The organism is Sinorhizobium americanum (assembly GCF_001651855.1).
Taxonomy (GTDB): domain Bacteria; phylum Pseudomonadota; class Alphaproteobacteria; order Rhizobiales; family Rhizobiaceae; genus Sinorhizobium; species Sinorhizobium americanum.
The window spans coordinates 1-57,671 of the sequence record NZ_LNQC01000035.1 but is presented as its reverse complement, the minus strand read 5'-3'; the positions used below and the strand labels follow the sequence as shown (position 1 = coordinate 57,671).

Genomic DNA, 57,671 nt, shown 5'->3' with positions numbered 1-57,671 from the left:
GGCCGCTATCTCTTCGCCGTCGGCTCGAACAGCGAGGCGGCGCGCCTCTCCGGCGTCAACGTCAACCGGACGATCTATCTTGCCTATATTCTGTCGTCGACCTGCGCCGCCTTTGTCGGCCTGCTGCTCGCTTCGCGCATCGGCATCGGCAACGCCACGCAGGCGGAAGGCTGGGAATTGCAGGCGATCGCCTCGTCGGTCATCGGCGGCACCAGCCTTTTCGGCGCCGTCGGCTCGGTGCACGGGCCGCTGCTCGGCGCCTTCATCCTGGCGACGATCAACAATGGTGCCAACCTGTTGAACGTCAACTCCTTCTGGCAGCGCATCATCACCGGGGTGCTGATCATCGTGATCGTCTATTTCGACCAGCTTCGGCGCCGGGGCTCGCGTTGAGCGGCGCGACCCGGTCATTCGCAATCGAGCTTGGGGAAGCGTCATGAAAGCTGTCGTTTGTGCGGAGCCCGGTCGTCTGGAAGTCGCCGATCGGCCTCGGCCGGCGGCGCCGTCTGAGGGGTGGGCCCGCCTCGCCGTCAACAGTGTCGGCATCTGCGGCACGGACTATCACATCTTCGAAGGAAAGCACCCCTTCCTCGAATATCCGCGCGTCATGGGCCACGAGATCTCCGCGACCGTGGTGGAAACCGGCCCAGACTCCCTGCTCCCGCTGGGAACGCTGGTGGTCGTCAATCCCTATATCTCCTGCGGGGCCTGCATTGCCTGCCGGAGGGGAAAGCCCAATTGCTGCACGGCGATCCGGGTTCTCGGCGTCCACACCGATGGCGCGTTCTGCGAAGAAATCCTCATGCCGGAGGAAAATCTCTATCCGGCAAACGGTCTTTCTCCCGGAGCCGCCGCGACGGTGGAATTTCTGGCGATCGGCGCCCATGCGGTGCGGCGATCCGGCGCTGCCCCCGGTGCCCGGTCGCTGGTAATCGGCGCCGGCCCGATCGGCCTTGGAACGGCGATCTTTTCGCGGATCGCCGGACATGAGGTGGCGCTTCTCGATACCAGCGCCGAGCGGCTGGCTTTCGCCGCGGGCGAGCTCGGCTTTTCGGGCGGCCTTGTCGCCGGTGAGGGACTGGAAAAGGCCGTTGCCGAAGCTACGGGTGGTGATGGTTTCGACGTGGTCTTCGACGCTACCGGCAACGCCGCGTCGATGGAACGATCCTTTGCCCATGTCGCGCATGGCGGGACCCTCGTCTTCGTCAGCGTGGTCAAGAACGACATCCGCTTCGCCGATCCGGAATTCCACAAGCGCGAGATGAGGCTGGTTGCGAGCCGCAATGCGACGCGGGCGGATTTCGACCACGTTATCGCCTCGATCGCCAGGGGTCTGGTGCCGGTGGACAAGCTCGTCACCCACACGACGACCCTAGAGCGATGCGTTGACGACCTGCCGCGTTGGGCGCATGACAAGGCCGGCCTTGTGAAGGCAATCGTCACGATCGGCGGCAAATGAGCTTCATCGACGCCCACCAGCACTACTGGACGCTCGGCCTTGGCCACAATGACTGGCCGGGCCCGGATCTTGAACCTATCTTTCGCGACTTCGGACCTGACGATCTGAAGCCCCATCTCAGCGCCGCAGGCATCACCCGGACCGTCCTCGTCCAGGCGGCGCCGAATGTCGCCGAGACCGAATTCCTGCTTGAAATTGCCGCGCGCGAGGAGATGGTCGCGGCGGTGGTCGGCTGGGTCGATATTCTCGCGGCCGACGCGCGTCTCGCGCTTCTGCGTCTGAAAACGCATCCGAAGCTCAAGGGTATCCGGCCGATGCTTCAGAGCATCGAGGAAGCCGCCTGGATTCTGCGGCCGGAAGCGATTGACACACTCGAAATGCTGCCGCGGTTGGACCTCCGCTTCGACGCGCTTGTCCAGCCGCGTCATCTGCCGGTGATCGCCGCGCTTGCCGACCGCCTGCCGGACCTCGCCATCGTCGTCGATCACGGCGCCAAGCCGTTCATTGCCGAAGGCAGGCTGGAGCCCTGGGCGACGGATATGGCGGCGCTCGCCCGCCGCCAGAATGTGCATGTCAAGCTATCGGGACTTGTGACCGAAGCCGGCGGAGGCTGGTCCGTCGAGCGCTTGCGCCCCTATGCCGCCCATCTTCTCGACGTTTTCGGTGCCGAACGGGTGATGTTCGGCAGCGACTGGCCGGTTGTACTGCTCGATGCCGACTACGCCGGGTGGTTCTCAGCTGCTCAGGCATTGACCGCGCACTGCACGGAAGCGGAGCGGCAGGCGATTTTCCTGGGGACGGCAGCCCGATTTTACGGAATTTCCGCTGCCTGAGGTACGAACGTCATAGCGCGACAGGCCCGCGCAATGTTATCTCAATAAATTAGTAATATGAATCCCGTGGGAACTGGCCCCAAAAAAACGAGGGGGTTCTGTTTGTTGCACTGCACAAGAAAAGTGGTAGTCTGACAGCGATTGCGGACACCAAGGACAAATACTCGCAAGGCTTGCGTCGGACCTGGGAGCGGCGCCGGATTGATTGAAACAAGGGGTACGCGCCCATGTTCTACCAGCTTTATGAAATGAACCATGCCATGATGGCTCCATGGCGCACGGCGGCGGACGCCATGCGGCTGGCCTTCAAGAATCCGATGAATCCCGTCTCGCACACCTATTTCGGCCGCGCCGCGGCGGCGGGGCTGGAAGTTTTCGAACGTGCCACGCGCCGCTACGGCAAGCCGGAATTCGGCCTGCCGGAGACGGTGGTCGACGGCCAGACCGTGCCGGTGCGCGAAAAAATCGTCTGGCGCGCGCCCTTCTGCAATCTCATCCATTTCGAACGGTCGCTGCCGAAGGGACGGACGGCGGACCCGAAGGTGCTGCTGGTCGCACCCATGTCCGGCCACTACGCGACCTTGCTGCGCGGCACCGTCGAAGCGCTGCTGCCGCATTCCGACATCTACATCACGGATTGGCTCGATGCCCGCATGGTGCCCTTGAGCGAGGGCACCTTCGATCTCGACGACTACATCGATTACGTCATCCAGATCCTGCACCATCTCGGCCCCGATACCCATGTGATCGGCGTCTGCCAGCCCGCCGTGCCGGTTCTCGCCGCGGTCGCGCTGATGGAGGCGGACAATGACCCGCTCTCGCCGGCATCGATGACGCTGATGGGCGGCCCGATCGACACGCGCATCAACCCGACCGCAGTCAATCAGCTCGCCGAACAGCGGCCGGTCGAATGGTTCCGCGACAATGTCATCATGCCAGTGCCGTGGCCGCAGCCGGGCTTCATGCGCATGGTCTATCCGGGCTTCCTGCAGCTTTCGGGCTTCATGTCGATGAACCTTGACCGCCATCTGGTCGCCCACAAGGAGTTCTTCGCCCATCTCGTCAAGAACGACGGCGATGCCGCCGACAAGCACCGCGATTTCTACGACGAATATCTCGCTGTCATGGATCTCACGGCGGAATTCTACCTGCAGACAGTGCAGGTGGTGTTCATGCAGCATGCTTTGCCGAAGGGCGAGATGATGCATCGCGGCAAGCGCGTCGATCCGACAGCGATCCGCAAGGTGGCGCTGTTGACGGTGGAGGGCGAGAACGACGACATTTCCGGCGTCGGTCAGACCCAGGCTGCGCAGACGATCTGCACCAACATTCCGGAGCACATGCGTCAGCACTACATGCAGCCGGACGTCGGACACTATGGTGTTTTCAACGGCTCTCGGTTCCGCGGCGAGATCGCGCCGCGGATCGTCGCCTTCCATCGCCAGCATTCGCGCCACTCGAGCCCGGTGAAACAGATCATCAAGGGCGGCAAGTCGGCCTAGCGCCACCTAGTCCCGCCCGTGCGGCTGCGGCCATTTGCCTTCTGCGGCAGCGATTTGCTGCCGCAGAGTCAAGGGTTTGTCCGATTCCCATGCGGCGCATCTTGCAGTCCTCTTTAGTCTTTCCCACATCGTTTTCATCGGGCCGCAACGGGCGGTCCGCTGACTGCGAGGAATACTGAAGATGAACCAATCTGCATTGATCCGTCCGGACTGGACGCCTGCGACCATTGCATTGATGGTGCTCGGTTTCGTGGTGTTCTGGCCGCTCGGCCTGGCGATGCTCGCTTACATCCTCTTCGGCGACAAGCTGAAGACCTTCAAGAAGGACGCCAACGACAGCGTGGACCGCATGTGTTCCGGCTTCCGCCGCAATCACCGCGGCCATTGGGCCCACCATCGGACCGGCAATGTCGCCTTCGACGATTGGCGCGAGGCGGAACTGGCCCGGCTCGACGAGGAGCGCCGCAAGCTCGACGAGATGCGCGAGGAATTCGACGCCTATGTCCGCGAGCTCCGGCGTGCCAAGGACCAGGAGGAATTCGACCGTTTCATGCGCGAGCGCAGGAACGGTCGCCCCGGCCCGGCACCAGAGACCGCCTGAATGATAGAATGGCGTCCCGGCGTTTCACATGAAACGCCGGGACTACAGCGCCGCGCGGCTCATCGGACGCGCAAAGGTCGCTGTAGCACTGTGAATTGCTGCATGTCTTTGACCCCTTAAATCGAGGTCGATTCAAGGGGACAAAGACATGCAGTAGGCAGCTGCCAGCGGACGGCGAATCGGCTAGAAAGGCCTCATGTTTCCTTCCTTCAAGCGCCGCGGCAGTGAAACACGCCCCGACGTCACGCGTGACATCGAGGTGGCCGGCAAGCGCCTGCCCTTGACCATCCGGCAGAACGCACGCGCGACGCGGATGACCTTGCGCATCGAGCCGGGCGGGCGCGCTCTGAAACTCACCGTTCCCGAAGGCCTGCCGGAGCGCGAGGTCAGCGCATTCCTCAGCCGCCACCAGGGCTGGCTGTTGACCAAGCTCGCGCGCTTCTCCGGCGAGAGCGAGCTCGAAGACGGCGGAACGATCTTCATTCGCGGCGTCGCCCATCGCATCGAGAGGACCGGTCGGATTCGCGGCCTTACCGAATCCGCTATCGTCGACGACGAGGCGGTGTTGCGTGTCGGCGGCGCGGAGGAGCACCTGCGCCGGCGGATTGCCGACTACCTAAAGAAGGAGGCGCGCTTCGAACTGGAGCGCCTCGTCGCCGTCTATGCGGGCCGGATCGGCCGCCGCGTGCGCTCGTTGAGCCTCAAGGATACCCGCAGCCGCTGGGGCTCCTGCTCCGCCGAGGGTGATTTGAGCTTTTCCTGGCGGATTGCCATGGCGCCGCCGAAGGTGATCGCCTATCTGGCGGCCCATGAGGTCGCCCATCTCCAGGAGATGAATCACGGCCCCGATTTCTGGGCGCTCTGCGAGAAGCTTTGCCCGGACACCAACGACGCGAGGCGCTGGTTGAAGCGCAACGGCACCATGCTGCACGCCATCGATTTTGGCTAAGCTCACCGTTAAATTTGGCCGATGGTGCCGAGAAGGGACTGGGACGGTGCAGTCGCGGCAGCGGGAGGGGCATGCCACGCACTGAGGCCGCGTTCGTCGAAGCTGAATTCCGCCGACTGAAAATGCCTGCCACGGTTCCCTAAGATGACGCACTGCAAAGCAATGGTTTTGCTCGACTCGGACGGCATTTCGTGCAAGGTCGCTTGCCATGAAAACGGAAGTGAAAATATGTGGACTGAGGACCGCGGAGGCGGCGGAGCATGCAGTCGCGCTCGGGGCTTCGCATATTGGCTTCATCTTCTTTCCCAAGAGCCCGCGCAACATCGAGCCTGACGACGCCGGCCGGGTGGCCGAGCGTATTCGCGGCCGGGCGAAGATCGTCGCCGTCACGGTGAATGCCGACAATGACGATCTCGACGAGATCGTTTCCTCGCTGAAGCCCGACATCCTGCAGCTTCACGGCTCCGAAGATCCGGATAGGGTTCTGACGATCAAGGCGATCTACGGCCTGCCGGTCATGAAGGCGCTGTCGGTCCGCGAGGCCTCCGATCTCGAAAGGATTGATGCTTACGTCGGCATCGTCGATCGTTTCCTTCTCGATGCCAAGCCGCCGGCGGGGTCCGAATTGCCTGGCGGCAATGGTGTCTCTTTCGATTGGAGGCTGCTCGACGCGCTTGACGGGAGCGTCGATTACATGCTTTCCGGTGGGCTGAATGCAGAAAATATCGGGGAGGCACTCGCGCTGACCGGCGCCAGCGCCATCGATACATCCTCCGGCGTCGAGAGCGCGCCGGGTCTCAAGGATTTGAAGCTCATGGATGCGTTTTTCGATGCGGTACGCCGCGCCGAAGCCGTAGTGCCACGATCAGGGAGCAAGACGTGAATCAGCCGCTAAAACCGAACTCCTTCAGGGCTGGACCGGACGAGGACGGCCGGTTCGGTATTTTCGGCGGCCGTTTCGTCGCCGAGACGCTGATGCCGTTGATCCTCGATCTCCAGGACGAATGGAACAAGGCTAAGGACGATCCGGCCTTCAAAGCGGAACTCGAACAGCTCGGCGCCCATTATATCGGCCGGCCGAGCCCGCTTTATTTCGCCGAGCGCCTGACGGCCGAACTCGGCGGCGCCAAGATCTATTTCAAGCGCGAGGAGCTGAACCACACCGGCTCGCACAAGATCAACAATTGCATCGGCCAGATCCTGCTCGCCAAGCGCATGGGCAAGACCCGCATCATCGCCGAAACCGGTGCCGGCCAGCACGGCGTCGCGTCGGCGACCGTCGCGGCCCGTTTCGGCCTCCCCTGCGTCGTCTACATGGGCGCCACCGACGTCGAGCGCCAGGCGCCGAACGTCTTCCGCATGAAGCTTCTCGGCGCCGAGGTGAAGCCGGTGACCGCCGGCCACGGCACCCTGAAGGACGCCATGAACGAGGCGCTGCGCGACTGGGTGACGAATGTCGACAGCACCTATTACCTGATCGGCACGGCCGCAGGCCCGCATCCCTATCCGGAGATGGTCCGCGACTTCCAGGCGGTCATCGGCCAGGAGGCGAAGGAACAGATCCTTGCCGCTGAAGGCCGCCTGCCCGATCTCGTCATCGCGGCGGTCGGCGGCGGCTCGAACGCCATCGGCATCTTCCACCCCTTCCTCGACGACGAGGGTGTCCGGATCGTCGGCGTCGAAGCGGGCGGCAAGGGGCTTGATGGCGACGAGCACTGCGCCTCGATCACCGCCGGCTCGCCGGGCGTGCTGCATGGCAACCGCACCTACCTGCTGCAGGACGGCGATGGCCAGATCAAGGAAGGCCATTCCATCTCGGCCGGCCTCGATTACCCGGGTATCGGTCCGGAGCATGCCTGGCTCAACGATATCGGCCGGGTTGAATATGTGCCGATCATGGATCATGAGGCGCTCGAAGCCTTCCAGACGCTGACGCGGCTCGAAGGCATCATCCCGGCGCTCGAGCCGTCGCATGCGCTGGCCGAGGTCATCAAGCGGGCGCCGACAATGGGCAAGGATGAGATCATCCTGATGAATCTCTCCGGTCGCGGCGACAAGGATATCTTCACCGTCGGCAAAATTCTGGGAATGGGGCAGTAAAGAGTATGACCGCACGCATGGAGCAGAGGTTCGCCGACGTCGCGGCGGAAGGTCGCCCGGTCCTTGTCACCTATTTCATGGGCGGCGATCCGGATTTCGAAACGTCGCTGGCGATCATGCAGGCGCTGCCGAAGGCCGGTGCCGACGTCATCGAGCTCGGCGTGCCCTTTTCCGATCCGATGGCCGACGGCCCGGCGATCCAGCTTGCCGGCCAGCGCGCGCTGAAAGCCGGGCAGACGCTTGCCAAGACGCTCGACCTCGCCCGCCGCTTCCGGGCTGAGGATCAGCGCACCCCGATCGTGCTGATGGGCTATTACAATCCGATCTACATCTACGGCGTCGAGCGCTTCCTGGACGACGCGGTCGAGGCGGGTGTCGACGGGCTGATCGTTGTCGATCTGCCGCCGGAAATGGATGACGAGCTGTGCATCCCGGCGTTGAAGAAGGGCATCAGCTTCGTCCGTCTGGCGACGCCGACTACCGACGACCGCCGTCTGCCCAAGGTTCTCGAAAACACCTCCGGTTTCGTCTATTACGTCTCGATGACCGGCATCACCGGTTCCTCTCTGCCCGATCCGTCGCTGATCGCCGGTGCGGTGGCACGGATCAAGTCGCATACGCAGCTGCCCGTCTGCGTCGGCTTCGGCGTCAAGACCGCCGAGCACGCGCGGGTGATCGGCGCCTCGGCCGATGGCGTCGTTGTTGGGACGGCGATTGTCAACCAGATCGCCTCGAGCCTGACGGAAAGCGGCAAGGCCACCGACGCGACGGTGCCGGGTGTGGAAGCTTTGGTTCGAGGGCTTTCGGCCGGCGTGCGTGCGGCGCGTCTTGCGGCGGCCGAATAATCGCCCATATTGGCGCGCAGGAGCCGAGGCACATCGTCAGGAGTCTATGAAGTGAACTGGATCACAAACTACGTTCGGCCAAAGATCAATTCGATGCTCGGCCGCAGGGAAGTTCCGGAGAACCTCTGGATCAAATGCCCTGAAACCGGCGAGATGGTGTACCATCGCGATCTCGAAGAGAACAAGTGGGTCATCCCGCAGTCCGGCCATCACATGAAGATGCCGGCCAAGGCCCGGCTAAAGGATCTCTTCGACGGCGGAATCTACGAAACCCTGCCGCAGCCGAAGGTGGCGCAGGATCCGCTGAAGTTCCGCGATTCGAAGAAATATCTCGACCGTCTGCGCGACAGCCGTGCCAAGACCGAGCTCGAGGACACGATCGTCGCAGGCCTTGGGCTCGTCCAGGGCGTCAAGCTCGTCGCCGTCGTGCATGAGTTCAACTTCATCGGCGGTTCGCTCGGCATGGCGGCCGGCGAGGCGATCATCAGGGCCTTCGAAAAGGCGATCGCCGAGAAGTGCCCGCTGGTGATGTTCCCGGCCTCAGGCGGCGCCCGCATGCAGGAAGGCATCCTGTCACTGATGCAGCTTCCGCGCACCACGGTTGCGGTCAATCTGCTGAAGGAAGCGGGCCTTCCCTATATCGTCGTGTTGACCAATCCCACCACAGGCGGCGTCACCGCATCCTACGCGATGCTGGGCGACATCCACCTCGCCGAACCGGGTGCGGAGATCGGCTTTGCCGGGAAGCGGGTGATCGAGCAGACGCTGCGAGAAAAGCTCCCGGACGGCTTCCAGACCTCCGAGTATCTTCTCGAGCACGGCATGGTCGACATGGTCGTCAAGCGCCACGACCTGCCGGCGACGCTTTCGCGGTTGCTGAAGATCCTGATGAAGAAGCCGGCGGAGGCCGCGAGGCGCGAGAGCGGCTCCCAGGTCTCGGCCTTGCCGCTCGCAGCCCGGGCGTAGACGCCCGTCCCACTTCTATTCGCCATTAAAGCCCCGCGCGTCCGTTTGACGCCCGGGCGTCGCTTAAGTGATTTGATTTGCTGAAATTCCGGTCTAAGGAATCATGCGCGGATCAATTTTTCGAGGCAGGAACATGGCGGCGGCACAGGTCAGCGAGGCGGCGCAGGAGATCGAAAAGCTTCTGGCCCTGCATCCCAAGGGGTTTGACCTGTCGCTCGACAGGATCACGCGGCTGCTGGCCGCGCTTGGCAACCCGCAGGACCGCCTGCCGCCGATCATCCACGTCGCCGGCACCAACGGCAAAGGCTCCGTCACCGCGTTTTCGCGGGCGATCCTCGAAGCGGCAGGCCTCAGCGTCCATGTGCACACGTCTCCCCACCTGGTGAACTGGCATGAGCGTTATCGGCTCGGCGTCAAGGGCGGCAAGGGTGCGCTCGTCAGCGACCCGGTCCTCGCCGATGCCGTGCGGCGCGTGGCGCAAGCCAATGCCGGCCAGAAGATCACCGTCTTCGAAATCCTGACCGCCGTCACCTTCCTGCTTTTCGCGGAGCACCCGGCCGATGTTGCCGTCATTGAAGTCGGCCTCGGCGGCCGCTTCGACGCGACGAATGTCATCGCCCGCCCGGCGGTTTCCATCATCATGCCGATCTCGCTCGATCATCAGGCCTATCTCGGCGACCGGGTGGAGCTGATCGCCGCAGAAAAGGCCGGAATCATGAAGCGCGGCTGCCCGGTGGTGATCGGCCATCAGGAAGAAGACGGCGTGCGCGAGGTGCTGGTCGAAACGGCCGAGCGGCTTGGCTGCCCGATGTCCGTCTACGGCCAGGACTTCATGGCGCATGAGGAGTTCGGCAGGCTGATCTTCCAGGACGAGAACGGCCTTGCCGACCTGCCGCTGCCGCGCCTGCCGGGCCGGCATCAATATGCCAATGCAGCGGCGGCGATCCGTGCCGTCCGGGCGGCCGGTTTCGATTTGCCGGAGGCGGCGATCGAGAAGGGCCTGGCCGGCGTCGAATGGCCCGGACGTCTGCAGCGGCTTGCCGGCGGCAAGCTTTCGCATTACGGGCCGCCGGCCGCCGAGATCTGGGTCGACGGCGGCCACAATCCCGGCGCCGGCCAGGTGATCGCCGAAGCCATGGCCACCTTCGAGGAGCGCGATCCGCGGCCGCTGTTCCTGATCATCGGCATGATCAACACCAAAGATCCGATCGGCTACTTCAAAGCCTTCCTCGATCTCGCCGAGCAGGTCTTCACCGTGCCGATCCATGGTTCGGACGCCGGAGTTGACCCGGTGGCGCTCGCCGCCGATGCGGCCTCAGCCGGTCTCGAGGTAAACGCCGCGTCATCGGTCGCGGAAGCTCTGGGTCTTATCGCCGAGTTGACCGAAGATGACCCCGCGCCGCCGCGCATTCTGATCGGCGGCTCGCTCTATCTCGTCGGCGACGTGCTTTCCGAGAACGGCACGCCGCCGCGGTAGTGCAGCGTGAGGGGCACTTCGCGGCTGAGGCCGCCGCTGTCAACAAGAAAAAAGCCCGGCGAGCCGGGCTTTTCATTATCAATTATCGACTTGGCGCCAGTTCAGACGGCGTTGGAGATCCACGAACTGAGCGCGGTCTTCGGCGCGGCGCCAACCTTGATGTCGGCGACTTCGCCGGCCTTGAACATGGCGAGCGTCGGAATCGAGCGGACGCCGTATTGGGCGGCCAGTTCAGGGTTTTCATCGATATTGAGCTTGGCGACCTTGACCTTGCCGGCAAGCTCGGTGGCGATCTCTTCGAGGCTCGGGGCGATCATTTTGCACGGGCCGCACCATTCGGCCCAAAAGTCGACGACGACCGGCTCGGCGGAATTCAGGACTTCTTTCTGAAAATTGGACGCATCGACTTTCACAGTTGCCATCGGCTGCTCCTTCGGAATGGCATTGTCCAGATATTGTGCCTCATGTGAGGCCTCGCCACTGGATTTTCAATATCGTGTATCTCACTTTGTCGCGAGCTCTTCAAGGCTCCCGTCCAGCATAGGATCGGGAAGCACCCGCACCGCCGGACCCTCCGTGAAGATCAGCACGCAGCGGAATTGCTTGCCGGGATAAAGGGGTTTGAGCAGTTCGCGGTAAATGGCGAGTTGCCGCCGGTAGACGGACGGAACCTCGGCGATTGACGCCGGCACGTCGCGATTGGTCTTGTAATCGGCGATCGTCACAGTGTCGCCGGCGACCGCCAGGCGGTCGAGCCGGCCGGATACGGCGAATTCCTGACTGCCGAGCTTGAGCGTTCCCATGACGGACACTTCTGCGCGACTCTGTTCGCTGAAAAGTGGCTGCAAATCCGGATGCTCGAGCACCTCCATCACGGCCCGGCTGAGCGCCTGCCGTTCATTCTCCGGCCAGCGTGGCACGGCCCGGCTGAGGTAACGCTCCGCCGCGTCCCGGCGCTCGGCGCCGTCGATCGTCGGGAGCACCTGCAGCAGCCGATGCAGGATCGCACCGCGCAGCATCGAGAACTTGGGCGCAGTCTGTGCTGCAAAGAGAGCCGAGCCGACGATCGTCTCTTGCTCCGGATCGTCGATCGCCACGCTCGTTCCCGACGGGGCAAGCGGTCGCGGCAGCCGGCGCTGCGGCGGCAAGGGGGTGAAGAGCGCCCGCGGCAGATCGGATGCTGTCGCTGGCGGCTTGCTCTCCAAGCCGCCCCTTGCCGGGATGGTAACCGGCACATGCGCTTCGCGCCAGGCATGGCCCTTCCACTCCTCGCCCCCGGCTGAAAAGACCATCGGCGTCGCCCGGCCTTTCGGATCATGCGCCAATGTGCCTTGAACCATCGCATGCCAGGTATCGAGGTTCTGCCGCTGGCCGCGATAGCCGCAGACGATCAGCCGATCCGCCGCGCGCGTCATGCCGACATAGAGGAGGCGGCGATATTCTTCCTCGGCCAGGCGCTTCAGCCGCTCGTTGTCGGCGGCGATCAGCGAATTCGACGCCGAGCCCGGTGCACGCCAGACAGGCAGGCTCAGCATCGTACCGTCCATCTGGGGCTTCTCCAGGAGGCGCAGGTCCGAGACTTGCTGGCGGACGAATGCCTCGCCGCCGCCGTCGACCAGGAAGACGACCGGTGCCTCGAGGCCCTTGGCGGCATGCACGGTCATGACGCGAACCTCGTCGCGTTCCTTGTCCTGCTCGCGCTTGACCGTCGGCGCTTCGATCTCGAGCGTCGAGACGAAGGCCTGCAGGCCGGGCAGCCCGCTTCGCTCGTGGTCGAGCGCAAAGGTCAGGAATTCGTCGAGGATGTCGCTGACCTCGCTGCCGAGCCGCGCCAGGAAGGCACGCCGGCCGCCATGGGCGCCGAGCACGCGGGCATAGAAGTCGTGCGGCAGCAGGTTGCGGGCAAGCTCGCCATAGCCGGCGAGGGTGCGCACGACCCGGTGATATTGGCTCGTCTCATCCGCACCGAGCTGTTGCAGCCGCCGCCAGAGACTTTCGCCCTCGGCCCGGCGTGCCGCGAGTTCGAAGACATCGTTCTCGCCGAGATCGACGAGCGGGCTCTTCAGCAGCGCCGCGAGCGACAGATCGTCCTCCGGCAGAAGCACGAAGCGGCCGAGCGCCAAAAGATCCTGGACGGCGATATGGTTGGTCAGCACCAGCCGGTCGGCGCCCGCGACCGGAATATTGCCGCGACGCTTCAGCGCGCGCGTCTGGGCGTTGACGAAGGCGTCGCGCTTGCGCACCAGCACGATGACGTCGCCAGGCCGCATCGGCCGCCGGACGCCCTTTTCGATCACCGTCTCCTTGCCGATCCAGTCCTCGAGCACGGCGGCGATGCGCCGGGCGAGAATGTTGACCGGCGCCCGCTCGGGCGTCGCATCGAAGGGAGCCGTCCAATCCTCTTCGGCACTCACCGGCTCGGGCGCGATCATGTCCCAGATGTCAACGGCGCCGGGGTGTCCGATCCGGTTGGAGGCGTGCACGATCGCTTCGCTGCGGGCGCTCAAGCCCTTCGCATTGCCCGGATTGGCAAAGACCGTATCGACGGCGGAAAGCACGTCGACCGTCGAACGGAAGGAAAGCTGCAGCCGGATGGGGCTGAAATACTTGTTACCGGCCCGCACACGGCGCTCGGTCAGGATGCTCTCGCGCGAGAATCGCTCGGGACGCGCGCCCTGGAAGGAGTAGATCGACTGCTTTTCGTCGCCGACCGCAAAGATCGTCCGCTCGTTGGCGCGCGCAGTTTCGCCGGCGAAGAAATCGGCAGCGAGCGCCTGGATGATCGTCCATTGGGCGGGGCTCGTGTCCTGTGCCTCGTCGACGAGAATGTGGTCGATGCCCTGGTCGAGCTTGTAATGGACCCAAGCGCCGACATCGCTGCGCGAAAGCAGCGCGGCCGTGCGGTTGATCAGGTCCTCGAAATCGAGTTGGCTGCGCCGCTTCTTGAGGTCTTCGTAGTCCCTGTTGAGCCGTTCGGCGAGGATCAGCGCCGCGCGCGTCGCCTCGTACATCCGCACGATGCTGAGCCGGTCGGCGCAGGTTGTGATGTGCTTGCGCGCCTCTTCGACCAGCGGCGCCAGTTCAGGCGCCTGCGCCAGCATTGCCTTGTTGAAGAAGGCCGAATCCGCCTTCGGCTTGCCGCCGCCGTTGGAGAACACGCCGAGGAGCCCGGCAAAGCGCTCCTCCGCATCGGCGGCCTCGCGGGCCGCCTTCAAGCCCTCTGCGATCTCCCCCGGTTTCACTCCGCCAAGGCTCAGCGCGAGCTCGATATAGCGCTGAAGCGCCGCGCCGTTGAGGCCGGCAAGCGGCCAGGCTCCGGCCATCACGCTCGCGGTTGTCTCCCCCGGTGCAAGGCCGAGCGCCGCTCGCAGGTGCTTCTCCCGCCCACCTTTTACGGCGGCGCTGTCGAGAAAGGCCTGGGTCGCCGCGCGGTTCGCCACGATCGCCTCCAGCAGCTTTTCAAGGCCGGTATCGTCGGCGAGGTCGAGAACGGTGGCGAAGGCATCCGCAAGCTCGCCCTCGTCCTCGGCGGCGGTGGCCGTCAGCAAGGCGCGGCGCGCATCGGAAAGCAGCACCGCCGCGGCCCGATCGTCGAGGACGGAAAAGTGTCCCGCCACGTTCGCCTCGAGCGGAAACTGGTGGAGCAGCGCTTCCGAAAAGGCGTGGATCGTCTGGATCTTCAGCCCGCCCGGCGTATCGAGCGCCTTGGCAAAGAGCCGCCGCGCCTCCTCAATCTTGGCGACGGAGGGCCGCGTGCCTTCGATCGCCTCGATGCGCATCGCCAATTCGCCGTTATCGAGCGTCGCCCATTCGGCGAGGCGTTCGAAGATGCGGTTCGACATCTCCGAGGCGGCTGCCTTCGTATAGGTCAGGCAGAGAATGGCGGAAGGCCGGCAGCCGGAAAGCAGAAGCCGAATGACGCGCTGCGTCAGCACATGCGTCTTGCCCGACCCGGCATTGGCCGAAACCCAGGCCGAGCGCGCCGGATCCGAGGCAAGCGATTGCCGCTCGGTGGTCCAGTCGAGCCACGCCTTGGGCGTCCTCTCCTCCGGGCCGAAAGCCTCATTCCTCATCATCGTCCTCGCCGTCAGCAGTCGCCCATTCGGCGACGCGCGCCAGGTGATCGTATTCGCCGCCATGGTCCCGTTCCTTCTGAACGATCAGGCGGGAGGCGAAACCATAGCGGCCGCTGGTGAGCGCCGCGAGCAGCTTCCTGAGTTCGGCAAGCGATTCCTCCGCCAGTTGCTCAGCGGTCTTGGTCTCCTTCGACTTGCTGTTCTCGTTGTTGACGGTATCGACGGCAAAGCGGCTGCCGGGTTTCAGGCGGACATAGCGCAGCGAATGCGGCAGGGCCGCTCCGATGGTGGCAAAGGCGCCCGCCTTGAGGGCGGCCGCTTCGAGGGAGAGCTGCGGGTCGAGCAGCGCCCGCGCTTCCCGGGCCGAGGGGCTGGAGCCGGTCTTGTAGTCGATGATGTCGACGGTGCCGTTAGCCAGCCGGTCGAGGCGGTCGGCAATGCCGGTCAGCCTGATATCCGAGATGCCGAGTTCCATTGCAGCGGGGACTTCGGTGTAGGACTTGACGAGGCCGGGCCGGCGCTCCCGCTCCCAGGAAAGAAACGCCCTTGCCACAGCTTCGAAGCGCGGCCGCCAGATCGTGTCGATGTGCGCCGGCAGCTTCTCCTCGTCGAAGGCTTCCCGGATCAGCCGCGTCATGGCCTCCTGCCCCTCGCTGCAGGCGGGATCGAAGCCACCTTTGACGAAGCGGTCCACGATCCGGTGGTAAAGCAGGCCGCGTTCGGCAGCACCCGGATCGCGGTTGAAGGTATCGATCGGCTCCAGCCGCAAGATGCGGCGCGCATAGATGGAATAGGGGTCGCGGCGAAGCTTCGTCACTTCACTGAAGGAATATTTGCGCGGCTGCACTTCGACCGGCGGCTTCGGCTGCGGCCGCTCGCTGAGCGGCTGGCGCTCGCCGTCGTCGAGGATGCGCATCCAGTGAAGATAGCTCGCGCCATTCGCCTTGAGCTGCTTGGTGAGTGACTTGCCGCCAAGCGCCTGCAGCCGCTGCAGCCAGCGCGAGGCGACGGTCGGCGCCGAGCCCTGGCGCATGGAGCGGGAAAGGATGAGGCGGCGCGTTCCGCAGGCCATCTGGAAGTCATGGGCGAGCTGACCGATGCGCCGCTCGGGCGGTTCGAGGCCGATGCCCGATTTCATCGTCCGGGACAGGAAAGGGTCGTTCGAGGTCTGCCCCGGCCAAGTGCCTTCGTTCATCCCGCCGAGCACGACGAGATTGACGCTCTGCAGGCGCGATTCCAGCGCCCCGAAGATGAAGACGCGGGGGTGCCGCATGGATCGAGGTTTCACCGCTTCGCTGGCGGCAAGCGCCTCGACGATATCGCACCATTGCCGCCCGTCGGCCCCCATCTGCCCGTCGGTCTCGATGATGCCGCGCAGAAGCGTCGCCAATCCTTCGCCGGCTTCCGATCCCCAGAGGCCGCCGAGGCTGCCGCGCTCATCCATGGCGACGGCTTCCAGGGCGCGGCCCGTGCGCTCCGCCCAATCGGCGAGTGTCAGCACCGTCGTGTGGTGGTGACCGCTTTCCGCGCTGCCGGCGATGGTGCTCGTCAGCGGCTCGACAGCCGCGGAAAGTCGCCGGGCGAGTGCCCGCGCGAGATCGATATCGCTTTGGCCGAGGCCGCCGCGCCAGGGTCTCGGGTGGCGCTCGGTGCGCTGCCTGGCGAGTGCGCTGTCGAGTACCGTCTCGAGAGCGGAGATGTCGGAAACGTCGGTACCGCCGCGTAGCGCCACGAGCTCCAGCACGTCGGCGGCACGGCGCGCGGCTTCCGCCGTCTGGCCGAGCCGGGCGAGCGGATGCTTGAGCAGCGCGACCAAAGCCACCGGATCGTCGGGCCTGAGGGTCGCCTCGAGGAGCAACCGCGTAAGCCCGCCCGCCGCCGTTGTCGAGAGCGGAACGCCGGCGGAATCATCGGCTTCGATGCCGAAGCGGGCGAGCTCCGCGCCTACCCGCCGCGCAAGGCCGCGATCGGGCGTGATCAGCGCCGCCTGGCTCTCTTCGTCGTCCTCGAGCGCCAGCCTCAGCGCAATGGCGATCGCGGTCGCCTCCTCGCGCTCGTTCGCCGCTTCGATCAGCGCCACCTCGGCGAAGGCCGCAAGGAGCTTCTCCGGCTCAAAATTCTCGCGGGCCTCAGTCCAGCCGTCGGTGGCTTCGGCCGGCAGCAGCGCCCGCGACAGGACCAGGGCGCGATCGCCGAGGTCGTCGTCCAGTGATCCCAGCACCGGCACGTCGCGACGATCGATACGCATGCGCTTCAACAGACGGTGCAACCCGTATTGCGGATGCGTGCGGCTTGCCGGATCTCTTGTGCCACGCCCAGCTTCCTTTCCGATCAGCTCCCATTCCGCGTCGCTCATCATGAGGTCGAGGCCGGGAAGCACGATCGTGCCGTTCGGCAGCGCCTTCACCGCGGCGATCAGCGCCGCCGTCGCCGGAATCGAGCCCGTCGAACCGGCGATGATGATCGGCCCGCCTACCTTGCCGGCGGCGATTCGCTGCGTTTCGGCCTTGAGCATGGAGTTGCGATGGCGTGCCGGCGAGGACTGCTTGAGCTCGTTGAGCCGCTCCGGCCAATAGGTCCGGGCGATCTTCAGGAAGGCAAGTGTCAATTGCCACCAGAGCGCATGTTCTCCGGCATCGAGCCCGTCGAGCGCCTCCCAGTCGAGCTCTTCCGTCTCGATCGCATCGATGAGTTCGGCGAGATTGCGCGCCAGCCAGATGGCGTCGGCCGGGCTTGCCGGTGCGATCAGCGGGCTTTCGGCATGGATGTCGAGGACAACCTGCGGCAGGCGGTTGCGCCAGGCGAGAATGAGGCGGCCGAGCTCGATCAGCCGCGCGGTGCCGGAAAGCGGCGGCGCAAGATCGAGGATCGCCGGCATCTCGGCGTCGAAGAAGCCGCTGTCGTCGTCGGTCTCGCCGAGTGGACGGATCACCGGCAGGATCGCCGAGCGGCCGCCAAGCAGATCGACGAATTCCGAGCGCAGCACGCGGGCCGCACGCCGGGTCGGGACGAAGATCGTCACGCCGGCGAGCGCCAGCGGATCAGCCGGTTCGTATCGGAAGTTCGGCGTCAGCACCCCGTCCAGGAGCTTTTCCGCCAGCGTCTTCAGGAAAGGCAAGCCGGCAGGAATCGTGAAGACGTTCGTGGTGGCGCCGGGCACCTTACCCTCCCGGTTCGAAGCGCCGGACCAACGCCTCCGCGTCGTCGATCGCCTCAGGCGTGCCGACTGTCAACCACTGGCCGTCGAGCATCAGGCCGAACAGCCGTTCCCTGGCGATCGCCCGGTCGAAATAGATGTTGAGGTTGAATGCGTCGCTGGGTGCATCGGCGAAAAGCCGCGAGTTCATGGCGATGGCGCCAGCATAGACGACCGGATTTTCCATGCCTTCCTCGTAGCGCTGCAGCCGTCCATCCTTGGACAGCGAAAAATCCTTCTTGCCATTGTGCCCGGTCGTGTCCTCCAGACGCACGCAGAGCAGCGCCATGTCCATGCGCCCGGCATCGAAGAACGCGGCGAGCCGCTGCAGGTTGCAGGGTTGCCCGGCTTTCTCGCCGACCCAGAAAAGATCGGCGTTCATCACCAGCACCGGCCCGTCGTCGAGCAGCTTCAGGCCCTTGGCAAGGCCGCCGCCGGAATTCATGAGCGTATCGCGCTCATCGGAAATCAGGATGCGCGGCGCCTCGCGCCGTCTGAGATGGGCTTCCATCTGATCGGCGAAGTGATGGACGTTCACCGCCGCCCTGGTCACACCGGCGGCTGCGAGCAGGTCCAGGACATAGTCGATCATCGGCTTGCCGGCGATCCGGACGAGCGGCTTTGGCAGTGTATCGGTGATTGGCCGCAGGCGGGTGCCCAGTCCGGCCGCAAGCACCATGGCGTTGGTGATGGGCATGATTCCCTGTCAGTTGGCTGATTCGCTAGCCAGGATTCCAGCCTTAATGCACCAATCGCGCAAGGGTGTCAGCACTTCATGTGTCAGTGCATGTTGCAGATAGGTCAAGGTGCGTGGCATGTGCTTCAGATAACCGGGTTTGCCGTCGCGCTCTTTCAGCCGCACCCAGATGCCGGCGAGCTTGCAATTGCGCTGCGCCGCCATGATGTGCCAGTCACGCAGGAAGGACGTCTGGTCGAAGGCGCCGTGCAACTCGCGCTCGGCCCCATAGGCGCCGAGTAGCCGGTCGGCGAGTTCTGGACCGATCGTGACACGCGCATCCTGCACCAGCGAAGCGACGTCGTAAGCCGTCGGCCCGATCATCGCATCCTGGAAATCGATGATGCCGATGCGATCGAGACCCTCGCGCTCCGGCCGCCAAAGAATGTTGGGCGAATGGAAATCGCGGAGCAACAGGTTCCTTTCGGCCGAGCCGAGACCATCGATCAGCCGGTCCCAGATGGCGAAGTAGTCGTTCCGCTCGGCCTCGGAGGCAGCTAGTCCGCGTTTCCACGGCAGGTACCAGTCGATCAAGAGGCTCGTCTCGATCTTCATCGCCGTGCGGTCGAAGTCCGGAATATGGTGGACGATGCCGTCGGCAACCGCGATGTCACGCTCGGTCGGGGCGGCATGAAGGCGGGCAAGCAGTCGCGCGCCCTCCATGTACCGCTCTGCGACGGGCCGGCCGTCGGCGTCGAGAATACCCTGGGAGCCCAGATCCTCTATCAGTAGCAAGCCCTGGTCGAGATCGCGCGCGTAGATTGCCGGTGCCGCAAAGCCGCGCTTGCGCAACAGCGTCGAAATGGCGACGAAGGGAACGACGTCCTCGGCGATATAGGCGAGCTGCTGGTAGTATTTGCCGTCCTGGAGGATGGGGCCGGGCTTGTGCTTCGCCGCATCCATCAGGATTTTCGCCGGCTCACCGTCGGCTGTATGGATCCGCTCATAGGCCCGCACCGAGGCGTCGCCGCTCAGGTGCCGGCGCCTCGCGCCGGGATGGCCGACCTCGTTAAGAAAAGCCCGGATCGCGAGAGAGCGCGCTATCCGCTCGAGCGCCGCCTCCGGCCCGGTGAGGCGGACATGGCGCCCTTCATCTTCATGGGTGAAGGAGAGCGTGATCCGGTCCGTAGGCAGCGCCTCCTCGGCCTTCTCCGGCCATTCGACAAGACAGATGCCTTCCGACAGGGCCTCGTCGAAACCGAGCTCGTCGAGCTCGGAAGCGTCGGCGAGGCGGTATAGATCGAAATGGGCGACTGGAATACGCAGGTCGTAGCTCTGAACGAGCGTGAAGGTGGGACTCGGAACCTCGAGCGAAGCGTCGTGGGCCATTGCCCGCAGGAAAGCGCGTGCGAAGGTCGATTTCCCGGCGCCGAGATCGCCCGAAAGCCCGACGCAGTCGCCGGCCTTGAGCGCGAGTGCGAGGTCCTCGCCGAACTCGATCGTCGCGGCCTCGTCCTGCAGCAGGCGTTCGAAGGACTGCATCTCGTGTCTATTCCGCCGCGATGATCTTCGGCACGTCCGCGGAAGGAATACGGCAGGTGACTTCCGTCCCTTCGCCCTCCTTGCTGCGGATCGAGACGGTGCCGTTATGCAGGCTGACAAAGCTTTCGACGATCGACAGGCCCAGTCCGGCGCCGCCGCGCTGGCCATAGCTCTCGAAGCGATTGAACACGGTGTTGAGCACGTCCTGCGGGATGCCCGGTCCGGTGTCGGTAACGGAAAAGACGAAGTCGTTGCCTTCGCGCCGGCATTTGAGGTCGATGGTGCTGCCTTCGGGCGCGAAATTGGCGGCGTTCGTCAGGAGCTTGATGAAGACCTGCTTCAGGCGCTGCTGGTCGGCGGTGATGCGGCCGAGATTGTCGGGGGCGTCGATCCTCAGCGAAGCGCCGCTCTCGACCAGCCGTTCGGCCATCTGCTGAGCGATATCGTCGAGCAGGTCGATGAGGTTCACCTCGGACATGTCGAGCTCGACGATGCCGGCGTCCACCGTCGCAAGGTCGAGAATGTCGTTGACGATCGTCAGCAACAGCGAGGAGGAGGTGGCGATATGGTCGACATATTCCGCCTGGCGCCCGTTGAGCTCGCCGAAAGCAGGCGTCTTCAACAGGTCGGCAAAGCCGATGATGTTGGTCAGCGGTGAGCGCAGCTCGTAGGAGACGTGGTGGACGAAATCGTTCTTCAGCGCATCGGCCTTGCGCAGCGCGTCGTTCTTTTCGGTCAGCGCCCGCTCGACCCTGACGCTGTCGGTGATGTTGACGAAGGTCAGCATCGTTTGGGCGTTGGGGAGCGGAATGACGGCGTAGTCGAGGATCAGCCCGGTGCGCAATTCGAGGATGCCGCGGCTCGACGGTCGCTCGTCGTCGAAGCTGGTGATGATATGGGCAAAGCGCTTCCAGCCGTCCGGCTGGTCGTAGGAGGGAAGGCACGCCTGTTCGACGGAACGGATATGGGTTCCGGGCTTGGCTTCCGCCTCGCTGATGCCCCAGATCGCCCGGAAGGCCGGGTTGGACAGCCGGAGGCGGCCGTCGGGCCCGAAAACGGCGACGCCTTCGGCAAGATGGTCGATCGTTTCGCCCTGGACCTGGACGAGTGTGTTGTAGCGGGTTTCGAGATCGACCTTTTCCGTCAGGTTCTCGAAGACCCAGGTGGCGCCGCCCTGCGGCCGTGCGGTGGCGAAGACGCGGAGCGTCTGCCCATTCGGCAGGTGCCAGAGGTCGGACTGCGTGTCGAGCGCCTGGTAGACCGACAGCGCGTTCGCCTTCCATTGCTTCCAGTTGAGCGGCTCCGGCAGCTTGCCGCCGGCTCGCAGTCGGTCGAGCACTTCGCCATTGTCGGGCTTGCGCTCCAGAAAACCCATGTCCAGTTCCCAGAGACGCTGAAAAGCCTGGTTGTAAAACTGCAGGCGCTGGTTGCCGTCGAAGATTGCCACCGGCGTCGCCAGGTGGTCGAGCGTTTCGGCGTGGCTCTTCAGCGTCCGGGCCAGTTCCTCGCGCACCGCTTCGATGCCGGAAACGTCGATGGCGACGCCCGCCGAGCCGGCGGGGGTGCGGGCGTCGACCACGTCGAAGAAGGTCCGGTTGCCCTTGACGACGGTCGAGACCTTGTCGCGGTACGGCGTTTCCAAGGTCGAGACGGCGCGGATCTTTTCGCGCGCCGCCGTCGCCAGCAATTCACGTGCCTCGGCCGTGGCCGCCGCCGGGCTCCGCGCCTCGACCGCCTCGGCATAGGCCTCGTTCACCCATTCGAGCTTGCCGTCGGCGCCGCGCTGCCAGACCGGCAGGTCGATCGCATCGAGAAGCGTGCGGAATGTCGACAGCGAAGAATGCAACTGGTCGCGCTCGAGCTTCAGCTCGGCGAGCTCCGCCCTCAGATTGTTCAAGGCGATGAAGCGCACGAAGGCTCGGCCGCCGGAAACCCGGCCCTGTGCCTCCAGCACCTCGTTGCGCTGCGTCTCGAGCACCAGGTCGAAGCTTTGCGCCTGGGCGCGCAGGGCTTCGATCGCCTTTTCGAGCTGGCCTGCCGACTGCGGTCTGATCCAGCGCCCGAAGGCGAGAAAATCGCGGTCGTCCTGCGGCGCGCCGGTCTCGAGCGGAAGCTGCCCGAGGAATTCCGGCCGCTCCGCCAGCCCGTCCCAGACGACGATACGCCGGTTCTTGTCGGCAATCAGCGCCTGGAAACGGGAAATCCGCTGGTTGGCGTCCGAAAGGTCGGAGCGCAGGGCACGGTTCTCCGCTTCGATATTGCCGCGCTGGCGGATGAGCCAGATCGCTGAAAGCATCGCGGCGGAGATCACGCCGATCAGGACGGAAAAGGTTACTACCTCGGAGGTGCCGAAAATCGATCTGGCGACCGGAGCGGAAGCCTGGGCGGCCGCGTCGGTTGCCGCAAGAAGCGTCGTGCCGGCGAGAAGTCGCCGAACCAGTGCGGACGCCCTGCCGCCGAAAAATCTGGATTGTTCCGTCTTCATGGCGCCGTCCCCGTTGATCCGCAAAGTGCCGCCGACCTTGCGTCGCCATGCCCGAAACCCTGGAAGAGGGTTTGCGTCCGTTCCGATTGCATCCCCGGTCTGTCTCCGTCTGTTTGCCGCTGTCCGACAAGACATCCCCGCCCGCAACGCCTTCAGCCCCGTGGCGTCACGAATCAATGACTTAAACAATACTTCTTTGAAGATTCTCCGGAAAGTGCGGCGCCCAAAAAAGCGGCCGCGATCTCTTGTCAAGATCGCGGCCACAAGATGTTGTGGATTGCTCGGGTAAGGATTAGTACCGGTAGTGTTCGGCCTTGAACGGACCCTGCGGCTTCACGCCGATATAGCCGGCCTGCTCTTCCGAAAGCTCGGTCAGCTTGGCGCCGAGCTTGGCGAGATGCAGGCGGGCGACCTTCTCGTCGAGCTGCTTCGGCAGGATATAGACCTCGTTCTTGTAGTTGCCGCCCTTGGTGAAGAGCTCGATCTGCGCCAGCACCTGGTTGGAGAAGGAGGCCGACATCACGAAGGACGGATGGCCGGTGGCATTGCCGAGGTTCAGGAGGCGGCCTTCCGAAAGCAGGATCAGCCGGTTGCCCTTCGGGAACTCGATCAGGTCGACCTGCGGCTTGACGTTCGTCCATTTGAGGTTCCGGAGCGCGGAAACCTGGATCTCGTTGTCGAAGTGGCCGATATTGCCGACGATCGCCATGTCCTTCATCTCGCGCATGTGCTCGATGCGGATGACGTCCTTGTTGCCGGTGGTGGTGATGAAGATGTCGGCGGTCGAGACGACATCCTCGAGCTGCACCACTTCATAGCCGTCCATGGCGGCTTGCAGCGCGCAGATCGGGTCGATTTCGGTGACCTTGACGCGGGCGCCGGCGCCCTGCAGCGAGGCGGCCGAACCCTTGCCGACATCGCCATAGCCGCAGACGACGGCGACCTTGCCGGCCATCATCACGTCGGTGCCGCGGCGGATGCCGTCGACGAGCGATTCCTTGCAGCCGTACTTGTTGTCGAACTTCGACTTGGTGACGCTGTCATTGACGTTGATCGCCGGGAAGGGCAGCAGGCCCTTTGCCTGGAGCTGGTAGAGGCGGTTGACGCCGGTGGTCGTTTCTTCCGTCACGCCCTTGATGGCGTCGCGCTGCTTGGTGAACCAGCCGGGCGTTGCGGCAAGGCGCTTCTTGATCTGGGCGAAAAGGATTTCCTCCTCTTCCGAGCCGGGGTTCGAAAGCACGTTCTCGCCGGCTTCGGCGCGGGCGCCGAGCAGGATGTACATGGTGGCGTCGCCGCCATCGTCGAGGATCATGTTGGAGAAGCCGCCATCGGTCCACTGGAAGATCTTGTCCGTATAGGCCCAATATTCCTCCAGCGTCTCGCCCTTGACGGCGAAGACCGGAACGCCGCTTGCGGCGATCGCTGCTGCCGCATGGTCCTGCGTCGAGAAGATGTTGCAGGAGGCCCAGCGGACTTCCGCGCCAAGTGCTACGAGCGTCTCGATCAGCACGGCGGTCTGGATGGTCATGTGCAGCGAGCCGGTGATGCGCGCGCCCTTCAGCGGCTTCGATGCGCCGAACTCCTCGCGGCAGGCCATCAGGCCCGGCATTTCCGTTTCAGCGATGGCGATTTCCTTACGGCCGAAGTCGGCAAGCCCGATGTCGGCGACAATATAGTCCTGAGTGGCGGTCATGGAGTTCTCCAGGCTGGATCTCTTGGGCCGCGTCGGTCCTCGTCGAGTCCGGCGGCAGACGATGCCTCCCGGGCATGCAATGCATCGGGAGAGTGAGCCCGGTCTATCAGGAATCGCCGGATAGGGCAACCGCCATATAAAGAGGTCTTTATATCTTTATATAATCGGGAGGATGCATGCTCGCGCCGCGGCAGCGGCTCACATTTCCTCGCCGAACTTGTCGCGCACCAGGGCGTCGAGGGCGTTGAGCGCCTCCTCGGCCTGGTTGCCGCTGGCGGTGACGAAGACCGTGCAGCCGGTGCTGGCCGCCAGCATCATCAGTCCCATGATCGAGGTTCCGCCGACGGTCATCCCGTCTTTTGAGACGGTGATCTCGGCATCGTAGGCTTCGACCGTCTGCACGAACTTCGCCGAGGCCCGCGCATGCAGGCCGCGCTTGTTGATGATCAGCAGTTCGCGCGTCAGCGCCGTGTCGGAGAGGTGGTCCATTATTTTCCGCTCAGGACGCGGCTGGCGACGTTGATGTATTTGCGCCCCGCCTCGGAAGCCTCGATGAGAGCCTTGTCCATGTCGCTTTCGCCGCGGACGCCGGCAAGCTTGATCAGCATCGGCAGGTTGACGCCGGCGATCACTTCGACGATGCCGCTGCGCATCACAGAAATGGCGAGGTTGGAGGGCGTGCCGCCGAACATGTCGGTCAGGATGATGACGCCGTTGCCTTCGTCGGCACTTTCGACGGCGTCGAGAATGTCCTGACGCCGCTGGTCCATGTCGTCCTCGGGGCCAATGCACACCGTCTCGATAGCTCTTTGCGGACCGACGACATGCTCCAAAGCAAGCCGAAACTCATCCGCCAGCTTGCCATGAGTGACAAGCACAAGTCCGATCATGGGTATCTTTGCTCCAACTGCAGTGCAACTCGTCGATGGTCAGATATCGCAATGCAGCAATTTCGTCCACCTGTTGGGGCGGCCATCTTGGCAAGGAAAAGGCGAAGTGCAAGCCAAAAATGCCGAAAAAGCAGCCGAGCTGCCTCTCAATAAGGCTAAAGGCCTAGTTTTTCAGGCAGCAACGCCATCAGCGCATCGACCGGCGAAAGCAAAGATTCAACGGGAAGACGCAGCATCGGCAGGTTTCGCCCGAGCTCCAGCTTCAGTTCCTCCTGCTCCGGCGGCAGGCGCGGATCGAAAGGCGCGCGCACTGGCATAATTGCCCAGTCTAGGATGCAGGCGGGGAGGGTTTCGACCTCCGCTATGCCGCTGCCGCGGATCTCGATGAGGCCGCGGATGGTCGGCGGGCAGCGCGCCACGATCCGCCCGTTCGCGAGCGTCAGCTCCACCCGGTCGTCGGCAACCAGTGCCGCGAAGCGCCCACGGCGCTTGACTTCGGAGATGCAGGCGAGCGCCAGGGCCGACTTGCCGGACCCGGACGGGCCGGTGATGAGGAAGCCGGTGGTACCGAGCACGATCGCGGTGCCGTGGATGTTGCGGTGCAGCGCACTCACGCGTGCGGCTCGGCGGGGAGCGAAAGGATGAAGCAGGCGCCGGTCACCTCGCCGCCCTTGCCGACGATGTTTTCCGCCTTGAGCGTGCCGCCATGCGCTTCAGCGATCTGCCGGGAAATCGACAAGCCGAGGCCGGAATTCTGGCCGAAATCCTCGGCTTCTGGCCGGTCCGTGTAGAAGCGCTCGAAGATCCGGTCGATGTCCTCCGCCTGGATGCCGGGGCCGTTGTCCTCGACATAGACGAGGCAGCGCGACCGCGAACGGGTGAGCCGCAGGATGATCCGGCCGTTCGGTTCGGGCACGAAGGAGCGGGCGTTCTCGATAAGGTTGGTGATGATCTGTCCGATGCGCAGCTCGTAGCCGCTGACGATGAAGTTCGCCTTCGGATTGTCCTTGCGGTCGACAACGAGATCGAAGAGCACGGCCTTCTTCTTGCCGCGGATCTGCCGGGAAATATCGACGAGGTCACCGAGCAGCTTTTCCAGGTCGATCTTCTTCGCGTCGCTGCGCGCCAGTTCGGCATCGAGCCGCGAGGCGTCGGAGATGTCGCTGATCAGCCGGTCGAGGCGCCGGACGTCGTGCTGGATGATGTCGAGCAGCCGCTTCTTCGAGTCCTCGTTGCGCGCCAGCGGCAGGGTCTCGACGGCGCTCCTGAGCGAGGTGAGCGGATTCTTGAGCTCGTGGCTTACATCGGCGGCGAAGTTCTCGATCGCTGCGATACGGTCGTAGAGCGCCGTCGTCATTTCCCGCAGCGCCACCGAGAGGTTGCCGATTTCATCCTGGCGGGAGGAGAAGTCGGGGATTTCCTCGCGCTCCTTGGCACCGCCGCGACGCACGCGGATGGCGGCGGCCGAAAGCCGCCTGAGCGGGTTGGCGATCGTCGATGACAGGAGCAGCGACAGGATAACGTTGACCAGCGCCGCAACGCCGAAGACGCGGATGATCGCCAGGCGTTCGGCATGGACGATCTTGTCGATGTCGCCCGCCTGGGTGGAGAGCAGCAGCACGCCGAGCACGGCGCGGAAACGCTGCACCGGTACTGCTACGGATACGATCAGCTCGCCCTTCTCGGTGACCCGAACCACCGCGCCGCGCACTCCGGTCAGCGCGTTCATCACCTCCGGATAGATCGAGCCGTTGCCGCCCGGCGGCTCCTTGTAGAGCGGCAGGTCGCCCGGCTGCAGCAGTCGGTTGAACCAGGTGCTGAACTTCTCCGAAAAGCTCGATGTTTCCGGATCGACCGGCGGAAGATCGAAGCGGAGCACCTGGCCGCCGCTATAGAGGTGACGCGAATCGAGCAGAAGATCGGCGTCGGCATCGAACAGACGGGCGCGCGTCCGCGTCGGCGAGATCAGCCGTCTGAGGACCGGCGCGACCCGCTCCTGGATGATCGGAAATTCGAGATCCTCGTCGCTCGGCAGCGGGGTTATGCTCTCGCCGGCCTGCAGTTCGAGCAGCTTTTGCGGATCAATGGTGATCGAGTTCGTGTCGACCGACGCCGAAGCGGAGATGGCGCCGGCGATGATTTCACCCTGGGTCAGCAGGCTTTCCACGCGGGCGTCGATCAGGCCCTCGCGGAACTGGTTCAGATACATGATGCCGCCGACCAGAACGACGAGTGCGACGAGGTTGAAGAAGACGATGCGCCGCGTCAGGCTGGAGAAGACCGCATTGCCGAACAGCCGCCGGATCAGCGTGAAAGGATGCGCCCACCGGCGCTTCCCGCGTAGCGCCGACGACCGCCCGTCCGAATCTTCGATCTCGCCCTGTAAGACTTCTACCAAGTCTTCTTGCTCCCACGGCGAATGGCGCCGCCCGTTTCGTTTGCGGGGCCGGCCAGGGCCGACCTGCCGCCCTTCACCACATCCCCGGCCGTCCGCCCGCCGCTGCCGCGATCGGGGGCGCCCAAGGTTCGGCATGAGGTCAGGCATCTGGCGGCAAAACCCGCGGCCCTGGCGGAAATGGTCGCTACTCGCGAATCAGAACCGCCTCAGACGGCTGGTCGCGATCCACGACCGCGTTCGGCCGCCGCGCCCGGTTCTCAATGATCCACATTTGGCGCGAAGGCAAGCCCCGCCCTCAGGCGGTCTCCCTGAAGCGATAGCCGACGCCGTAGAGCGTCTCGATCATATCGAAGTCGCCGTCGACCATCTTGAACTTCTTGCGAAGCCGCTTGATGTGGCTGTCGATCGTCCGGTCGTCGACATAGACCTGTTCGTCATACGCAGCATCCATCAGCGCGTCGCGGCTCTTCACGACGCCGGGACGTTGCGCCAGCGAATGCAGGATGAGAAATTCGGTGACGGTCAGCGTGACCGGCTCGCTCTTCCAGGTGCAGGTGTGCCGCTCCTGGTCCATCACCAGCTGTCCGCGCTCCAGCGACCGCGACGGCGCGTCGGCGCTCTTGGCGAGGCCAACAGCCCCGGCGGCGGCGGCGTCGCGGGCCGGTGCGCGGCGCAGGATCGCCTTGACACGCTCGACCAGCAACCGCTGCGAGAAGGGTTTCGTGATGAAATCGTCGGCGCCCATCTTCAGGCCGAAGAGCTCGTCGATCTCCTCGTCCTTCGACGTCAGGAAGATCACCGGCAGGTCGGACTTCTGCCGGAGCCGCCGCAAGAGTTCCATGCCGTCCATGCGCGGCATCTTGATATCGAAGATCGCCAGGTGTGGCGGGCGCGCCACGAGGCCCTCGAGCGCGGAAGCGCCATCGGTATAGGTTTCGACCTTGTAGCCCTCGGCTTCAAGCGCGATGGATACCGATGTCAGGATGTTGCGGTCGTCATCGACAAGCGCGATGGTCTGCATCGTGTTTCAACTCCGTCTTTATGGGTCCGCCGCCGGCATCCGCTCTTCGAAGCGGCGGCCACCGCGAGTCACGGCTGCGTTACTTGAGTATAAAGGTGGAACAAATTGTGGCGAAGCGTAAAAAGCGCGGATCGACCTGGCCAGCGGAGGGTGTCTCGGATCGACATCTGCAAGTCGTGTTTCAACCGATTAAAAAATGCATATTTTTCTTTAAATCGATTAATATACTGATATCATTATTCTTTTAGGATCAGCTATCTTGTCTTCAGCAGACCGAGCCGGTATGTTCCGAAGAAATTCAACGCCATTGGCCAGAGACGAAGGAAGCTTGACCATGGAGCAACTCGGCACCCGCAACCCCTCGAACGGATTGGAAACGATCGGTTTTTCCGACCTCTCGGTCGTTCGTTACAACTTCGAGGCAGCGGAGCTTTATGAGGAAGCCCTTCGCCGCGGCGAGGCGCAGCTGACGTCCCATGGGGCGCTCTGTGCCCGCACCGGCCAGCACACCGGCCGCTCGCCCAAGGACAAATATGTCGTGCGCGATGCGGCGACCGCCGATCAGATCTGGTGGGACAACAACAGCGCCATCTCCCCGGAGAATTTCGAGCTCCTGCGCCAGGACATGCTGGCGCATGCCAAGGGCATGTCGCTCTATGTTCAGGATCTCGTCGGCGGTGCCGATGCCGGGAATGCTCTGCCGACGCGTGTCGTCACTGAATATGCCTGGCACTCGCTGTTCATCCGCAACCTCCTGATCCGTCCGGCGCGCGAAGTGCTGGCGACGTTCCTGCCGAAGCTGACGATCATCGATCTGCCGAGCTTCAAGGCCGATCCGGCCCGCCACGGCTGCCGCAGCGAGACGATCATTGCCTGCGACCTGACGAAGGGCCTCGTGCTGATCGGCGGCACGTCCTATGCCGGCGAGATGAAGAAATCTGTCTTCACCGTGCTCAACTACCTGCTGCCGAAGAAGAACGTCATGCCGATGCACTGCTCGGCGAATGTCGGCCCGGCCGGCGACACGGCGATCTTCTTCGGCCTCTCCGGCACCGGCAAGACGACGCTTTCGGCCGATCCGAACCGCACGCTGATCGGTGACGACGAGCATGGCTGGGGCGAAAAGGGCGTCTTCAATTTCGAAGGCGGCTGCTACGCCAAGGCGATCCGCCTGTCGGAAGCGGCCGAGCCGGAAATCTTCGCGACGACGCGACGCTTCGGCACGGTGATGGAAAACGTCGTCCTCGACGATCGGCGCGCACCCGACTTCGATAACGGCTCGCTGACGGAAAACACCCGCATCGCCTATCCGCTCGACTTCATTCCGAATGCCAGCGAAACCGGCACGGCGCCGCAACCGCGCACCATCATCATGCTGACGGCGGATGCCTTTGGCGTCCTGCCGCCGATCGCCAAGCTGACGCCGGAACAGGCCATGTACCACTTCCTGTCCGGCTACACCGCCAAGGTGGCGGGCACGGAAAAGGGCGTGACGGAGCCGGAAGCGACCTTCTCGACCTGCTTCGGCGCTCCCTTCATGCCGCGCCATCCGTCCGAATACGGCAATCTGCTCAAGGACCTGATCGCCAGGAATGGCGTCACCTGCTGGCTCGTCAACACCGGCTGGACCGGCGGCGCCTATGGCACCGGCAGCCGCATGCCGATCAAGGTGACCCGCGCCCTTCTTTCGGCCGCGCTCGACGGATCGCTGAACAGCGCCTCCTTCCGCACGGACGCGAATTTCGGCTTCGCGGTGCCGGTCTCGGTGCCTGGCGTCGACGACCGCATTCTCGACCCGCGTTCCACCTGGGCTGACGGTTCGGCCTATGATGCCCAGGCCCGCCGGCTGGTCGACATGTTCATCGCCAACTTCGCCAAGTTCGAGAGCCATGTCGACGGCAGCGTTCGCGATGCGGCTCCCGGCACCAGGCTCGCCGCCGAATAAGACTCTTGGCCATGATTCACGTGAAACCCGGTCCTTGTGGCCGGGTTTCGCGTTTTGTCTCCGAGCCGTTCTCAAACGCACAACTCTGTGCGATAGACCGGTAAGGAGCTAGCATGGCAAGCGAACCGCTTAACATCAGTGAAAACATCGTGATCGCCGGCTGGGAGCTGACGGAGCAATTCGTGCTGGCCGGCGGTCCGGGCGGCCAGAACGTCAACAAGGTGGCGACCGCCGTCCAGCTCTTCTTCAACATCCAGGCGTCGCCGTCGCTATCCGATCGCGTCAAGGCCAATGCCCTGAAGCTAGCCGGCCGCCGAGCCTCGAAGGACGGCGTGCTGATGATCGAGGCCAATCGCTTTCGCAGCCAGGAGCGCAACCGCGAGGACGCCCGCGAGCGGCTCAAGGAACTGATTCTGAAGGCGGCCGAACCGCCGCCACCGCCGCGCAAGAAGACCAAGCCGACGCGCGGTTCGATCGAGCGACGTCTGAAGGAGAAAACCGGCCGCGGCGAGATCAAGAAGCTGCGCGGCCGACCAGCCGGCGATTGAGCCCCGCCGCCGGTTCGTCGCTTTTCGGGTGGCTAGGGACGGCGCGGGCGCTACATCCAATCGAGCGCTTGTGGGCTTCCCGGCTGCATGAACGAGCCACGACATTGACCGATTGGATGCGAGCCATGCAGGTGCTGCCGAAAGGCGTCAGGCATATTCCCGGTTACCTCGACCGGTCGCGCCAGGAGGAGCTTGTAAAGGTCATCCGCGACGTGGTCGCCGCGGCACCGCTCTATGTTCCGGAAATGCCGAAAACCGGCAAGCCGATGGCGGTGCGTATGACCAATTGCGGATCGCTCGGTTGGGTCACCGACCGTGACGGCGGCTACCGCTACCAGCCGCATCATCCGGTCACCGGCGCGCCCTGGCCGCCGATTTCAGAATTCCTAATCGACATCTGGCGGGCGGTCGCGGCGAGCGACAAACAGCCCGAGGCATGTCTCGTCAACTTCTATTCCGCCGAAGCGCGGATGGGTTTGCATCAGGACCGCGACGAGCGCGATCTTGAAACGGCCGTCGTCTCTATTTCCCTGGGCGATAGCTGCCTTTTCCGCGTCGGCGGCCGGACACGCGGTGGCCAGACCACCTCGTTCAAGCTCGAAAGCGGCGACGTCGTCGTCCTCGGCGGCGAGGGACGGCTGGCCTTTCACGGCGTCGACCGCATCTATCCGAACACCTCGACGCTGCTGAAGAACGGTGGCCGCCTCAATCTGACGCTGCGGCGGGTTAACCTTTAAAGGCATACCCCTACCCACAGGTGGGAGGGGCTTCGTGCGCGCTGTGGCCGACTGCCACTTTCCCAAGCTTGGCCCTGCCGCAATGTTGCCGGAGAGGCGAAGTGGGTGCGGCTGATTAAGCCCCTCCCACCTGTGGGGAGGGGTCTTATACCGGTTACAGCTTCCTCAGGGCCACCGTCTGCGTCAGGTGGTTCGGCCCCTTCTGCAGGATGAGGTCGGCGCGCGGCCGAGTCGGCTGGATGTTCTGGTGCAGGTTCTTCAGGTTGATGTTGTGCCAGAGGCCCTCGGCGATCGCCCGCGCCGCGTCCTCGCTGATCGTCGAATAGCGATGGAAGAAGGATTGTGGGCTCTGGAAGGCCGTTTCGCGCAGCCGCATGAAACGGCTCACATACCAATTGTGGATCAGGCTTTCCTCGGCGTCGATATAGATCGAAAAATCGAAGAAGTCCGAGACCATCGGGACGATCTTGCCGTCGGCTGGCAGATCGCGTGACTGCAAGACGTTGATCCCCTCGAAGATCAGGATGTCCGGCCGGTCGATGACCTGGAATTGGTCGGGAATGACGTCATAGGTCAGGTGCGAATAGGTCGGCGCCTTGACGTTCGGCCGCCCGGCCTTGATCGCCGAGAGGAAACGCAGCAGCGCGCCGAGATCGTAGCTTTCCGGGAAGCCCTTGCGATCCATCATATTCTCCCGCTGCAGGATCGCATTCGGGTAGAGGAAGCCGTCGGTGGTGATCAGATCGACCTTCGGGCTCGAGGGCCAGCGCGCCAAGAGTTCGGCGAGGATACGGGCGGTGGTCGACTTGCCGACAGCGACGGAGCCGGCGATGCCGATGACGAAGGGCGTTTTCGTCTCGTCAGACATGCTGAGGAACCGCTTGCGCTGCTGGAAGAGGATCTGCGACGCTTCCACGTGCGCCGAGAGCAGCCGCGACAGCGACAGATAGATGCGGCGCACCTCGCCCAGATCCACCGGGTCGTTGAGCGAGCGCAACCGCTTGACCTCCTCGGCCGTCAATGTCAGCGGGGTATCGGCGCGAAAGCGCGACCATTCCTCGGCGGAAAAGACATGGTAGGGGGAAAACTCACCCCCCGTAAGATTGCCGGGAATGTCGGCCGATTCAAAATCTTTCGCGGCGATGCTCATGGATTCTGCCGGTTTGCCTTCTCCTGCAGGCCGGATTGGCTCGTCCGCCTGGCCAGTTCGCTCATCACATCCTGCAACGGGACGGCGGCGATATTCAATACGACCATAAGATGATAGAGGAGATCGGCGCTCTCATCGATCAGATTCTTGCGGTCGCCGGTGACCGCCGCGATCACCGTCTCGACCGCCTCCTCGCCGAGTTTCTTCGCCGCCTTCGGCTGCCCGGCCGCAACCAGCTTGGCCGTCCAGGACTCCTCCGGCGCCGCCTTGGCGCGCGTTGCGACGATCTGTTCGAGGTCGGTGAGGGTGAATTCGCTCATCCCGAAATCCTTCAATCGAGTCGCATGGCGATGCCGCGCTCGGCCATGTAGCGCTTCGCCTCGCCGATGCTGTAGGTGCCGAAGTGGAAGATGGAGGCGGCCAGCACCGCCGTCGCATGGCCGTCGCGGATGCCCTCCACCATGTGGTCGAGCGTCCCGACGCCGCCCGAGGCGATGACCGGCGCGCGCACCGCATCGGCGATGGCGCGCGTCAGCGCGATGTCGTAGCCGCTCTTGGTGCCGTCGCGGTCCATGGAGGTAAGCAGGATTTCGCCGGCACCGAGGTCAACGACCTTTCTGGCGAATTCGATCGCGTCGATGCCGGTCGGTTGCCGCCCGCCATGGGTGAAGATCTCCCAGCGGTCTGCTTCGCCCGCGGTCGAGACCTTCTTCGCGTCGATGGCGACGACGATGCACTGGTTGCCGAACTTGTCGGCGGCTTCTGCGACGAAATCCGGGTTCTTCACGGCGGCTGTATTGATCGAGACCTTGTCGGCGCCGGCCAAGAGCAGCTTGCGGATATCCGCCACCTGGCGCACGCCGCCACCGACGGTGAGCGGCATGAAGCATTGCTCGGCGGTGCGGGCGACGACGTCGAAGATCGTCTCGCGATTGTCCGACGAGGCGGTGATGTCGAGGAAGCAGAGCTCGTCGGCGCCGGCGGCGTCATAGGCCTTTGCCGCCTCCACCGGATCGCCGGCGTCGATGAGGTCGACGAAATTGACGCCCTTGACGACGCGGCCGTCCTTGACGTCGAGACAGGGGATTACGCGGGCCTTGAGGGTCATCTGTTCATGCCTTTCGCGCGGCGCGGATCAAGTCCAGCGCTTCCTTCGGATCGATCCGCCCGTCATAGAGCGCCCGGCCGGAGATCGCCCCTTCGAGCTTTGCAGCATCCGACTGGGTCAGCCGGCGGATATCGTCCATCGAGGCGAGACCGCCCGAGGCGATGACCGGAATGGAAACCGCGTTGGCGAGTTCCAGGGTCGAATCCCAGTTGATGCCGGTCAGGATGCCGTCGCGGTCGATGTCGGTATAGATGATCGCCGAAACGCCGGCGCCTTCGAACTTCTTCGCAAGCTCGATCACGCCGAGTTCGGAGGCCTCCGCCCAGCCTTCGACCGCCACCTTGCCGCCCTTGGCGTCGATGCCGACCGCCACCCGGCCGGGGAACTTGCGGCAGGCCTCGACCACCAGCGCCGGATCGCGCACAGCGACGGTGCCGAGAATGACGCGCTTCAGTCCGCGCGAAAGCCAGTTCTCGATATGCGCGAGCGTGCGGATGCCGCCGCCGAGCTGCACCGGATTCCGGGTCGCCTTGAGGATGGCGTCGACCGCTGCACCATTCACCGTTTCGCCGGCAAAGGCGCCGTTCAGGTCGACGACATGCAGCCATTCGAAGCCCTGTTCCTCGAAGGCGCGTGCCTGGGCGGCGGGATCAGGGTTGTAGACGGTTGCCTGGTCCATGTCGCCGAGCTTCAGGCGCACGCATTGGCCGTCCTTGAGGTCGATCGCGGGAAAGAGAATCATTTGGTTCGTCCGATCAGGTGGCGGGAGCCTCAGGGCTTCCAACGCAGGAAATTCGAGATGAGGGCGAGGCCGAGGGTCTGGCTCTTTTCCGGGTGGAACTGCGCACCGGCCCGGTTGCCGCTTGCGACGAAGGCCGTCACCGGCCCGCCATACTCCGTCTCGGCGATGACGTGCTCGGAATTTTCCGCAGCGAGGTGATAGGAATGCACGAAATAGGCGTGCAGCCCTGTCTCGCCGGTCGCAATGCCCTCGAAGAGCGCGTGCGGCCGGTTGAGCCTGAGCGTGTTCCAGCCGATTTGCGGGATCTTCAGCGACGCGTCCGCGGGCGTCATCTCCACGACATCGCCGGGAATCCAGCCGAACCCTTCAGTTATCGTCTTTTCGAGGCCGCGCGAGGACATCAGCTGCATGCCGACGCAGATGCCTAGGAAGGGGCGTCCGGCCGCTTCGACCGCATGCTTGAGTGCCTCTTCCATTCCGGCGACGGCGTCAAGGCCGCGGCGGCAATCGGCAAAGGCGCCGACGCCCGGCAGCACGATGCGGTCGGCCGAGGCCACCCGTTCCGGCCTGTCGGTCAGGTCGATTTCCGCGTCGATGCCGGCTTCGCGCGCCGCCCGCTCGAAGGCTTTCGTTGCCGAGCGCAGATTGCCCGATCCGTAGTCAATGATGGCAACCCGCATCAGCGCTCTCCATAGGATTCAAAGAAGCCCAGGCCGGCGGCGCTTTCCGGCCGTCCGGAGCTCGACCAGTCAATCGACTGCAACGGAGTTGCGCTTCGGTGGTGTGGCGTCGCCGTCGCGTTCGAGAAATAGATCTCCTCGGCCGTCTCGATATTGCGGGCCGGAACGATCGAACGAAGCGTCCAATCCCGTGCCGCGAGCGTCCGGGCGATGAAAAGCGGCCCTTCGAGCGATACCAGCAGACTGAGCGCCAGTTGCATGATCAGCGCGGCGATAAATCCGCCCGGTGCTTCCGTCAGAACGATCAGCAGTATTTGCAGAACGGCAACGGCCATTCCGACGAGCCAGGCGCGCTTGGCGATCAGCCAGAGGGCAGGGAAGAAGAACGCGGTCCAGGAAAAGCCGTCGGCGATGAACCGCGCCCTTTCGTCGTCGGCCGCAGCGCCGGGCGGAGTCATGATCAGATAGGAGGCCATTCTCTTCAGCCAGTCTTGGCCGGCTCAGGCGAGCGTGCCCTTCGTCGAGGGAACGCGTCCAGCCTGGCGCGGGTCGATTTCGGTTGCCGTGCGCAGCACGCGGGCGACGGATTTGAAGCAGGTCTCGGCGATGTGATGGTTGTTGGCGCCATAGATGTTCTGCACATGCAGCGTGATGCCGGCATGCTGGGCGAGCGCCTGGAAAAATTCGCGCACCAGCTCGGTGTCGAAGGTGCCGATCTTCGGCGAGGTGAAGGTCACGTTCCAGACGAGAAACGGCCGGCCGGAAACGTCGACGGCGGCGCGCGTCATCGTCTCGTCCATGGCGAGATCGAGCGAGGCATAGCGGGTGATGCCCCGGCGATCCCCGAGCGCCCTGGCGATCGCCTGGCCGATGGCAATGCCGGTATCCTCGACCGTGTGGTGATCGTCGACATGCAGGTCGCCCTCCGTCTTGATCTCCATGTCGATCAGCGAATGGCGCGCGAGCTGGTCGAGCATGTGATCGAAGAAGCCGACGCCGGTCGCAATCTTCGACACGCCCGTGCCGTCGATATTGACCGAGACGGACACGGCCGTTTCATTCGTCTTTCGCGAAACCTGGCCGGTACGGCTCAGCGTCACGTCTGCCATCAGGCTCTCCTGTCTGCACTCGATAGATCGGCGCGGGCGGCAGAGCCTTCCGCCGCCCGGTCCGTTCCAGAGCCGCTCCATATCAGGCGGGGCGCGAAATATCCAGAACTGCGACGGAGATTCGATTGGCGCCGGCAGCAGGCGCGATCCGCATCAAAAGGAGGGGATGCCGGTGATTTCTCCTGCCCATTTGCAATCGCGTGGAGCCGACTTACATAGGCCTCAAGCAACCAGGTTCTTCTTGAGCCGCAACGCCTCGCCTCCGGGGCCGACAGGTATTTTGATGAGCGAACACAATCCCTACGGAACGATGCATGCCACCACCATCATCACGGTGCGCAAGGACGGCAAGGTGGTGATGGCGGGCGACGGCCAGGTGAGCCTCGGCCAGACGGTGATGAAGGGCAATGCGCGCAAGATCCGGCGCCTCTCGAAGGGCGACGTGATCGCCGGCTTTGCCGGCGCGACGGCGGATGCCTTCACGCTTCTGGAGCGGCTCGAGGCGAAGCTCGAACAATATCCCGACCAGCTGATGCGCGCCGCCGTCGAACTCGCCAAGGATTGGCGCACCAACAAGTATCTGCGCAATCTCGAGGCGATGATGCTGGTCGCCGACAAGTCGGTGACGTTGGCGATCACCGGCAATGGCGACGTGCTGGAGCCGGAGCACGGAACGATCGCCATCGGCTCCGGCGGAAATTTTGCCTATGCGGCGGCGCGCGCCCTGATGGACAGCGACAAGTCGGCCGAGGAGATCGCCCGGCGCGCCCTCCAGATCGCTGGAGACATCTGCGTCTATACCAACCACAATGTGGTCATGGAGACGCTGGATGCCGACTGACTGGGCAGAGGTCAGCTTCGAGCCGGTGGCCGAGCGCCACCTGCCGATGCTCTTTGCCTGGCTTTCGGAGCCGCATGTCCGACAATGGTGGGGCGACCCGGAGGTGGAATTGGGGCTGATCCGCGAGGGTTGCGCCACCGGAGAGGTCGACGGCTTTATCTTCCGCTTGAGCGGCGAACCGGCCGGTTACATCCAGTCCTGGATCCCCTCGCAATATGACGAGGAACCCTGGGCGAGGGGCCTGTCGTCCGACACGCCCGGTGTCGATATCTTCATCGGGCGGCCTGAAATGACCGGCAAGGGCGTCGCGGCTCTCGCGCTCAAGGCCTTCGCCGGAAGACTGTTCGAAAAGGGCGCCGCCCGCATCGTCATCGATCCGGATGCCGGCAACCGCCGAGCGGTCAGAGCCTATGCGAAGGCCGGTTTCGTGCCCTTCGCCGAATGGATAGACGAGTCCGGTCGCACCCTGCTGATGGAACTGACGCGGACCGAGTTTGAGAGGACTTCATGACCAATTTTTCCCCCCGAGAGATCGTTTCCGAGCTCGACCGCTACATCATCGGCCAGAAGGACGCGAAGCGCGCCGTCGCCATTGCCTTGCGCAATCGCTGGCGCCGCCAGCAGCTCAGCGACGAGCTGCGCGACGAGGTGATGCCGAAGAACATCCTGATGATCGGCCCGACCGGCGTCGGCAAGACGGAGATTTCCCGCCGCCTCGCCAAGCTTGCCGGCGCGCCCTTCGTCAAGGTGGAGGCCACCAAGTTCACCGAGGTCGGCTATGTCGGGCGTGACGTCGAACAGATCGTCCGAGATCTCGTCGAGGTCGGCATTACGTTGGTGCGCGAGAAGAAGCGCGCCGAGGTCAAGGCGAAGGCGCATCAGAATGCCGAGGAGCGCGTGCTTGACGCGCTGGTCGGCACGACGGCGTCGCCGGCGACCCGCGATTCCTTCCGCAAGAAGCTGAGGGCAAACGAGCTCGACGACAAGGAGATCGAGATCGACGTGGCCGAAACCGGCGCGCCGGGCGGCTTCGAGATCCCCGGCATGCCCGGCGCCAATATCGGCGTGCTGAACCTTTCCGAAATGTTCGGGAAGGCGCTCGGCGGCAGGACCAAGAAAATCAAGACGACGGTCAAGGATTCCTATGACCTTCTAGTCAACGACGAATCCGACAAGCTGCTCGACAACGAACAGATCCAGCGCGAGGCGATGGCGGCGGCGGAAAACGACGGCATCGTCTTCCTTGACGAGATCGACAAGATCGCCGCCCGCGACGGCGGCATCGGTGCCGGCGTGTCGCGCGAAGGCGTCCAGCGGGATCTGTTGCCGCTGGTCGAAGGCACGACCGTTGCGACGAAATACGGGCCGGTGAAGACCGATCACATCCTCTTCATCGCCTCCGGCGCCTTCCACGTGTCGAAGCCGTCGGACCTGCTGCCCGAGCTGCAGGGCCGCCTGCCGATCCGAGTCGAGTTGCGGGCGCTCACCAAGGAGGATTTTCGCCGCATCCTGACGGAGACCGAGGCGAGCCTCATCCGCCAGTACAAGGCGCTGCTGGAGACCGAAGGCGTGGTGCTCGACTTCACCGAGGATGCGATCGATGCGCTCGCGGAGGTTGCCGTGCAGCTCAACGCCAATGTCGAGAACATCGGCGCCCGCCGCCTGCAGACGGTTATGGAACGCGTCCTCGACGAGATTTCCTTCAACGCGCCCGATCGCGGCGGCGACACGCTGATGATCGACGCCGACTATGTCCGCAAGCATGTCGGCGATCTCGCCGCCAATACGGACCTCTCGCGCTACATTCTGTGACGCTGGCGCTGCAGTCGGCGCCAAATCGTACCGATCACCGCCTTGTGGGGCGCCTGTCACTCGACAGGCGCCCTCATTTTATCTAGAGCGATCAGTGATCGGTCGAAACGGGGCATGATTCCGACATGATTCTGCCCTAGGGGCCGCGCCCGGACGAATCGGGACCCGAGTTTCACAGGAAAATTGATCGTGCGTCTGACCGCCTGCCTGCTTCTTATCGCCACGCTTTGCCTCTCCGCGGTGCAACCGGCCGCGGCCGAGAATCGCGTGGTTCCGGAAGGAAACCGGCACGTCGAGCAGCCGCGCGTTCCAGGCGCTTCGCTTCGCCGCACCAAAGCAGGCCGGACCTCCTTCGACGCCAAATACGAGAAGGTGCGTGAGCTGCTCGCCAATGACCGTAAACTCGTGGCAAAGATCAAGTCGACCGCCGCCGCCTATGGCATCGCACCGATCCACATGATCGGCGCTATCGTCGGCGAGCACACTTATAATGTCGACGCCTATGACCGGCTGCAGGCCTATTACGTCAAGGCGGCCGCCTATGCGGGCAACAGCTTCCACTTCGGTTATGACGGCGAATCCGTCGATGAATTCGTCAAGCGTCCGCAATTTGCCGACTGCACCGGCGAGAATTCATCCTATGCGCTGTGGAGCTGCCGCGAGCGGGTCTGGGAGAGAGAGTTCCGCGGTCGCACCGTCGGCGGCCAGACCTTCCCGAACAACCGCTTCAGCGCCGTCTTCTTCCAGCCCTTCTTCGCCGGCCAGACCTTCGGTCTCGGCCAGATCAATCCGCTGACGGCCCTGATGTTGACCGACATGGTGTCGCGCGTCTCCGGCTATGATCGTCTCGACGAGAACAATGCCGGCGCCGTCTATGAGGCGATCATGGATCCGGACGTCTCGCTTGCCTATATGGCCGCCTCGATCCGCCATGCGATCGACGCCTACCGCTCGATCGCCGGCATGGACATTTCCCACAATCCCGGCCTGACGGCCACGCTCTACAATGTCGGCAGCCCGGACGAGCGCGCCGCCGCGCTCGCGGCGAAGAACGCGGGCGGCGAGGTCCACTGGCCGGAGGAGAACTACTACGGCTGGCTGGTCAACGACAAGCTCGCCGAGCTCGAGGCCTTGCTCTGATCACGGGTGGATCCAGCCAGTTTCCGGCTGCTTCACGTGAATCATCTTCTTGATTGCGCCGTAAAAACCTGAAACGGTAGGTCGTCAGGAAAGGCATGATCATGGACACGCGACCGGAGCCGTTCGAGCCGCCCGCGCCCGTCCCGCGCACCCACATTCCTTCGCGGCTCGAGATCATCCGCACGGTGCTGCGCAACCCGCTGGAGCTCTGGGGTGAGCCCTCCTATACGCTCCCCTGGATCGAGACGAAGTTCATGAATCAGCGGAACCTGATCGTCAATGATCCGGGGCTCATCCGCTACATCCTTGTCGAGAACGCTTCCAACTATGAGATGTCGAAGGTTCGGCGATTGATCCTTCGCCCCATCCTTCGCGATGGCCTATTGACGGCCGAGGGCGAGGTGTGGAAACGGTCGCGCAAGGCGATGGCGCCGGTGTTCACGCCGCGCCATGCGAAAGGCTTTGCCGGCCAGATGCTAACTGTCTCGGAGCATTTCGGGGAGCGCTACCAGCGTGCCGCCTCGGAGCCATTCGTCACCAACATTGCCACGGATATGACGGAGCTCACTTTCGAGATTTTGACCGAGACGCTCTTCTCCAGCGAGATCGCCGTCGAGAAAGAGGGTTTTGCCGCCAATGTCGAGGAACTGCTGCAGCGGATGGGCCGAGTCGACCCGATGGATCTTCTCGTGGCACCCCCATGGGTGCCGCGTCTCACCCGGATCGGCGGCCGGAAAGTACTCGATCGCTTTCGCGGCGTCGTCGCCGCAACGATGGCAGAGCGCCGACGGCGCATGGCGGCCGAGCCCGACAAGGTTCCGAACGATTTCCTGACGCTGCTCCTGCAACTCGAAGGACCCGAGGGACTTTCGACGTCGGAGATCGAGGACAACATCCTGACCTTCATCGGCGCCGGCCACGAGACGACGGCCCGGGCGCTCGCCTGGTGCCTCTATTGCATCGCCAACATGCCGGCCTATCGCGAGACGATGGAAAAGGAGATCGACACGGTTCTGGCAACCGGCGCCGAGCCGATCGAGTGGCTCGAACGGATGCCGCATGTGCTCGCCGCCTTCGAGGAGGCGCTGCGCCTCTATCCGCCTGCCCCCTCGATTAACCGGGCCGCGATCGAGGCGGACGAGTGGACGTCGCCGGAAGGCGAGCGCGTGCCGATCCGCAAGGGCATATCAGTGCTGATTATGCCCTGGACGCTGCATCGCCATGTGCTCTACTGGCAGAAGCCGCGCGCCTTCATGCCCGAGCGCTTCCTCCCTGAAAACCGCGATAAGATCAATCGCTTCCAGTATCTCCCCTTCGGCGCGGGTCCGCGCATCTGCATCGGCGCGACCTTTGCGTTGCAGGAGGCGGTGATCGCCCTTGCCGTCCTGATGCACCGCTTCCGCTTCGACCTGACCGAGGCGACGCATCCCTGGCCGGTGCAGAGGCTGACGACCCAGCCGAAAGGCGGCCTGCCGATGAAGGTTTTGCTGCGGGCGAAGTAGCCCTCCTCCGGTGTCCACATTGTACCGCCGTAGCATCGGACCTGATCCGACGCGCAAAGGTCGCCGTCATGCGATGGTCTTTCGCCAAAATATGCCCTATTACCAAGCGATTCCTTCCCATCCGGGCGTCGCCCCGGTTTTCAACACCGGACTGAGCAGACCTTGACCTCGCATCTTCTTCTCGGCATCGACACCGGCGGCACCTATACCGACGCCGTCCTTTTCAGCGAAGCGGCCGGCGTCGTCGCCAAGGCCAAGGCGTTGACCACGCGCCACGATCTTGCCGAAGGCATTTCGGGGGCGGTGGAAGCCGTGCTGGAAAAGGCCAAGGTCCCGGTTTCGGCCATCAGCCTCGTTTCGCTGTCGACGACGCTCGCCACCAATGCGCTCGTCGAAGGGCAGGGCGGCCGCGCCGGGCTGGTGATGATCGGCTTCGGGCCCGAGGACCTGAAGCGCGATGGCCTGCAGGAGGCGCTGGGGTCGGATCCGGTAATCTTCCTTCCGGGAGGTCACAACGTCCACGGCGGTGAGACGCCGCTGGACATGAGCGCCCTTGACGAGGCGCTGCCAAGGCTTGCCCCCGAGGTATCCTCCTTCGCGATCGCCGGTTACTTCGCGGTGCGCAACCCGGATCATGAAAAGAGGGTGCGCGAGCGCATCCGCGAGGTCTCGCATCTGCCGGTCACCTGCAGCCATGAGCTCTCCTCCAAGCTCGGCGGTCCACGCCGTGCGCTGACGACGTTGCTCAATGCTCGGCTGGTTTCGATGATCGATCGCCTGGTCGGCTCCTGCGAGGATTTCCTGAAGGCCCGCGGCATCGACGTGCCGATGATGGTGGTGCGCGGCGACGGCGCGCTGATCTCGGCCGCCGAGGCGCGGCTGCGGCCGATCGAGACGATCCTTTCCGGGCCGGCCGCGAGCCTTGTCGGCGCCCGCTATCTGACCGGGCTCGAGAATGCCGTCGTTTCCGATATCGGCGGCACGACGACGGATGTCGCCGTGCTCGATGCCGGCCGCCCGCGACTCGATGCGGAGGGCGCCGTCGTCGGCGGCTTCCGCACCATGGTCGAGGCGGTCGCCATGCGCACCTACGGCCTCGGCGGCGATTCGGAGGTGAAGATCAACGATCGCGGCCTCAAGGCGAAGATCGATCTTGGGCCCCGCCGCTTCCTGCCCTTGAGCCTTGCGGCGGCGCTGCATGGCGAGGCGGTCATTTCGGTGCTCGACAAGCAGTTGCGGGCGACCCATGCCGGTCGCCACGACGGCCGCCTTGCGGTGCGCACCGGCCTGCCCGACCATCTTGCAAGCGGCCTGCAGCCGCAGGAGCAGGCCCTCTACGACAGGATCGGCGCGGTGCCCGTGGCGCTTGCGGATCTTATCCTCAGCACGCTGCAAAAGGCGACGCTCGACCGGCTTGTCGCCCGCGGGCTGGTGCATATCTGCGCGCTGACGCCGTCCGACGCGATGCACGTGCTCGGCCGCCAGTCGCAGTGGAACAGCGAGGCAGCGCTGCTCGGCCTGAAGATCGCCGCCCGCACCAAGGATGGTTCGGGCCAGCCGATCGCCGGCTCTCCCGAGACGCTGGCGCAAATGATCGTCGACCGGCTGACGCGGCAATCCTCGGAAGTGATTCTCCAGGCCTGCCTGCATGAGGACGGCGCCGGCGCCATCGATCCGACCGCTTCGCTTGCCGTCGACCGGGCATTGAAGCGCGAGCCCGGCATCGTCCGCTTCTCGCTCGGCCTCGACCGGCCGCTCGTCGGCCTTGGGGCCTCGGCGCCGGTCTATTATCCAGCGATCGCCGCCATCCTGGCGACGGAAGCGGCAATCCCGGCGGAGGCAGATGTCGCCAATGCCGTCGGCGCCGTCGTTGGCCAGGTGCGCGCCACCGTCACCGTCTTCGTCACGACACCCGAGGAGGGTATCTTCATCGTCAACGGCGCCGGCGCGAGCGAGCGCTTCATCGACCAAGACGAGGCCTTCGGGGCCGCCCGCCGCCGCGCCGAGATGATGGCGCTGGAGACGGCGCGCGCCAACGGCGCCGAAGAACCCGCCGCTACGAACTGGGAGGAGATCGATGCCCCGGAGGTCGAGGGCGGCCGCAAGCTGGTCGAGGCACGCTTCATCGCTTCGGCAAGCGGCCGGCCGCGCATCGCACATCATTGATGTTTCCATTTGGGATTTTTTCCAATTTGGAAAGAATTCTTCGCATCCTTGCCGAATTGACATGGAGCCGGTTGGTGAGAGACTGTCCGCGCGCGTGAGCGGGATGGAAAAGGCTGAATTTTCCGCATGCATCCCGCTCCTACTATTGGAATCTGGCATAGAGTGATTCAGGAGCTGCCGCATGGACCGCGTTGAGAAACATGATCTGAAGATCGATGCGGGTCTCCACCGCTTCCTTGTCGACGAGGCGACGCCGGGGACCGGTGTCGATCCGGACCATTTTCTTGCGGCCCTCTCGCAACTCGTCCACGAACTCGGTCCGAAGAACCGCCTTCTTCTCGCCAAGCGCGACGACCTTCAGGCCAAGCTCGATGCCTGGTATCGCGAACATGGCGCGCCCCTCGATATGGGGGCCTACCAGACCTTCCTCAAAGAGATCGGCTATCTCCTGCCGGAAGGGCCGGGCTTCTCCGTCTCGACCGCCAATGTCGACCCGGAGATCGCGACCATTGCCGGCCCGCAGCTCGTCGTGCCGGTGATGAATGCCCGCTATGCGCTGAACGCCGCCAATGCGCGCTGGGGCTCGCTCTATGACGCGCTCTACGGCACCGACGCCATTGCCGACAGGGACGGAGCCGAGCGCGGCAAGGGCTATAATCCGGCGCGCGGTGCCAAGGTCATCGCCTGGGTCCGGGACTTTCTCGATGCGAGCGCGCCGCTCGCGACAGGCCGCTGGAGCGACGTCGCCGGACTGGCAATTGACGGGCCAACTCTCTCGCTGACCTTGGCGAGCGGCGCCAGGACGACGCTTCGCAATCCGGCTCAGTTCGCCGGCTATTCCGGAACCGTAGCGGCGCCATCCGAGATCGTTCTGCGCCAGAACAATCTCCACATCGTCATCGTCCTCGATGCGAAGACGCCGATCGGCCAGGCCGATACGGCCGGCATTTCCGACGTCATCCTCGAATCGGCGATCACCACGATCATGGATTGCGAGGATTCGGTCGCCGCCGTCGACGGCGATGACAAGGTCGTCGTCTATCGCAACTGGCTCGGGCTGATGAAGGGCGACCTTGCGGAAGAGGTCGCCAAGGGCGGCCGGACCTTCACCCGCAGGCTGAACCCCGACCGCGTCTTCACCAGGCCGGACGGCGCTACGCTGACGCTGCCCGGCCGCTCGCTGATGCTGGTGCGCAATGTCGGGCATCTGATGACTAACCCGGCGATCCTCGACCGGGACGGCCGCGAGGTGCCCGAAGGCCTGATGGACGCCATGGTGACGGCGCTGATCGCGCTGCACGACATCGGCCCGAATGGCCGGCGGGCAAACTCCCGCTCGGGCTCGATGTATGTGGTCAAGCCGAAGATGCATGGGCCTGAGGAGGTGGCCTTTGCCTGCGAGATTTTTGCGCGCGTCGAGGCCGCACTTGGGCTTCCGGAAAACACCATCAAGATGGGCATCATGGACGAGGAACGGCGCACGACCGTCAACCTCAAGGAATGCATCCGCGCCGCCCGCGAGCGCGTCGTTTTCATCAATACCGGCTTCCTCGACCGCACCGGCGACGAGATCCATACCTCGATGGAAGCCGGCCCGATGATCCGCAAGGGCGACATGAAGCAGGCCGCCTGGATCGGTGCCTACGAGAACTGGAACGTCGATATCGGCCTCGACTGCGGGCTTTCCGGGCATGCCCAGATCGGCAAGGGTATGTGGGCCATGCCCGACCTGATGGCGGCGATGCTCGAGCAGAAGATCGCCCATCCGAAGGCCGGCGCCAACACCGCCTGGGTTCCCTCGCCGACGGCGGCGACGCTGCATGCGACGCATTACCACCGCGTCAACGTCGCCGAGGTTCAGGCAGGTCTCAAGAGCCGGCCGCGGGCCAAGCTCGCGGATATTCTATCGGTGCCCGTGGCGGCGCGGCCGAACTGGACGGAAGAAGAGATCCAGCGCGAACTCGACAACAACGCCCAGGGCATCCTCGGCTATGTCGTGCGCTGGGTCGACCAGGGCGTCGGCTGCTCGAAGGTTCCCGACATCAACAATGTCGGCCTGATGGAAGACCGGGCGACACTGCGCATCTCGGCCCAGCACATGGCCAACTGGCTGCACCACGGCATCGTCAGCGAGGCGCAGATCGTCGAGACGATGAAGCGCATGGCGGAGATCGTCGACCGGCAGAATGCCGGCGATCCGAACTATCACCCGATGGCCGGCCGATTCGACGATTCGATTGCCTTCCAGGCGGCGCTGGATCTGGTGCTCAAGGGCCGCGAACAGCCGAACGGCTATACCGAACCGGTGCTGCACCGCCGGCGGCTGGAGTTGAAGGCGAAGCAGGCGGCACAGCAATAAGCAAAAACAAAAGGCCGCCGGCATCAACCGGCGGCCCTTTGTTTGAGTTCTCGCTCGTTTCCAGCCGTTACTGTTGCACTACGACGCGTGCACTCCGGCCGGGGCGAACCCGCGAATAAAGGTCGATGATGTCCTGATTCATCAGGCGGATGCAGCCGGAGGAGGCTGCGGTGCCGATCGAGGCCCATTCCGGCGTACCGTGCAGGCGAAAGAGCGTGTCCCTGCCTTCCTCGTTGAAGAGGTAGAGCGCGCGGGCGCCGAGCGGATTGGTGATGCCGGGGCCCATGCCCTCTTCGACATACTTGGCGACTTCCGGCTTGCGCTCGGCCATTTCCTTCGGCGGGTGCCAGGTCGGCCATTCCTGTTTCCAGGCGACATAGGCCTCGCCTTCCCAGGCAAAACCCGCCTTGCCAACGCCGATGCCGTAGCGCACCGCCTTGCCGCCCGGCAGCACATAATAGAGGAAACGATTGGGCGTGTTGACGACGATGGTGCCCGGCCGCTCCTTGGTGTCGTAGTCGACGATCTGGCGGTGGAAGCGAGCGTCAAGGCGCTTGATCGGAATGGCCGGCAAAGGATAGCCGTGGTCCTCGACGGCGCCGTAATTGCCGGTAAAGATCTGGTTCGTCGCGACTTTCTGGCCCTCGGGAGAGCCTGCGGTGGACGTCGTTTGCGAGCAGCCGGCGATGAAGACGGTCGCCGCCAGACTGCACAAAAGGAGAGCGTTGCGGAAGCGCATGGGGGTCTCGTAAAAGGGAATCAGGAAAAACGGCGGGAGGTGCCCGGCCGTCAGCTTATTTGCGATCGCAGTGCACTGCGCAATAGATCGCGCCGCCGCAATTCGGCCGAAATGTGCAAATTCCGTGACGATGGTTTTTTTGCAACAAGGGGATGAGAGGCCGGGACTGCCGATGACGATCCTATCGATCCATGGCGACAATCCGCTCTCCGACGGGCGTCAGTCCGAGCGGGCGCTGAAGGTGCGCCGTGGCGTACAGCGATTGTTCCTGGAATTGCGCCACGCGGTGCTGCCGGAACTGACGCTCGCCAGCGGCCGGCGTGCGGACCTGATTTCGATTTCTCCGAAAGGGGAGATCTGGATCGTCGAGATCAAGACGTCGATCGAAGACTTTCGCGTCGACCGCAAGTGGCCGGATTACCGCCTCCATTGCGATCGGCTGTTCTTCGCCACCCACGCGCAAGTGCCGCTCGAGATTTTCCCGGAGGAATGCGGACTGCTGCTTTCCGATGGCTACGATGCGCACATGCTGCGTGAAGCGCCGGAACATCGCCTGGCGCCGGCGACGCGCAAATCGGTGACCCAGGCCTTTGCCCGCACGGCGGCGCAGCGCCTGATGCTCGCCGAATGGGCGGCCGAGCGCAATGGCGAACTCGGCCAGTCGATCAGCGACATCGTCAGCGGCGCGCGGGATTAGCTACTTCGGCGCGCGTTTTGCCAGAATGCGCTGCAGCGTGCGGCGGTGCATGTTGAGCCGCCGCGCCGTCTCCGAGACGTTGCGCTCGCACATTTCATAGACCCGCTGGATATGTTCCCAGCGGACGCGATCGGCCGACATCGGGTTTTCCGGCAGCTCGACGCGCTCGCCTTCGCGCCGCACGAGGGCGGTGAAAATCTCGTCGGCATCCGCCGGTTTGGCGAGATAGTCGAGCGCCCCGAGCTTCACGGCGTTTACCGCGGTAGCGATATTGCCGTAGCCGGTCAGCACGATCATCCTTGTGTCGTCGCGCCGGCCGCGGATTGCCTCGATCACGTCGAGGCCGCTGCCGTCGCCCAGTCTCAGATCGATGACCGCATGTTTCGGCGGCCGCGTCTTGGCCTTGGCGATGCCCTCGGCGACGGATTCGGCGATCTCCACCGCAAAGCCGCGTGCCTCCATGGCGCGCGCCAGGCGGCGCAGGAACGGCCCGTCGTCATCGACGATCAAAAGCGTCTTGTCCGCTCCGATCAGTTCGGCATCTTGAGGGGTGGCATGCGCAGCCGGCGATTTTTCGGTCATTCTCGTAAATCCGGAGCCAAAACTTGGGGGTTTGCGCTGAATCTATGTGGCTTTTCTATTGCGCGTCGCATTCAATCATATTCATGCGACGCACTTTAGTTCTTTGTTTTTGTGCATGTCGATGTCCCAAAACCGCTGTCGACATGCAGTAGCAGTCTTCAATAAACTGTCAAAAATCATTTCGCCAGTTTCGTATCCATCAGCGCGCGCGGCCATTCGACGCTGACCCGGGCACCGGGGCTGTTTTCAAAACGAAGCCTGGCACCGGATCGCTCCAGAAGCGTCTTGGCGATGAAGAGGCCGAGCCCCAGTCCGCCGGCGCTGTCTTCCTTCTGCCTGCGGGTGACATAGGGCTCGCCGATCCTTGCGAGGATATCCGGCGAAAAGCCGTCGCCATCGTCCTCGATCGTCACCTTGACGCGCTCCGCCGTGTGCTCGACCGTTACCGTCACCGCCTCGCGGGCATAATCGACGGCGTTTTCGAGAAGATTGCCGAGTCCGTAGAGAATGCCGGCATTGCGGTTGCCGACGGGCTCGCTGGCGCGGTCGCCCTTCTGGATCAACTTGATCTGGATGCCGAACTCGCGATGCGGCGCCATCACCTCCTCGATCAGCGAAGAGAGCGGCAGGAGCCGCATGTGCTCCTCGCTTTCGGAGGAAAGCGTCGTCAGGCGTTTCAGAATGTCGCGGCAGCGCTCGCTCTGGCTGCGCAGCAGGTGCACGTCCTCGCCGAAGCGCGGATCGTCGCCGAGCTCCCGCTCCATCTCCTTGGCGACGACGGTGATCGTCGCAAGCGGCGTGCCGAGTTCGTGGGCGGCGGCGGCGGCGAGCCCGTCGAGCTGCGACAGGTGCTTTTCGCGCTGGAGCACGAGTTCGGTCGCGGTCAGCGCCTCGGAAAGCTCGCTTGCCTCGAGCGATACGCGATAGGTGTAGAAGGCGGCGAAGGCCGTCATCGAGACGATTGCGAACCAGATTCCGGCCGTCAGCACGCGCGGCATCAACAGCACGGTGCCGGGATACCAGGGCAGCGGGAAGGGCGAGAAGGCTAGCGCCGTGACGCCGATGACCGCGAACACGGCAAGAACAACGCTGTGCGGCTTCGGCTGCGAGGCCGAGGAGATGATCACCGGCACGCAAAGCAGCGGCGCAAACGGATTGGCGAGCCCGCCGGTGATGAAGAGCAGCGCCGTCAGCTGCGCGAGATCGAGGCCGAGCAGCACGAAGGCGGCCGCCGCCGTCAGGCGATGCGTCGGCGGGAAGCGGATGGTGAGGAAGACATTGAGCAGCGCCAGGCTGGCGATCAGCAGCGAGCAGGGGACGAGCGGCAGGGGGAACTGCAGCCATAGCGCCGTGACGATGACGGCGACGGACTGGCCGCCGACCGCTAACCAGCGCAGCCGCACGAGCGTTTGCAGTCTCAGGCTGCGATTGCTGTTGAGTTCATTGTCGAGTGTCATCGTCGCCATTCTGCCTGCCGGTCCCTCATGCGCTCGCTTCAAAGACTATCGCAATCCGCGAATGACAAACCAGCCCTAATGCATGTCGCTAAAAAGGGCGCAGCGGTTTTGGGACGACGACATGCACAGAAACAAAGACCCAAAGCGCGCCGCGTGAATACGTTTGAACGCGACGCGCTTTAGGTGCCGCGCGGCTTGGCGCGCGTCGTCGGCATGGCGTTGGCCGGATCCTCCGGCCAGGGGTGCTTTGGGTAGCGGCCGCGCATGTCGGCCCGGACGTCCTTCCAGGAGCCCGCCCAGAAGCCCGGCAGGTCGCGCGTCGTCTGGATCGGGCGCTTGCCGGGCGAGATCAGCTCGAGCAGCAGCGGCAGCCGCCCGTCGCCGATCGCCGGATGCGCCCTGAGACCGAAGAGTTCCTGGACGCGGATCGAAAGCAGTGGTTCGTCGCCGTCGTAGTGGATCGGGTGGCGCTGCCCGGTCGGCGCTTCGAAATGCGTCGGAGCGAGCTTGGCGAGATCGCGCTGCAGATCGTAAGGCATGAGTGACATCAGACCTTCCGCGAGGTCGCGGCCCTTGATTCCGTCAATGCCGCCGGCCTCCCCTTGAAACGGAACGAACCATTCATCGAGCCGGGAGATAAGCGCCGCATCCGACATGTCGGGCCAGGGCTCGCCGATCGAGCGGTGAAGAAAGCCGATGCGGTCGCGCAATTGATCCACGTCCTTCGGAAACGGCACGACAGCCAGTCCCAACTGGCGAATGCCGTCGGCGAGCGCCCGGGCGGCTGGCTCGCCGCGCGGTCGCGGCAGCGGCGCCTCGTCGAAAATGATCGCCCCGAGCCGGGTCACCCGGCGGGCCCTGACTTGGCGGCTCGGCCGGTCGAAGAAGCACTGTTCCTCTGTGACGATCGCCTCGGGCATATGGGCTTCGACGTCGGACCGGGTGATTTCCGTCGCGGCCAGCACCCGCTGCGCGCCCGCCCGTCCCGTCAGGTCGGCAATCACCAGCATCGCCGCCGCCGCCAGCCGTTCGGTCTCCGGCACTTCCGCTCCGCGCCCGTTGGCCATAACGAAGCGGCCGCGGCCGCCGCGCTGTAGGGCGATGCGGTCGGGAAAGGCGTGCATGAGCAGCGGCCCTGGCGGGGCGGACTGGCCCGTGGGCTTTGATTGAGCGAGGTCCGCGGCCATTCGTCTGGCAAGCCCCCGTGCCGCCTCCGCCCGGTCGCTCCGCTCGCTGCGGAACCGCCGCAGCCGATCCTCGATGTCGAGGCTGTTGCCGCCGAGGCCCTGTTCGGTGAGCATTACCGCGACGAGGCAGGCCTCATGCGCCTGCCCCTCGTCTGCCGCCGAAACAGTCATTGCCGCCAACCGGACAGGCAGTGCCATGTCGCGGATGACGCGCCCTCTCGGCGTCAGTGAGCCATGCACGTCGAGTGCCCCCAGGTCGACGAGCAGGCTGCGTGCTTCCCGCAGCGTCGTTTCCGGAGGCGGATCGATGAAGTTGAGTGACGATGGGTCGGCGACGCCCCAATGGGCAAGGTCAAGCAGCAGGCCGGAAAGGTCGCTGGCGAGAATCTGCGGTGGCGTGAAGGCGGCAAGCGCGGCCGTCTGGCCGGCATGCCACAGCCGGATGGCGACACCCGGCTCGGTTCGCCCGGCGCGGCCGGCACGCTGATCGGCCGAGGCCCGCGAGACGCGCACGGTCTCCAGCCGGGTGATCCCGGTCGAAGCCTCGAAGACCGGCAGCCGCTGCAGGCCGCTGTCGACGATGATGCGCACCCCGTCGATGGTGATCGAGGTTTCGGCGATCGAGGTCGCGAGCACGATCTTGCGGCTGCCCCTCGGCGGCGGCCGGATCGCCGCATCCTGCTCCTTCTGGCTCAAATTTCCGTAGAGCGGCACCACGATCGTATTCTGGTCGAAACGCCCGGCGAGGCGTTCGGCCGTCCGGGTGATCTCGGCCTGGCCCGGCAGGAAGGCGAGTATCGAGCCCTCCTCGGACCGATGCGCCTCGGTGATCGTCCGAACCACCGCATCCTCGACGCGTTCACCGGCGTCTCTGCTCTCGTAGCGGATATCGATCGGATAGCTCCGCCCCTCGCTTTGAAGAACCGGCGCGTCTCCTAGCAATCCGGCGACGCGCTCGACGTCGAGCGTCGCCGACATGACGATGATCTTCAAATCGTCGCGCAGCGCCGATTGAACGTCGAGCGCCAACGCCAGGCCGAAATCGGCGTCGAGCGACCGCTCGTGAAACTCGTCGAAAAGGACCGCCGCGACGCCGGAGAGTTCCGGATCGTCGAGGATCATCCGGGTGAAGACGCCCTCGGTCACAACTTCGATCCGGGTCTTCGCCGAGATCCGGTTGTCGAGCCGCATGCGGTAGCCGACCTTCTCGCCGACCTTCTCGCCGAGCAACGCGGCCATGCGCCCGGCCGCGGCCCGCGCCGCGAGGCGCCGCGGCTCGAGCAGGATGATCTTGCCGCCGTTCAGCCATGGCTGATCGAGAAGGAAAAGCGGCACCAGCGTCGTCTTGCCGGCCCCGGGCGGCGCTGAAAGCACGACGGATGGCGATCTCGCGAGCGTTTCGGCAAGCGCCGGGAGGATCTCGCGGACCGGCAGGGGTGGAAGCTCGGCCCTCATGGTTTCGCCTCGCCGCCGATTTCGATCACCGCGCCGCCGGCCGCCTCCGCGTCGGCGCTGTCATGGGTGACGAGGATGGCAGGCAGGCCAGCCGCCCTGGCTCTCGAAAACACCAGTTCGCGCATCTGCTGCCTCAGCGCCGTGTCGAGCTTCGAAAAAGGCTCGTCGAGCAGCAGGAAGTGCGGCGCCGAGACGAGCACCCGCTGCAGCGCCACGCGCGCCTTCTGGCCGCCGGACAGCGTTTCCGGATCACGGTCGAAGAAGCCGGCGAGCCCGACCTCGGCGAGCGCCCGCTCGGCAAGCGCGTGGCGTGTCTCGCGTCCCCGGACGGACGGCGGGACGGCAAACAGGATGTTGCCGCCGACGGAGAGATGCGGGAACAGCAGCGGATCCTGGAAGAGGATGCCAGCGTGGCGCCGGTTGGCGGCAACATTGGTCAGGTCTTCCTTGCCGATCAGCAGCCGGCCGCTGGCGTCGAATGCCGGATCGAGGAAGCCGCCGGCAAAGGCGAGCAAGGCGGATTTCCCGGAGCCGGACGGTCCCATGATCGTCAGAACCTCCCCGGGCATCACCGTCGCCGAGACCGCAAGCAGGGTCCGCTCCGCCAGCCGGATCGTCACGTCCGACAATGTCAGGGGTCTAGTCTCGGGGATTTCCAGCATTCACGTCCTCATTGCCCGGCGGTTGCGGAATAGCAATTGGGGGCCGAGCGAGGCAATGAGAAATGCAAGAAACGGCAGGGACGCCTGGACGAGCGCATAGACGCCGATCACCCGCCGGTCGCCGCCCGAGGAAAGCGCCACCGCCTCGGTGGCAATCGTCGTCAGCCGCCCTCCGCCGATCAGCAGCGTCGGAAGATAGAGGCTGACAGACACCGAGAAGCCGACGGCATAGGCGGTGAGGCATGCCCGGAACAGGAGCGGCAGGCGGACGGTCAGCAGCGTTCGCAACGCAGACTTGCCGAAGCCGGCCGCGATCCTTTCGAAGCGCGGATCGACTTCGCGCCAAGGGGCGGAGAGCGACAGCAGCACGTAAGGCAGGACGAACAGGAAATGGACCGCCAGCACACTCCAAAAGGCAGGCTTCAGCCCTGCCGAGATGATCAGGATCTGCAGGCCGAAAACGAAGCTGATTTCCGGCAGCAGCAGCGGCAGATAGAGCAATCGATAGCGCGGCACGTTCCCGCGACGCTCTGCGGCGCCGTTTCGGTGGAGCAGCAGAATGGCACAAAAGAGGGCGAGCGCCGCCGACAACAGAGCAAGCGCCGTCGTAGTTCGGAGCACCGGCCAGAGCGGCGGCAGCGTTCGCAGCCAGGTTTGCAGCGTGAGTTCTGCCGGCAAAGCACGCGGAAACGGCCAGAGCCCGGCGACCGACCAGACGCCGAGGATCGAGATGCCGAGAAAGATCAGAGCGGCGCAGCCGGCCATTGCGAAAGCGGAGACGAGCCGGGGTACGGCGTCGTTTCTCAGGCGCCGCCCCGAATAGGTCAGCTTGCGGAGGACAAACCGCCCGAGCCGTTCGATGAGCAGCCAGATTGCGACCGCTGCAAGAACGACGCCAAGCTGCAGCAGGGCGGCAGCCGAGGCGAGAAACCGGGCGCCGAGGTCGTGATCCGCCGTCCATTGGGCGATCCGCACCGGCAGTGTCGCCGGCAGCTGCGGCCCGAGGATGATGGCGACGTCGACGACCGAAACGGAGTAGACGAGGACGGCGAACACCGCCAGGCGGATCTGCCGGTAGAGGGCCGGCCAGAGGCTGACGAGAAAGCCGATCAGGCGCCCATAGCCGAGCGCTGCGGTCAATTGTCGGGATTGGCGGAGCGGCAGCTGCGGCAACGCGGCGAGCGCGATCAGGAAGAGGAAGGGTACTTCCTTGGTGATCAGCCCGGCGAGCATCGAGAGAGCGAGCGGATCGTTCGGAACGAGCCATTGCGGCGGCCGACCGAAACCGGTCAGTTCCGGCGAAACCAGCCGAACGAGAAAGCCCGAGGGTGCCACGAGGAAGGCCAGCGCAAAGGCGGCGGACGCATGCGGAACGGCAAGGAGCGGCGACACCACGTGCTGAATGCGCGAAAAGGCCGGCGTCCCGGCAAATCCCGCCAGGAAGGTGCCGACGACCGCAACGGCGGCGCCGGTAGTGACTAAGCCGGCCAAGAGACCGGTGAGGCTGGAGCGCAGGATATGCGGCTGAGCAAAAAGCTCGGCAAAGTGGTTGAACGTAAACTCCGAGCGGCCGAGCGCCGGCAGATAGCCGAAGGCAGGCAAGACGACCCCCGCTACGCCGGCAAGGATCGGCAGTCCCAGGATCAGGGCAAGAAGCGTGTTCGCGGTAAAAGTGCGCGATCCCTTCAACGCTTTGACGCTAATTGGCCGCCCCATAGCGCCGGATCCATTGGGCCTCGATCCGCGTCATCCAGTCCGGATGCGGCTCGTCGAGCGCCGGTCCGAGTTCGTCCGGCTTCAGAGTGGCAATGCCGAGATCGAGATTTTCGAAGGCGGATCGATCCTTGGCGGCAAGCTTTGCCAGCGAAAGAACAGTCGGATCGCCCCAGACCTTCGGGTCCTGCTTGCGCAGTTGCGCTTCCGGCGAAAGCAGGAAATCGGCGACGAGCAGCGCCCCGGCCTTCGCCGTGGCATTATAGGGGATGGCGAGGAAATGCGTGTTGCCGAGCGTGCCGCCGGAGAAGACGAAGGAGCGCACCGTGTCCGGAAGCTCGCCATTGGCGATAGCCGACGACGCCTCCGCCGGGTTGAAGGCGAAGATGATATCGAGCTCGCCATCGGCGAGCTTCTGCTTCATGTCGGGATAGTTCTGCGGATAGGCTTTGCCCTGCCGCCAAAGGAGCGGCGTCAGCTTGTCCAGATAGGCGAACAGCGGCGCAGCATCCGCCGCGAAGGTCGCGTCGTCGACCGGCCGTTGCAGCTTGGCCTTGTCGTCGAGGAGCTCGATCAGCACCTGCTTCAGGAAGGAGGTGCCGGTGAAATCCGGCGGCTGAGGATAGGAAAAGCGGCCCGGATTGGATTCCGCCCACGTCAGGAGCCCTTTTGCCGAATCGGGCAGATCGGCTTTCCGCGTTCGCGCAGTATCATGGAAGAACACCAGCTTGGCGCCACCCCACGGGCTTTCCAGCCCCTCGGTCGGAATGGTGAAATCCCGAAGCACCGTCGGCTTGGTCTCGTGATCGACATAGCGCCAGTTCGGCAGTTTCGTCGCCCAGTCGGGCCCGAAGAGAAGCCCTTCGCGCTTCATCGCCGCGAAATTCTCGCCGTTGATCCAGACCAGATCGACCGCACCGCCGTCGTTCTTCCCCGCCGCCTTCTCCGCAACCACCGTTGCGACCGCTTTCGCCGTATCGTCGAGCTTCACATGGACCACGTCGACGCCGTAGCGGGATTTCATCTCGCCGCCCGCCCAGCGAATATAGGCGTTGATATTCTCGGAGCCGCCCCAGGCGTTGAAATAAACCGTTTGGCCCTTCGCCTCGGCAAGGACGGCATTCCAGTTGCCGGCATCGGCTGCCGACGCCTCGCCGGCAAGGCCAAAGGCCAGCATTGCCGCCGCAACGATTTTTCTTGCTCCGATCATGTGGCTGCCGCTCCCTCCCGCCTGATGTCGGTCGAAGGTACGGCAAGCCCATGCGGCGTCAATGCAGGCGCTCGCGGGCAGGCGTCACGTTTCGGTGAAGCACCCGCCGGACGAGCGCGAGTGTCCGCCTAAGCCTTGCCGCGGTACGCCTCGAAGGCAAGCACGGCGCCGGCGAGATCCTCGAGCGCGGCGCCGACTGATTTGAACAGGGTGATTTCGTCGGGGGTGGTGCGGCCCGGATGTGTGCCGCGGGCAAGCTCGAAAAGATCGGCGCGGATTGACGCCTCCGTGATGACACCCGCCCTGAGCGGCTGGACGATGTCGCCGCCCTCGCTGAGCGCCCCGTCGCGCGTATCGACGAAGATGCTGGCGCGGGCGGCGGCGCGATCGTCGGATTCGCGCATGGACGGCTTGAAGGCGCCGATCAAGTCGAGATGCGCGCCGGGCTTCAGCCAGTCGCCGCGGATCAGCGGCTCGGAAGAGAGCGTCGCGCAGGAGACAATATCCGCTTCGCGCGCAGCCGCCTCGAGATCCATCGCGACCGATACCGCAACGCCTTTAAGGTCGAGTTCCTTCGCTGTCGCCTCGGCCTTTTTTGGATCGCGCCCCCAGATCGCCACGTCGCGGATAGGGCGTACGGAGGCATGCGCCTCAATGACATTGGCCGAAAGCCGCCCGGTACCGACCATCAGCAGCCGGCCCGCATCCTCGCGCGCCAGGTGGCGTGCGGCGAGCGCGGAAGCCGCAGCGGTCCGCCGGGCCGTCAGCTCGCCGCCGTCGAGGATCGCCAGCAACTCGCCGGTCTTGGCGGAGGAAAGCAAGTAGCTGCCATGGATCGCCGGCAGCGCACGGGTTTGGTTGCCGGGAAAAACCGAAACCATCTTGACGCCGATATAGGCGCCCGGCTGCCAGGCGGGCATGATGAGCAGCGTCGCATCCGCTTCGCCGGGCACTTCGACATCGTGATGATGGCGCACCGGCATGACGCATCCTTTCGCGAACATCTCCCCGAGCGCCCGGACGAGGCCGTCCCAGGGCAGAGCCGCGCGTGTCTGAGCCACATCCAGTACCAGCATTGTCGATGTCTCCTCCGTCAGATGCGACAGACACTAGCAGTCTTTGACGGGCGCGGAAAAGCGGCTTTAGCGAGGAGGAAATCGTGCCCAGAGGCGAGAACGCGCAAGACGGAGCAATTTTATCAACCGGTCAACATTTTTGACGTCGTCTCTACGGACGATTCCCGTCGGTCTTCCGGATCATCGGAAATACGTCTTGGAAATCAGCAGCTTGTCGTTTTTTGAAGTTTTTTTGAAGAAGCCTGTTGACGTGTCTGAGGTGTGGGGTCTATAAGCCCGATCACTGACGAGGGCGGCGGCGCTGCTGGCGACGACGACCTTCGCTCTAGAGTTTCCTGGTTGGCT

General features: G+C 64.4%; 49 protein-coding genes (1 of these 49 running past the window's edge). 22 read left to right on the top strand and 27 right to left on the bottom strand.

Features of this window, described 5'->3' with window-relative positions; genetic code table 11:
• The 11 genes from ATC00_RS02355 to ATC00_RS02300 all read left to right on the top strand — a co-directional run.
• Positions 1-393, top strand: partial view of an ABC transporter permease gene (locus ATC00_RS02355; RefSeq protein WP_037390501.1) — the 3' end only. 585 nt of this gene lie to the left of the window's left edge; the window shows 393 of its 978 coding nt (coding positions 586-978); its start codon lies beyond the left edge, outside the window; its stop codon occupies positions 391-393.
• A gap of 43 nt (positions 394-436) precedes the next feature.
• The gene (locus ATC00_RS02350; RefSeq protein ID WP_037390502.1) at positions 437-1,459 is read left to right on the top strand and encodes a zinc-binding alcohol dehydrogenase family protein; all 1,023 of its coding nucleotides are present in this window, start codon (positions 437-439) and stop codon (positions 1,457-1,459) included.
• A complete protein-coding gene (locus ATC00_RS02345) occupies positions 1,456-2,292 on the top strand; it encodes an amidohydrolase family protein (protein WP_064251838.1) in 837 nt (278 codons plus the stop codon). Before ATC00_RS02350 ends, ATC00_RS02345 begins: the two co-directional genes overlap by 4 nt.
• Before the next feature lie 227 nt (positions 2,293-2,519).
• On the top strand, positions 2,520-3,794 hold the full coding sequence (gene phaZ / locus ATC00_RS02340) for a polyhydroxyalkanoate depolymerase (protein ID WP_037390504.1): 1,275 nt from the start codon (positions 2,520-2,522) through the stop codon (positions 3,792-3,794).
• Positions 3,795-3,975: 181 nt separating this feature from the next.
• Positions 3,976-4,395: a DUF2852 domain-containing protein gene (locus tag ATC00_RS02335; RefSeq protein WP_037390506.1), complete on the top strand. Its 420-nt coding sequence runs from the start codon at positions 3,976-3,978 to the stop codon at positions 4,393-4,395.
• A 196-nt stretch (positions 4,396-4,591) separates the two neighbouring features.
• The gene (locus ATC00_RS02330; RefSeq protein WP_037390507.1) at positions 4,592-5,344 is read left to right on the top strand and encodes a M48 family metallopeptidase; all 753 of its coding nucleotides are present in this window, start codon (positions 4,592-4,594) and stop codon (positions 5,342-5,344) included.
• 208 nt (positions 5,345-5,552) lie between these two features.
• Positions 5,553-6,227 carry a phosphoribosylanthranilate isomerase gene (locus ATC00_RS02320; RefSeq protein ID WP_037390509.1) on the top strand — a complete coding sequence of 225 codons (675 nt, stop codon included), beginning with the start codon at positions 5,553-5,555 and terminating at the stop codon, positions 6,225-6,227.
• Positions 6,224-7,444, top strand: coding sequence for a tryptophan synthase subunit beta (gene trpB, locus ATC00_RS02315; RefSeq protein ID WP_037390510.1), 1,221 nt, complete (start codon positions 6,224-6,226; stop codon positions 7,442-7,444). Before ATC00_RS02320 ends, trpB begins: the two co-directional genes overlap by 4 nt.
• Positions 7,445-7,449: 5 nt before the next feature.
• Positions 7,450-8,289, top strand: coding sequence for a tryptophan synthase subunit alpha (gene trpA, locus ATC00_RS02310; RefSeq protein WP_037390511.1), 840 nt, complete (start codon positions 7,450-7,452; stop codon positions 8,287-8,289).
• Between the two features lie 51 nt (positions 8,290-8,340).
• Complete coding sequence (gene accD / locus ATC00_RS02305; protein WP_037390512.1) at positions 8,341-9,255, top strand: acetyl-CoA carboxylase, carboxyltransferase subunit beta; 915 nt, start codon at positions 8,341-8,343, stop codon at positions 9,253-9,255.
• A 133-nt stretch (positions 9,256-9,388) separates the two neighbouring features.
• Positions 9,389-10,732, top strand: coding sequence for a bifunctional folylpolyglutamate synthase/dihydrofolate synthase (locus ATC00_RS02300; RefSeq protein WP_064251837.1), 1,344 nt, complete (start codon positions 9,389-9,391; stop codon positions 10,730-10,732).
• 101 nt (positions 10,733-10,833) lie between these two features.
• On the opposite strand, the gene trxA is transcribed toward ATC00_RS02300, so the two are convergent.
• From trxA to ATC00_RS02240, 12 genes are all read right to left on the bottom strand, one after another.
• Positions 10,834-11,154 (bottom strand): thioredoxin, encoded by a 321-nt coding sequence (trxA, locus tag ATC00_RS02295; RefSeq protein WP_018236119.1) that lies wholly within the window; start codon positions 11,152-11,154, stop codon positions 10,834-10,836.
• An 81-nt stretch (positions 11,155-11,235) separates the two neighbouring features.
• On the bottom strand, positions 11,236-14,805 hold the full coding sequence (gene addA / locus ATC00_RS02290; RefSeq protein WP_064251848.1) for a double-strand break repair helicase AddA: 3,570 nt from the start codon (positions 14,803-14,805) through the stop codon (positions 11,236-11,238).
• Positions 14,795-17,968 carry a double-strand break repair protein AddB gene (addB, locus tag ATC00_RS02285; protein WP_064251836.1) on the bottom strand — a complete coding sequence of 1,058 codons (3,174 nt, stop codon included), beginning with the start codon at positions 17,966-17,968 and terminating at the stop codon, positions 14,795-14,797. The genes addA and addB overlap by 11 nt, the downstream gene beginning before the upstream one ends.
• Position 17,969: 1 nt before the next feature.
• On the bottom strand, positions 17,970-18,701 hold the full coding sequence (locus ATC00_RS02280) for a nucleotidyltransferase family protein (RefSeq protein WP_064251835.1): 732 nt from the start codon (positions 18,699-18,701) through the stop codon (positions 17,970-17,972).
• A 9-nt stretch (positions 18,702-18,710) separates the two neighbouring features.
• Positions 18,711-20,222, bottom strand: a complete 1,512-nt coding sequence (tsaE, locus tag ATC00_RS02275; RefSeq protein WP_064251834.1) for a tRNA (adenosine(37)-N6)-threonylcarbamoyltransferase complex ATPase subunit type 1 TsaE — start codon at positions 20,220-20,222, stop codon at positions 18,711-18,713.
• 7 nt (positions 20,223-20,229) lie between these two features.
• Complete coding sequence (locus tag ATC00_RS02270) at positions 20,230-22,707, bottom strand: PAS domain-containing sensor histidine kinase (protein WP_064251847.1); 2,478 nt, start codon at positions 22,705-22,707, stop codon at positions 20,230-20,232.
• A gap of 292 nt (positions 22,708-22,999) precedes the next feature.
• Positions 23,000-24,400, bottom strand: a complete 1,401-nt coding sequence (ahcY, locus tag ATC00_RS02265) for an adenosylhomocysteinase (RefSeq protein WP_064251833.1) — start codon at positions 24,398-24,400, stop codon at positions 23,000-23,002.
• Positions 24,401-24,598: 198 nt separating this feature from the next.
• Positions 24,599-24,889: an HPr family phosphocarrier protein gene (locus ATC00_RS02260; protein WP_014330408.1), complete on the bottom strand. Its 291-nt coding sequence runs from the start codon at positions 24,887-24,889 to the stop codon at positions 24,599-24,601.
• The gene (locus ATC00_RS02255; protein ID WP_037390520.1) at positions 24,889-25,290 is read right to left on the bottom strand and encodes a PTS sugar transporter subunit IIA; all 402 of its coding nucleotides are present in this window, start codon (positions 25,288-25,290) and stop codon (positions 24,889-24,891) included. The genes ATC00_RS02260 and ATC00_RS02255 overlap by 1 nt, the downstream gene beginning before the upstream one ends.
• Positions 25,291-25,445: 155 nt before the next feature.
• A complete protein-coding gene (locus ATC00_RS02250) occupies positions 25,446-25,904 on the bottom strand; it encodes an HPr kinase/phosphorylase (protein WP_064251832.1) in 459 nt (152 codons plus the stop codon).
• Complete coding sequence (locus ATC00_RS02245; protein WP_064251831.1) at positions 25,901-27,688, bottom strand: sensor histidine kinase; 1,788 nt, start codon at positions 27,686-27,688, stop codon at positions 25,901-25,903. The genes ATC00_RS02250 and ATC00_RS02245 overlap by 4 nt, the downstream gene beginning before the upstream one ends.
• Positions 27,689-27,983: 295 nt before the next feature.
• Positions 27,984-28,709: a response regulator transcription factor gene (locus tag ATC00_RS02240; protein ID WP_037390524.1), complete on the bottom strand. Its 726-nt coding sequence runs from the start codon at positions 28,707-28,709 to the stop codon at positions 27,984-27,986.
• Between the two features lie 334 nt (positions 28,710-29,043).
• Here ATC00_RS02240 and ATC00_RS02235 point away from each other — a divergent pair, with 334 nt between their 5' ends.
• The 3 genes from ATC00_RS02235 to ATC00_RS02225 all read left to right on the top strand — a co-directional run bounded on the left by ATC00_RS02235 (position 29,044) and on the right by ATC00_RS02225 (position 31,939).
• The gene (locus tag ATC00_RS02235; RefSeq protein ID WP_064251830.1) at positions 29,044-30,654 is read left to right on the top strand and encodes a phosphoenolpyruvate carboxykinase; all 1,611 of its coding nucleotides are present in this window, start codon (positions 29,044-29,046) and stop codon (positions 30,652-30,654) included.
• 113 nt (positions 30,655-30,767) lie between these two features.
• Positions 30,768-31,202 (top strand): alternative ribosome rescue aminoacyl-tRNA hydrolase ArfB, encoded by a 435-nt coding sequence (gene arfB / locus ATC00_RS02230; RefSeq protein ID WP_064251829.1) that lies wholly within the window; start codon positions 30,768-30,770, stop codon positions 31,200-31,202.
• A 125-nt stretch (positions 31,203-31,327) separates the two neighbouring features.
• Entirely contained in the window at positions 31,328-31,939 is a 612-nt protein-coding gene (locus tag ATC00_RS02225) for an alpha-ketoglutarate-dependent dioxygenase AlkB (RefSeq protein WP_064251828.1), read from the top strand.
• A 154-nt stretch (positions 31,940-32,093) separates the two neighbouring features.
• Here the strand turns inward: ATC00_RS02225 and coaA are convergent, their stop codons facing one another.
• From coaA to hisB, 7 genes are read right to left on the bottom strand one after another with little or no spacing between them, the layout of a single operon-like run.
• Positions 32,094-33,089, bottom strand: a complete 996-nt coding sequence (coaA, locus tag ATC00_RS02220) for a type I pantothenate kinase (RefSeq protein ID WP_064251827.1) — start codon at positions 33,087-33,089, stop codon at positions 32,094-32,096.
• Complete coding sequence (locus ATC00_RS02215; RefSeq protein WP_064251846.1) at positions 33,086-33,409, bottom strand: phosphoribosyl-ATP diphosphatase; 324 nt, start codon at positions 33,407-33,409, stop codon at positions 33,086-33,088. The genes coaA and ATC00_RS02215 overlap by 4 nt, the downstream gene beginning before the upstream one ends.
• 11 nt (positions 33,410-33,420) lie before the next feature.
• Positions 33,421-34,197: an imidazole glycerol phosphate synthase subunit HisF gene (gene hisF / locus ATC00_RS02210; RefSeq protein WP_064251826.1), complete on the bottom strand. Its 777-nt coding sequence runs from the start codon at positions 34,195-34,197 to the stop codon at positions 33,421-33,423.
• 4 nt (positions 34,198-34,201) lie between these two features.
• Positions 34,202-34,939: a 1-(5-phosphoribosyl)-5-[(5-phosphoribosylamino)methylideneamino]imidazole-4-carboxamide isomerase gene (gene hisA, locus ATC00_RS02205; RefSeq protein WP_064251825.1), complete on the bottom strand. Its 738-nt coding sequence runs from the start codon at positions 34,937-34,939 to the stop codon at positions 34,202-34,204.
• Between the two features lie 29 nt (positions 34,940-34,968).
• Positions 34,969-35,619, bottom strand: coding sequence for an imidazole glycerol phosphate synthase subunit HisH (hisH, locus tag ATC00_RS02200; RefSeq protein WP_064251824.1), 651 nt, complete (start codon positions 35,617-35,619; stop codon positions 34,969-34,971).
• Entirely contained in the window at positions 35,619-36,095 is a 477-nt protein-coding gene (locus ATC00_RS02195) for a DUF2628 domain-containing protein (protein ID WP_064251823.1), read from the bottom strand. The genes hisH and ATC00_RS02195 overlap by 1 nt, the downstream gene beginning before the upstream one ends.
• A gap of 24 nt (positions 36,096-36,119) precedes the next feature.
• Positions 36,120-36,728, bottom strand: a complete 609-nt coding sequence (hisB, locus tag ATC00_RS02190; RefSeq protein ID WP_037390535.1) for an imidazoleglycerol-phosphate dehydratase HisB — start codon at positions 36,726-36,728, stop codon at positions 36,120-36,122.
• 283 nt (positions 36,729-37,011) lie between these two features.
• On the opposite strand from hisB, the gene hslV reads away from it, so the two are divergent.
• From hslV to ATC00_RS02155, 7 genes are all read left to right on the top strand, one after another.
• On the top strand, positions 37,012-37,569 hold the full coding sequence (hslV, locus tag ATC00_RS02185) for an ATP-dependent protease subunit HslV (protein WP_052035645.1): 558 nt from the start codon (positions 37,012-37,014) through the stop codon (positions 37,567-37,569).
• Positions 37,559-38,080, top strand: a complete 522-nt coding sequence (locus ATC00_RS02180) for a GNAT family N-acetyltransferase (protein WP_064251822.1) — start codon at positions 37,559-37,561, stop codon at positions 38,078-38,080. Before hslV ends, ATC00_RS02180 begins: the two co-directional genes overlap by 11 nt.
• On the top strand, positions 38,077-39,381 hold the full coding sequence (hslU, locus tag ATC00_RS02175; protein ID WP_064251821.1) for an ATP-dependent protease ATPase subunit HslU: 1,305 nt from the start codon (positions 38,077-38,079) through the stop codon (positions 39,379-39,381). The genes ATC00_RS02180 and hslU overlap by 4 nt, the downstream gene beginning before the upstream one ends.
• A gap of 189 nt (positions 39,382-39,570) precedes the next feature.
• Positions 39,571-40,521, top strand: a complete 951-nt coding sequence (locus tag ATC00_RS02170) for a DUF1402 family protein (RefSeq protein WP_072642834.1) — start codon at positions 39,571-39,573, stop codon at positions 40,519-40,521.
• 101 nt (positions 40,522-40,622) lie between these two features.
• The gene (locus tag ATC00_RS02165) at positions 40,623-42,023 is read left to right on the top strand and encodes a cytochrome P450 (protein WP_064251844.1); all 1,401 of its coding nucleotides are present in this window, start codon (positions 40,623-40,625) and stop codon (positions 42,021-42,023) included.
• A 162-nt stretch (positions 42,024-42,185) separates the two neighbouring features.
• Entirely contained in the window at positions 42,186-44,189 is a 2,004-nt protein-coding gene (locus ATC00_RS02160; RefSeq protein ID WP_064251820.1) for a hydantoinase/oxoprolinase N-terminal domain-containing protein, read from the top strand.
• Positions 44,190-44,370: 181 nt separating this feature from the next.
• Complete coding sequence (locus ATC00_RS02155) at positions 44,371-46,548, top strand: malate synthase G (protein ID WP_064251819.1); 2,178 nt, start codon at positions 44,371-44,373, stop codon at positions 46,546-46,548.
• A 67-nt stretch (positions 46,549-46,615) separates the two neighbouring features.
• Here ATC00_RS02155 and ATC00_RS02150 read toward each other — a convergent pair whose 3' ends face one another.
• Positions 46,616-47,287, bottom strand: a complete 672-nt coding sequence (locus ATC00_RS02150; RefSeq protein ID WP_037390541.1) for a L,D-transpeptidase — start codon at positions 47,285-47,287, stop codon at positions 46,616-46,618.
• 172 nt (positions 47,288-47,459) lie between these two features.
• Between ATC00_RS02150 and ATC00_RS02145 the strand changes: the two genes are divergently transcribed.
• The gene (locus ATC00_RS02145) at positions 47,460-47,984 is read left to right on the top strand and encodes an MmcB family DNA repair protein (RefSeq protein WP_037390542.1); all 525 of its coding nucleotides are present in this window, start codon (positions 47,460-47,462) and stop codon (positions 47,982-47,984) included.
• Here the strand turns inward: ATC00_RS02145 and ATC00_RS02140 are convergent, their stop codons facing one another.
• The 7 genes from ATC00_RS02140 to lhpI all read right to left on the bottom strand — a co-directional run bounded on the left by ATC00_RS02140 (position 47,985) and on the right by lhpI (position 57,326).
• Complete coding sequence (locus ATC00_RS02140) at positions 47,985-48,566, bottom strand: ActR/PrrA/RegA family redox response regulator transcription factor (RefSeq protein ID WP_037390543.1); 582 nt, start codon at positions 48,564-48,566, stop codon at positions 47,985-47,987.
• Positions 48,567-48,742: 176 nt separating this feature from the next.
• Positions 48,743-50,032: an ActS/PrrB/RegB family redox-sensitive histidine kinase gene (locus ATC00_RS02135; protein ID WP_037390544.1), complete on the bottom strand. Its 1,290-nt coding sequence runs from the start codon at positions 50,030-50,032 to the stop codon at positions 48,743-48,745.
• Between the two features lie 170 nt (positions 50,033-50,202).
• Positions 50,203-52,665: an ATP-dependent helicase HrpB gene (gene hrpB, locus ATC00_RS02130; RefSeq protein ID WP_064251818.1), complete on the bottom strand. Its 2,463-nt coding sequence runs from the start codon at positions 52,663-52,665 to the stop codon at positions 50,203-50,205.
• Positions 52,662-53,327 carry an ATP-binding cassette domain-containing protein gene (locus ATC00_RS02125; protein WP_037390546.1) on the bottom strand — a complete coding sequence of 222 codons (666 nt, stop codon included), beginning with the start codon at positions 53,325-53,327 and terminating at the stop codon, positions 52,662-52,664. Before ATC00_RS02125 ends, hrpB begins: the two co-directional genes overlap by 4 nt.
• Entirely contained in the window at positions 53,328-55,043 is a 1,716-nt protein-coding gene (locus ATC00_RS02120; protein WP_052035646.1) for an ABC transporter permease, read from the bottom strand.
• Complete coding sequence (locus tag ATC00_RS02115; protein WP_037390547.1) at positions 55,027-56,250, bottom strand: ABC transporter substrate-binding protein; 1,224 nt, start codon at positions 56,248-56,250, stop codon at positions 55,027-55,029. Before ATC00_RS02115 ends, ATC00_RS02120 begins: the two co-directional genes overlap by 17 nt.
• A gap of 128 nt (positions 56,251-56,378) precedes the next feature.
• A complete protein-coding gene (gene lhpI, locus ATC00_RS02110; protein ID WP_037390548.1) occupies positions 56,379-57,326 on the bottom strand; it encodes a bifunctional Delta(1)-pyrroline-2-carboxylate/Delta(1)-piperideine-2-carboxylate reductase in 948 nt (315 codons plus the stop codon).
• Positions 57,327-57,671: the final 345 nt, after the last annotated feature.

What these genes read in the sequence shown, in the direction of transcription:
- ATC00_RS02350 (WP_037390502.1), top strand. Translation starts at nt 437, where the DNA reads ATGAAAGCTGTCGTTTGTGCGGAGCCCGGTCGTCTGGAAGTCGCCGAT.
- ATC00_RS02345 (WP_064251838.1), top strand. Translation starts at nt 1,456, where the DNA reads ATGAGCTTCATCGACGCCCACCAGCACTACTGGACGCTCGGCCTTGGC.
- phaZ (WP_037390504.1), top strand. Translation starts at nt 2,520, where the DNA reads ATGTTCTACCAGCTTTATGAAATGAACCATGCCATGATGGCTCCATGG.
- ATC00_RS02335 (WP_037390506.1), top strand. Translation starts at nt 3,976, where the DNA reads ATGAACCAATCTGCATTGATCCGTCCGGACTGGACGCCTGCGACCATT.
- ATC00_RS02330 (WP_037390507.1), top strand. Translation starts at nt 4,592, where the DNA reads ATGTTTCCTTCCTTCAAGCGCCGCGGCAGTGAAACACGCCCCGACGTC.
- ATC00_RS02320 (WP_037390509.1), top strand. Translation starts at nt 5,553, where the DNA reads ATGAAAACGGAAGTGAAAATATGTGGACTGAGGACCGCGGAGGCGGCG.
- trpA (WP_037390511.1), top strand. Translation starts at nt 7,450, where the DNA reads ATGACCGCACGCATGGAGCAGAGGTTCGCCGACGTCGCGGCGGAAGGT.
- ATC00_RS02300 (WP_064251837.1), top strand. Translation starts at nt 9,389, where the DNA reads ATGGCGGCGGCACAGGTCAGCGAGGCGGCGCAGGAGATCGAAAAGCTT.
- trxA (WP_018236119.1), bottom strand. Translation starts at nt 11,154, where the DNA reads ATGGCAACTGTGAAAGTCGATGCGTCCAATTTTCAGAAAGAAGTCCTG.
- addA (WP_064251848.1), bottom strand. Translation starts at nt 14,805, where the DNA reads ATGAGGAATGAGGCTTTCGGCCCGGAGGAGAGGACGCCCAAGGCGTGG.
- ATC00_RS02280 (WP_064251835.1), bottom strand. Translation starts at nt 18,701, where the DNA reads ATGCCCATCACCAACGCCATGGTGCTTGCGGCCGGACTGGGCACCCGC.
- tsaE (WP_064251834.1), bottom strand. Translation starts at nt 20,222, where the DNA reads ATGCAGTCCTTCGAACGCCTGCTGCAGGACGAGGCCGCGACGATCGAG.
- ATC00_RS02270 (WP_064251847.1), bottom strand. Translation starts at nt 22,707, where the DNA reads ATGAAGACGGAACAATCCAGATTTTTCGGCGGCAGGGCGTCCGCACTG.
- ahcY (WP_064251833.1), bottom strand. Translation starts at nt 24,400, where the DNA reads ATGACCGCCACTCAGGACTATATTGTCGCCGACATCGGGCTTGCCGAC.
- ATC00_RS02260 (WP_014330408.1), bottom strand. Translation starts at nt 24,889, where the DNA reads ATGGACCACCTCTCCGACACGGCGCTGACGCGCGAACTGCTGATCATC.
- ATC00_RS02255 (WP_037390520.1), bottom strand. Translation starts at nt 25,290, where the DNA reads ATGATCGGACTTGTGCTTGTCACTCATGGCAAGCTGGCGGATGAGTTT.
- ATC00_RS02240 (WP_037390524.1), bottom strand. Translation starts at nt 28,709, where the DNA reads ATGCAGACCATCGCGCTTGTCGATGACGACCGCAACATCCTGACATCG.
- ATC00_RS02235 (WP_064251830.1), top strand. Translation starts at nt 29,044, where the DNA reads ATGGAGCAACTCGGCACCCGCAACCCCTCGAACGGATTGGAAACGATC.
- arfB (WP_064251829.1), top strand. Translation starts at nt 30,768, where the DNA reads ATGGCAAGCGAACCGCTTAACATCAGTGAAAACATCGTGATCGCCGGC.
- ATC00_RS02225 (WP_064251828.1), top strand. Translation starts at nt 31,328, where the DNA reads ATGCAGGTGCTGCCGAAAGGCGTCAGGCATATTCCCGGTTACCTCGAC.
- coaA (WP_064251827.1), bottom strand. Translation starts at nt 33,089, where the DNA reads ATGAGCATCGCCGCGAAAGATTTTGAATCGGCCGACATTCCCGGCAAT.
- ATC00_RS02215 (WP_064251846.1), bottom strand. Translation starts at nt 33,409, where the DNA reads ATGAGCGAATTCACCCTCACCGACCTCGAACAGATCGTCGCAACGCGC.
- hisF (WP_064251826.1), bottom strand. Translation starts at nt 34,197, where the DNA reads ATGACCCTCAAGGCCCGCGTAATCCCCTGTCTCGACGTCAAGGACGGC.
- hisA (WP_064251825.1), bottom strand. Translation starts at nt 34,939, where the DNA reads ATGATTCTCTTTCCCGCGATCGACCTCAAGGACGGCCAATGCGTGCGC.
- hisH (WP_064251824.1), bottom strand. Translation starts at nt 35,619, where the DNA reads ATGCGGGTTGCCATCATTGACTACGGATCGGGCAATCTGCGCTCGGCA.
- ATC00_RS02195 (WP_064251823.1), bottom strand. Translation starts at nt 36,095, where the DNA reads ATGGCCTCCTATCTGATCATGACTCCGCCCGGCGCTGCGGCCGACGAC.
- hisB (WP_037390535.1), bottom strand. Translation starts at nt 36,728, where the DNA reads ATGGCAGACGTGACGCTGAGCCGTACCGGCCAGGTTTCGCGAAAGACG.
- hslV (WP_052035645.1), top strand. Translation starts at nt 37,012, where the DNA reads ATGAGCGAACACAATCCCTACGGAACGATGCATGCCACCACCATCATC.
- ATC00_RS02180 (WP_064251822.1), top strand. Translation starts at nt 37,559, where the DNA reads ATGCCGACTGACTGGGCAGAGGTCAGCTTCGAGCCGGTGGCCGAGCGC.
- hslU (WP_064251821.1), top strand. Translation starts at nt 38,077, where the DNA reads ATGACCAATTTTTCCCCCCGAGAGATCGTTTCCGAGCTCGACCGCTAC.
- ATC00_RS02165 (WP_064251844.1), top strand. Translation starts at nt 40,623, where the DNA reads ATGGACACGCGACCGGAGCCGTTCGAGCCGCCCGCGCCCGTCCCGCGC.
- ATC00_RS02155 (WP_064251819.1), top strand. Translation starts at nt 44,371, where the DNA reads ATGGACCGCGTTGAGAAACATGATCTGAAGATCGATGCGGGTCTCCAC.
- ATC00_RS02150 (WP_037390541.1), bottom strand. Translation starts at nt 47,287, where the DNA reads ATGCGCTTCCGCAACGCTCTCCTTTTGTGCAGTCTGGCGGCGACCGTC.
- ATC00_RS02145 (WP_037390542.1), top strand. Translation starts at nt 47,460, where the DNA reads ATGACGATCCTATCGATCCATGGCGACAATCCGCTCTCCGACGGGCGT.
- ATC00_RS02140 (WP_037390543.1), bottom strand. Translation starts at nt 48,566, where the DNA reads ATGACCGAAAAATCGCCGGCTGCGCATGCCACCCCTCAAGATGCCGAA.
- ATC00_RS02135 (WP_037390544.1), bottom strand. Translation starts at nt 50,032, where the DNA reads ATGGCGACGATGACACTCGACAATGAACTCAACAGCAATCGCAGCCTG.
- hrpB (WP_064251818.1), bottom strand. Translation starts at nt 52,665, where the DNA reads ATGAGGGCCGAGCTTCCACCCCTGCCGGTCCGCGAGATCCTCCCGGCG.
- ATC00_RS02125 (WP_037390546.1), bottom strand. Translation starts at nt 53,327, where the DNA reads ATGCTGGAAATCCCCGAGACTAGACCCCTGACATTGTCGGACGTGACG.
- ATC00_RS02120 (WP_052035646.1), bottom strand. Translation starts at nt 55,043, where the DNA reads ATGGGGCGGCCAATTAGCGTCAAAGCGTTGAAGGGATCGCGCACTTTT.
- ATC00_RS02115 (WP_037390547.1), bottom strand. Translation starts at nt 56,250, where the DNA reads ATGATCGGAGCAAGAAAAATCGTTGCGGCGGCAATGCTGGCCTTTGGC.
- lhpI (WP_037390548.1), bottom strand. Translation starts at nt 57,326, where the DNA reads ATGCTGGTACTGGATGTGGCTCAGACACGCGCGGCTCTGCCCTGGGAC.